This is a genomic window from Bifidobacterium miconis (assembly GCF_019331735.1).
In the GTDB taxonomy this organism is placed as follows: Bacteria; Actinomycetota; Actinomycetes; order Actinomycetales; family Bifidobacteriaceae; genus Bifidobacterium; species Bifidobacterium miconis.
The window spans coordinates 1-42,257 of the sequence record NZ_JAHBBH010000023.1 but is presented as its reverse complement, the minus strand read 5'-3'; the positions used below and the strand labels follow the sequence as shown (position 1 = coordinate 42,257).

The 42,257-nt window shown below is 65.5% G+C and carries 35 protein-coding genes and 1 pseudogene; 24 read left to right on the top strand and 12 right to left on the bottom strand.

The features are described 5' to 3' along the window. On the top strand, positions 1-1,612 hold a 1,612-nt coding region (locus KIH79_RS08615), incomplete at its 5' end, for a RecQ family ATP-dependent DNA helicase (protein ID WP_219059005.1). A 207-nt stretch (positions 1,613-1,819) separates the two neighbouring features. Further along, positions 1,820-2,302 (top strand): S-ribosylhomocysteine lyase, encoded by a 483-nt coding sequence (locus KIH79_RS08610; protein ID WP_236023740.1) that lies wholly within the window; start codon positions 1,820-1,822, stop codon positions 2,300-2,302. Between the two features lie 314 nt (positions 2,303-2,616). Here KIH79_RS08610 and KIH79_RS08605 read toward each other — a convergent pair whose 3' ends face one another. Next, the gene (locus tag KIH79_RS08605; RefSeq protein ID WP_219059004.1) at positions 2,617-3,345 is read right to left on the bottom strand and encodes a FadR/GntR family transcriptional regulator; all 729 of its coding nucleotides are present in this window, start codon (positions 3,343-3,345) and stop codon (positions 2,617-2,619) included. A 168-nt stretch (positions 3,346-3,513) separates the two neighbouring features. On the opposite strand from KIH79_RS08605, the gene KIH79_RS08600 reads away from it, so the two are divergent. From KIH79_RS08600 to gnd, 3 genes and pseudogenes are all read left to right on the top strand, one after another. Further along, entirely contained in the window at positions 3,514-4,929 is a 1,416-nt protein-coding gene (locus KIH79_RS08600; RefSeq protein WP_219059003.1) for a GntP family permease, read from the top strand. Between the two features lie 132 nt (positions 4,930-5,061). Then, a complete protein-coding gene (locus KIH79_RS08595; RefSeq protein WP_236023739.1) occupies positions 5,062-5,616 on the top strand; it encodes a gluconokinase in 555 nt (184 codons plus the stop codon). 75 nt (positions 5,617-5,691) lie between these two features. Next, positions 5,692-6,609: pseudogene (gene gnd / locus KIH79_RS08590) on the top strand (phosphogluconate dehydrogenase (NAD(+)-dependent, decarboxylating)); the annotation flags it as partial. Between the two features lie 172 nt (positions 6,610-6,781). Here gnd and KIH79_RS08585 read toward each other — a convergent pair. From KIH79_RS08585 to KIH79_RS08570, 4 genes are all read right to left on the bottom strand, one after another. Then, entirely contained in the window at positions 6,782-8,407 is a 1,626-nt protein-coding gene (locus KIH79_RS08585; RefSeq protein ID WP_219059011.1) for a DNA polymerase III subunit epsilon, read from the bottom strand. 283 nt (positions 8,408-8,690) lie between these two features. Beyond that, positions 8,691-8,963: a DUF4160 domain-containing protein gene (locus KIH79_RS08580; protein WP_219059001.1), complete on the bottom strand. Its 273-nt coding sequence runs from the start codon at positions 8,961-8,963 to the stop codon at positions 8,691-8,693. Further along, positions 8,956-9,189 (bottom strand): hypothetical protein, encoded by a 234-nt coding sequence (locus KIH79_RS08575; protein ID WP_219059000.1) that lies wholly within the window; start codon positions 9,187-9,189, stop codon positions 8,956-8,958. Before KIH79_RS08575 ends, KIH79_RS08580 begins: the two co-directional genes overlap by 8 nt. Positions 9,190-9,266: 77 nt before the next feature. Continuing rightward, positions 9,267-10,163, bottom strand: a complete 897-nt coding sequence (locus KIH79_RS08570; RefSeq protein ID WP_219058999.1) for a LysR family transcriptional regulator — start codon at positions 10,161-10,163, stop codon at positions 9,267-9,269. A gap of 187 nt (positions 10,164-10,350) precedes the next feature. On the opposite strand from KIH79_RS08570, the gene KIH79_RS08565 reads away from it, so the two are divergent. Both KIH79_RS08565 and KIH79_RS08560 read left to right on the top strand, forming a co-directional pair. Further along, the gene (locus tag KIH79_RS08565; protein ID WP_219058998.1) at positions 10,351-11,772 is read left to right on the top strand and encodes an MFS transporter; all 1,422 of its coding nucleotides are present in this window, start codon (positions 10,351-10,353) and stop codon (positions 11,770-11,772) included. Positions 11,773-11,860: 88 nt separating this feature from the next. Continuing rightward, entirely contained in the window at positions 11,861-13,219 is a 1,359-nt protein-coding gene (locus KIH79_RS08560; RefSeq protein WP_219058997.1) for an MFS transporter, read from the top strand. A 203-nt stretch (positions 13,220-13,422) separates the two neighbouring features. Here KIH79_RS08560 and KIH79_RS08555 read toward each other — a convergent pair whose 3' ends face one another. Next, complete coding sequence (locus KIH79_RS08555) at positions 13,423-13,950, bottom strand: NAD(P)H-dependent oxidoreductase (protein WP_219058996.1); 528 nt, start codon at positions 13,948-13,950, stop codon at positions 13,423-13,425. Between the two features lie 370 nt (positions 13,951-14,320). Between KIH79_RS08555 and KIH79_RS08550 the strand changes: the two genes are divergently transcribed. Continuing rightward, a complete protein-coding gene (locus tag KIH79_RS08550; protein WP_219058995.1) occupies positions 14,321-14,719 on the top strand; it encodes a cupin domain-containing protein in 399 nt (132 codons plus the stop codon). Positions 14,720-14,889: 170 nt separating this feature from the next. Here the strand turns inward: KIH79_RS08550 and KIH79_RS08545 are convergent, their stop codons facing one another. Then, on the bottom strand, positions 14,890-15,600 hold the full coding sequence (locus KIH79_RS08545; protein ID WP_338023135.1) for an NADPH-dependent F420 reductase: 711 nt from the start codon (positions 15,598-15,600) through the stop codon (positions 14,890-14,892). A 214-nt stretch (positions 15,601-15,814) separates the two neighbouring features. On the opposite strand from KIH79_RS08545, the gene KIH79_RS08540 reads away from it, so the two are divergent. Continuing rightward, positions 15,815-16,339, top strand: a complete 525-nt coding sequence (locus KIH79_RS08540) for a PadR family transcriptional regulator (protein WP_236023738.1) — start codon at positions 15,815-15,817, stop codon at positions 16,337-16,339. Positions 16,340-16,416: 77 nt separating this feature from the next. Then, complete coding sequence (locus KIH79_RS08535; RefSeq protein ID WP_219058993.1) at positions 16,417-17,898, top strand: MFS transporter; 1,482 nt, start codon at positions 16,417-16,419, stop codon at positions 17,896-17,898. Between the two features lie 105 nt (positions 17,899-18,003). Here KIH79_RS08535 and KIH79_RS08530 read toward each other — a convergent pair whose 3' ends face one another. Beyond that, entirely contained in the window at positions 18,004-19,527 is a 1,524-nt protein-coding gene (locus KIH79_RS08530; protein ID WP_219058992.1) for an MDR family MFS transporter, read from the bottom strand. A 312-nt stretch (positions 19,528-19,839) separates the two neighbouring features. On the opposite strand from KIH79_RS08530, the gene KIH79_RS08525 reads away from it, so the two are divergent. The 4 genes from KIH79_RS08525 (at position 19,840) to KIH79_RS08510 (ending at position 23,421) form a co-directional block, all read left to right on the top strand. Then, complete coding sequence (locus KIH79_RS08525) at positions 19,840-20,934, top strand: aldose 1-epimerase family protein (RefSeq protein WP_236023737.1); 1,095 nt, start codon at positions 19,840-19,842, stop codon at positions 20,932-20,934. Between the two features lie 86 nt (positions 20,935-21,020). Then, positions 21,021-21,692, top strand: a complete 672-nt coding sequence (locus tag KIH79_RS08520; protein WP_219058991.1) for a response regulator transcription factor — start codon at positions 21,021-21,023, stop codon at positions 21,690-21,692. After that, positions 21,689-22,774, top strand: coding sequence for a sensor histidine kinase (locus KIH79_RS13125; protein WP_338023134.1), 1,086 nt, complete (start codon positions 21,689-21,691; stop codon positions 22,772-22,774). Before KIH79_RS08520 ends, KIH79_RS13125 begins: the two co-directional genes overlap by 4 nt. Positions 22,775-22,890: 116 nt before the next feature. Then, on the top strand, positions 22,891-23,421 hold the full coding sequence (locus tag KIH79_RS08510; RefSeq protein WP_160268203.1) for a hypothetical protein: 531 nt from the start codon (positions 22,891-22,893) through the stop codon (positions 23,419-23,421). A 47-nt stretch (positions 23,422-23,468) separates the two neighbouring features. On the opposite strand, the gene KIH79_RS08505 is transcribed toward KIH79_RS08510, so the two are convergent. Further along, positions 23,469-24,074 carry a TetR/AcrR family transcriptional regulator gene (locus tag KIH79_RS08505; protein WP_219058990.1) on the bottom strand — a complete coding sequence of 202 codons (606 nt, stop codon included), beginning with the start codon at positions 24,072-24,074 and terminating at the stop codon, positions 23,469-23,471. Positions 24,075-24,309: 235 nt separating this feature from the next. Here KIH79_RS08505 and KIH79_RS08500 point away from each other — a divergent pair, with 235 nt between their 5' ends. The 3 genes from KIH79_RS08500 (at position 24,310) to KIH79_RS08490 (ending at position 28,712) form a co-directional block, all read left to right on the top strand. Further along, entirely contained in the window at positions 24,310-25,011 is a 702-nt protein-coding gene (locus KIH79_RS08500; RefSeq protein ID WP_219058989.1) for an ABC transporter ATP-binding protein, read from the top strand. Between the two features lie 14 nt (positions 25,012-25,025). Next, the gene (locus KIH79_RS08495) at positions 25,026-27,911 is read left to right on the top strand and encodes an ABC transporter permease (protein ID WP_219058988.1); all 2,886 of its coding nucleotides are present in this window, start codon (positions 25,026-25,028) and stop codon (positions 27,909-27,911) included. Between the two features lie 225 nt (positions 27,912-28,136). Beyond that, positions 28,137-28,712 carry a TetR/AcrR family transcriptional regulator gene (locus KIH79_RS08490; RefSeq protein ID WP_219058987.1) on the top strand — a complete coding sequence of 192 codons (576 nt, stop codon included), beginning with the start codon at positions 28,137-28,139 and terminating at the stop codon, positions 28,710-28,712. Between the two features lie 21 nt (positions 28,713-28,733). On the opposite strand, the gene KIH79_RS08485 is transcribed toward KIH79_RS08490, so the two are convergent. Together KIH79_RS08485 and KIH79_RS08480 are read right to left on the bottom strand one after the other, a co-directional pair. Then, positions 28,734-29,705: a DUF3737 family protein gene (locus KIH79_RS08485; RefSeq protein ID WP_338023133.1), complete on the bottom strand. Its 972-nt coding sequence runs from the start codon at positions 29,703-29,705 to the stop codon at positions 28,734-28,736. A gap of 285 nt (positions 29,706-29,990) precedes the next feature. Then, positions 29,991-30,998, bottom strand: a complete 1,008-nt coding sequence (locus KIH79_RS08480; protein ID WP_219058986.1) for an aldo/keto reductase — start codon at positions 30,996-30,998, stop codon at positions 29,991-29,993. 246 nt (positions 30,999-31,244) lie between these two features. Here KIH79_RS08480 and KIH79_RS08475 point away from each other — a divergent pair, with 246 nt between their 5' ends. The 4 genes from KIH79_RS08475 to eda all read left to right on the top strand — a co-directional run bounded on the left by KIH79_RS08475 (position 31,245) and on the right by eda (position 35,374). After that, complete coding sequence (locus tag KIH79_RS08475; RefSeq protein WP_219058985.1) at positions 31,245-32,279, top strand: AEC family transporter; 1,035 nt, start codon at positions 31,245-31,247, stop codon at positions 32,277-32,279. A 214-nt stretch (positions 32,280-32,493) separates the two neighbouring features. Continuing rightward, the gene (locus KIH79_RS08470) at positions 32,494-33,504 is read left to right on the top strand and encodes a hydroxyacid dehydrogenase (RefSeq protein ID WP_219058984.1); all 1,011 of its coding nucleotides are present in this window, start codon (positions 32,494-32,496) and stop codon (positions 33,502-33,504) included. A gap of 147 nt (positions 33,505-33,651) precedes the next feature. Beyond that, the gene (locus tag KIH79_RS08465) at positions 33,652-34,653 is read left to right on the top strand and encodes a sugar kinase (protein WP_219058983.1); all 1,002 of its coding nucleotides are present in this window, start codon (positions 33,652-33,654) and stop codon (positions 34,651-34,653) included. Positions 34,654-34,708: 55 nt separating this feature from the next. After that, positions 34,709-35,374 carry a bifunctional 4-hydroxy-2-oxoglutarate aldolase/2-dehydro-3-deoxy-phosphogluconate aldolase gene (gene eda, locus KIH79_RS08460; protein WP_033492417.1) on the top strand — a complete coding sequence of 222 codons (666 nt, stop codon included), beginning with the start codon at positions 34,709-34,711 and terminating at the stop codon, positions 35,372-35,374. A gap of 182 nt (positions 35,375-35,556) precedes the next feature. Here the strand turns inward: eda and KIH79_RS08455 are convergent, their stop codons facing one another. Next, a complete protein-coding gene (locus KIH79_RS08455; protein WP_219058982.1) occupies positions 35,557-36,660 on the bottom strand; it encodes a LacI family DNA-binding transcriptional regulator in 1,104 nt (367 codons plus the stop codon). A 232-nt stretch (positions 36,661-36,892) separates the two neighbouring features. Between KIH79_RS08455 and KIH79_RS08450 the strand changes: the two genes are divergently transcribed. The 3 genes from KIH79_RS08450 to KIH79_RS08440 form a co-directional block, all read left to right on the top strand. Further along, positions 36,893-39,019 (top strand): glycoside hydrolase family 36 protein, encoded by a 2,127-nt coding sequence (locus KIH79_RS08450; RefSeq protein ID WP_219059006.1) that lies wholly within the window; start codon positions 36,893-36,895, stop codon positions 39,017-39,019. Positions 39,020-39,102: 83 nt separating this feature from the next. Then, positions 39,103-41,469 (top strand): alginate lyase family protein, encoded by a 2,367-nt coding sequence (locus KIH79_RS08445; RefSeq protein WP_219058981.1) that lies wholly within the window; start codon positions 39,103-39,105, stop codon positions 41,467-41,469. Positions 41,470-41,510: 41 nt separating this feature from the next. Next, positions 41,511-42,257, top strand: a 747-nt coding sequence (locus KIH79_RS08440; protein WP_219058980.1) for a glycoside hydrolase family 43 protein, incomplete at its 3' end; no start/stop codon positions are given.

Sequence of the window (42,257 nt, the reverse complement as noted above, 5' to 3'; positions counted from 1 at the left end):
CCCATTGGGAGACGCAGTGGGCTTCGTCCACGGCGACCAGCGAGATGGGCGTGTGGGCTGCGAACGAACGGAACCAGTCGGTTTCGAGGCGGTCGGGGGCCACGTACAGGAGTTTGACGTCGCCGCGTTCACCGCCACCGCCACCGAGCGCGTGCGCCGCGACATCGTGCACATCCTCGGACTGCGCGATCCGATGGTCGCCGTCACCGGATTCGACCGCGAGAACCTGTACTTCGACGTCATCAAGCTCGAAACCAAGCGCAAGGCCGGCTGGGTGTCCGGCTACGTGGCCGCGCACCCCGACGAGTCCGGCATCGTCTACTGCGCCACACGCAAGGAGACGGAGGCGCTCGCCGAAACGCTCAACCGCACGGTTCCGGCATTGCGCGGCGCTTCGGCCGGAGCTGCACAGTCCGCCGGCCCGATCGCAGTCGCCTACCACGGCGGCATGGCCCCGGACGTGCGCGAACGCGCCCAGCGCGACTTCGTCACCGACCGCGTGCCCGTCGTCGTCGCCACGAACGCGTTCGGCATGGGCATCGACAAGTCGAACGTGCGCTACGTGATCCACCACAACATGCCCGAGTCGATCGAAGCCTACTACCAGGAGGCCGGCCGCGCGGGCCGCGACGGCGAGCCGAGCCGCTGCACGCTGCTGTGGAACGAGGCGGACATCGGCACACGCCGTCGCCTGCTCGACAACGACTTCGAGAACGAGCGGCTCACGCCCGAGGAGCAGGAGATCGTGCGCATGTCGAAGCGCCGACTGCTCGACGGCATGGTCGGCTACTGCCGTACCACCGACTGCCTGCACCTGTACATGACGCGCTATTTCGGCGAAACCGCGCCGCTGATCGGCCGCGACGGCTCGCCCGGCGGCAAGTGCCGTGGCGGCTGCGCGAACTGCGACAGCACGTTCGAGACGATCGACGTGACCGACGCGGCCCGCGCGATCAGCCGTTGCGTGCACGACGTGATGTACGACTGGGACGATCAGGGACGTCCGTCGCGCGCGCCGATGCGGTCGGGGCTCGGCTCGGGCAAGATCGTGGCCGTGCTGCGCGGTTCGCGCGCGCAGGACGTATTGTCGCGCGGATTGGACCGGTGCCCGAGCTACGGCCGGCTGCGCGAGACGCCCGAGGCGCGGATCCGCGACGTGCTCAGCCAGATGACCACGGACGGCCTGTTGTTCATTACGGAAGGCCGCCTGCCGATCGTCGGGTTCGGCGTGCGCGCGGCGGAGACGGTCGCGTCCGATTTCCGGTATGAGATCAAACGCGTGGAACGCAAGGAACGCGCGGCGAAGTCCGGATGGCCCGGTTCGGGGCAGGGGAGCGGCGCGCCGTCCGATGCTGCGCTCGGCTCGTTCGCTCCGGACGACGAGGACGACGAGGCGCTGTTCCAGCGGCTGCGCGCGCTGCGCCGCGACATCGCGCAGGAGATCGGCAAGCCGCCGTACATCGTGTTCTCCGACAGGACGCTGCGCGACATGGCCCGCGTCAAGCCGACCGACGACGAGACGTTCCTGTCGGTCAACGGCGTGGGCGAGAGCAAGCTGCGCCAGTACGGCGAGCGGTTCATGCAGGCCATCGCCGAGTTCGACGGGCAGTAGGTCCGGCAGGACGGCGGCCGAAGGGCTCGTCGGCGTGCCTGCCGCTGCGGCCGTCCAAGGCGATGCGCGCCGCCGACGGCATTGGCCCATGGCCGGCCGATGCGTTCCGTTCCGGAATCGCCCTGCGGGCAAACCGGGCGGCGGGCGCGTCGGAAACCCTATGATGGAACACGACAAGTTGTACGGCAATTCCCAAAGGAGGACATTATGGCAGACAAGCCAGTCGTCGAAAGCTTCCAGCTCGACCACACCAAGGTGAAGGCGCCGTACGTGCGCTACATCGACACGCAGACCGGCCCCCGCGGCGACGTGATCTCGAACTACGACCTGCGTCTCGTCCAGCCGAACGAGAACGCGATCCCGACCGGCGGCCTGCACACGATCGAGCACACGATCGCCGTGCTGCTGCGCGAGCGCATCCCCGGCTACATCGACTGCTCGCCGTTCGGCTGCCGCACCGGCTTACACCTGCTGACGTGGGGCACGCATTCGACCGAATCTGTGGCCAAGGCGCTCAAGGAGTCGCTTGAGTTCATCGCCTACCAGGCCACGTGGGACGACGTGCCGGCCACCACGATCGAAAGCTGCGGCAACTACCGCGACCACAGCCTGTTCACCGCGAAGGAATGGTGCAAGGACATCCTTGCCAAGGGCATCAGCTCCGACCCCTTCGAGCGCAAGCTCGTCTGATTCGGCGCTCTGTTTTGACCTGTTGCGCGCGACAAGGCCCCTCTCGATTTTGGAGAGGGGCCTCGTCGTGTCTGTCCTTGAGCGGGTGGCGAGAGCTTAGTACTTGGTCGGATTCAACGTGATGGGTTTTGACTACCCCTCAGTCACTGCGTGACAGCTCGTCCTGCAATTATGGACGGGCTGCGCCCGCGTTGCACTGGCTCGCCTGACGGCTCGCACGTTGCCTGCAAACAGCTCTGCTGTTTGCTTCACGGCAACATCCTGACAAGGGGAGCTGGGAAAAAGAAATGTAGCAGTGTAAACCCGACAAAGCACTAGCGTGCGGCGATGCGGGTGACGGCGGCGTCGGCTTCGGTGACGATGCGGCGCATGGCGTCCTCGGCGGCGGGGCCGTCGCCTTTGCGGATCAGGGCCGCGACTTCGGCGTGGAGGTTGAGCGCCTCCTGATTGGCCACGGAGGGCATGAGCTCGTGGCGGGTGCGGCCTTCGAGCGTGGAGGCGACCACGCCGCCGAGCTTGGCAAACATGAGGTTGCCGGACGCTTCGAGCAGGGTGCGGTGGAAGAGCATGTCCGCGTCGAGATACTCCTGTTCGTTGGCGTGGTCCGAATGGGCGACCATGCCGATCGCCGCCTCGGTGAGCGCGGCCCACTGTTCGGGGGTGGCCGAGTCGGCGGCCAGCCGTGCCGCCACGGGCTCGACCGCGGCGCGCAGCTGCGACAGTTCGTGCAATGCGTCGAGCCGGTGCGCGCCGCCGAGACGCCAGCGGATTACCTGCGGGTCGAACATGTTCCACTGTCCGATCGGATTGACCGTCGCGCCGGCCTTGCGCCGCACGCTCACCAGTCCCATCGATTCGAGCACGCGCGTCGCCTCGCGCGTGACGGTGCGCGACGGCGTTTCGCCGCCCATGTCGGGCTCGGGAAGCCGCTCGCCGACGGCAATGTCGCCGTCGACGATGGCCGTGCCCCATTCGTCGAGCAGGCGATCGTGCAGCGGGCGGTCGGTCTGCTCGTTGGAAACCGTGGATGATTCGCTTGTCATAGGACAAGTATCGCACGTTCGATCGTTATGGCATACATATTCGACACGCCGGGTCATAAACGTATTGCGTAATCCAAAACCTGGCGTTATACTCAATGTCAACATACAAAACAAGAGCAATACAGCGAAACGTATTGCAAATAACGCAACTCAAGGAAGAGAAGTACTATGAATGGCCTTATTCTTGCCGAAGCAAGCACCGCGGTGCAGCTCAACGGCATGCAGCTGGGCATCAGCGTGGTCGCCAGCATCGTCGTGCTGATCCTGCTGGTCACCGTTGCCAAGCTCCACCCGTTCGTCTCGCTGCTCATCTCCGCGCTCGTCGTCGGTGTCGGCTCCGGCTACGGACCGGTCGCCACCGTCGACAGCTTCTCCACGTCGTTCGGTTCCACCATGGCCTCCGTCGGTATCCTCGTCGGCCTCGGCGCCATGCTCGGCCGCGTGCTCATGGACACCGGCGCCGCCGACTCCATCGTCGACACGCTCCTGTCGAAAACCTCCACGAGGATGATCCCGTGGACCATGGCCCTCATCGGCGCGCTCATCGGCCTGCCCATGTTCTTCGAGGTCGGCCTCGTCGTGCTCGTGCCCGTCATCATCCTCATCTCGCGCCGCTCCAGGCTGCCGCTCATGCGCGTCGCCATCCCCACCCTCGCCGGCCTGTCCGTCATGCACGCCTGCATGCCGCCGCAGCCCGGCCCGCTCGCCGCGCTCAGCTGCTTCAAGAACGGCTCCGTCGGCGTGACCATGATGTTCGGCCTGCCCATCGCCGTCATCACCGCCGCGCTTGTCGGCCCGCTGTTCTCCAAGTTCGCCGCCCAGTGGGTGCCCGTCGGCGCGCCCGACGACTTCGACGCGGGCAGCGCGGGCAAGCAGGGCAAGGCCGCCGTCAAGCCGCCGTTCGGCCTGTCCGTGCTGTGCATCCTCGTGCCGGCCATCCTCATGCTCGCCAACGCGATCTTCGAAATCGCCGCCCCCGACCAGGCCGGATCCAAGGCGGTCTACGCGCAGGTGCTCGCCTTCTTCGGCAAGCCCGCCATCGCGCTCGCCACCGCCGTGCTGTTCGCCATGATCGTCCTCGGCCGCGCCACGCATATGAGCTGGAAGTCCGTCAACGACTCGCTTAAGGCCGCGCTGCCGCCGATCGCCGGCATCCTGCTCATCGTCGGCGCGGGCGGCGGCTACAAGGGCGTGCTCGTCGACACCGGCATCGGCGACGTCATCGGCAAGTTCGTCGAAAGTTCGTCCGTCTCGATCTTCCTGCTCGCGTGGATCATCGCCGCATTCGTGCGCGTCGCCACCGGCTCGGCCACCGTCGCGATCATCACCACCGCCGGCATCCTCGGCCCGGTCGTCGACCAGATGGGCGTGACCGCGCCGGCCATCGCGCTGCTCGTCATCGCCATCGGCGCTGGCTCCGTGTTCCTCTCGCACGTCAACGACGCGGGCTTCTGGCTCATCAAGGAATACTTCGGCCTCGAGGTCGGCGAGACGTTCAAGACGTGGACCGTGCTCGAATGCCTGCTGTCCGTTGTCGTGCTCGCGCTCGTCATGATCTGCAGCATCTTCGTGCCGCTCGTCTGACGCACAGCGGCCGGCCGAACAGCCATAGCGCCGTCGGCATCGTCCGGCCGGCACGGCTCAGTCATCGTCAATCGGCAATCGATCACACCAATATCCGTACCAATCGCCAACCGCAGAAATCAGGCACCAACCATGAACGCACCGTCCATCATCACCGCCAACACCATCCCCGCGAACTACTTCGCCGCAACCAAGCCGATCATCGTCCTCATGGGCGTGTGCGGCTGCGGCAAAAGCACCGTCGCCAAGCATCTGACCGACCACTACGGCATCAAGTACGCCGAAGCCGACGACTTCCACCCGCAGGCCAACATCGACAAGATGGCCTCCGGCCACCCGCTCACCGACGAGGACCGCTGGCCGTGGCTCGACTCGCTCGCCGCATGGATCGACGAGCGCATCGCCGCGGGCGAGCCGGCCATCGTCACCTGCTCCGCGCTCAAGAAGGCGTACCGCGACAAGCTGCGCCGCCCCGGCGTCGTGTTCGTGTACATGCAGGGCACGTACGACGAGGTCATGGAACGCCTCTCGCACCGCGAAGGCCACTTCATGAAGCCCGACATGCTCCGCTCCCAGTTCGACATCCTCGAGGAGCCCGGCGACGACGAAGTGCATGTCAACGTGCACATCGGCCAGGCCGCGCCCGACATGGAGGCCGCCGCGGTGGCCGGGGCGCTCAAGCTGTAGCGGCGGCATTCCGCACAGCCGGCATCACGCCGGCCTCACACCAATCACACACCAAACACCACATCAACGCATCACCACACACCAAAGAAGGTAACCACAATGCAGATGGGAATGATCGGCCTCGGCCGCATGGGCGGCAACATGGTCAAGCGACTGCGCGAGCACGGCCACGAGATCGTCGGCTACGACATGAACCCCGATTCCGGACGCGACGTCGCCTCGCTCGAAGCGCTCGTCGGCGCGCTCGCGGCCCCGCGCGTCGTGTGGGTCATGGTCCCCGCCGGCAAGCCCACCGAATCCACGATCGCCAAGCTCGGCGAACTGCTCGAGCCGGGCGACATCGTCGTGGACGGCGGCAACTCCAAGTACACCGAGGACCGCGAGCATGCGGCCACGCTCGCCCAGCGCGGCATCGGCTTCCTCGACTGCGGCGTCTCCGGCGGCGTATGGGGCGAGGCGCGCGGCTACGCGCTCATGATCGGCGGCTCCGACGAGGACTACGAGCGCGTGCGCCCGATCTTCGAGGCGCTCAAGCCGGAAGGCGACTATGGTCTCGTGCACGCCGGCCCGGTCGGCGGCGGGCATTTCGCGAAGATGGTGCACAACGGCATCGAATACGGCATGATGCAGGCGTTCGGCGAGGGCTTCGCCACGATGATGCGCTCCGAATACGTGACCGATCCGGCCGCCACGATGGACTCGTGGCGCGAAGGCTCCGTGGTGGCTAGCTGGCTGCTCGACCTGTTCGACAACGCCACCGAGCACGATCCGTCGCTCAAGGGCGTGCCGGCCGTGGCCAACGAGTCCGGCGAGGCGCGCTGGATGGTCGAGGCGGCGCTCGAACTCGGCGTGCCCACGCCGGCCACCGCGGCCGCGCTGTGGCAGCGCCAGACCTCGCGCGGCGGCGCCGACGACATCCTGCGCGTCGTGACCGCGCTGCGCGCCCAGTTCGGCGGGCACGTCACCAAGGTCGACGAAATCGCCACGCACTGAGCGCACGGAACGCGTGACGAACGCGCGCTGAGCGTACTGAACGCAATTCGGGCGTGCCGATGATCCATTGCGTGATCATCGGCACGCCCGTTGCATGTCCCGTTGCGTATGTTGGAACAGCGATGGCGATCCGTCCGACTGCCGCCGGCCGACTCGTCGTCGGCGCTCGCCGCTACCGCCGCCAGCTGCGGCGACGATAGTTGACGATGCGCTTGCCGCCGACGCCCGCCTTGCCGCCCGGGCCCCACGGCCCGCGCGCCTCGGCCTTGAGCTGCGTGAGGTGATGCTTCATCGCGAGCAGCATGATGTGCGTGTCCTCAAGGCCCAAGTGACGTTCCGCGTCGTCCTCGTGCAGCGCGCCCTGCCGCTTCGCGTACGCGTCGAGCGTGTTGTCGCCGTCCGGGTGGCCCTCGCACGGAATCGAACCCTCGTCCCACAGGCGGCTCATCGGCAGCGTGTCGATGATCGTCACATGCCCGTTGCGGTACGCTTCCGCGTAGCCGGCCACGTTGAGCATGAAGAAGCTGTGCTCGAACGTGGCCATGTGCGCCACGAACGGTTGCGACGTGAGCCGGTGCAGCAGGTCGGCCTGCGCGGCCGGGTCCTCGTCGAACAGCGGGAACTCGGCTCCCGTGCGCTGGCTGATGTCGATGCCGGTCAGCTGGATGATGAACGCGTTGCCGTGCCGCGCCGCCTCCGGCGTCACGCCGAACGAGAAGCGGTGCTGGTCGTACGCGTCGCCCGACTCGTAATAGTCCTTGTCGTAACGGTAGTCGCCGGGCAGTTGGGTCGGACGCGGCGACTTCATGTTCATGTATTCGAAGCCGACGTCGATGATGTACGCGCGGTACGGTTCGGTGCCGTTCGTCTCCAGATCGATGCCCATCACGTTGTCCACGTCGCGGCCGGGCAGGTACACCTCGCGCCAGTAGTCCTTCGGTGCGGCGGCGGCCCGCGCGGCCACGTGCTCGGCGGCCGCGTGACGCGACTTCTCGTAGCGCATCTCCGGCACGGCCGTCTCGTTCGCGTGCAGCTGTTCGACGTCCGGCACGGCCGGATTGTCGTCGTTGATGACCGGTTGGCCTTCGATCAGATAGTCCGGGCTGCCCGCGTCCGAACTCGAATCGGCCGGCGCCGACTCGTCCGGGCCGGCCTCGACCGAACCGTAGTGCTTCTCGTCCGCCTCGAACAGCGCCATCTGACGCTCGTGACGGGACGCGTCGCGCTTCTCGCGATCGGCCTTGCGCTTCTCGGCGCGCGCGTTCACGATTTCGGCCGTGCGGTCCTGCACGTCGGCCAGATCGTCGTCGGTCAGCGGGCCGGCTTCCGTTGCGTGCAACACGGGCACGGTCACGCGCTCGCGGTCCTCGTCCGTCACCGTCCACAGGCCTTCGGCGACGCCGCGGTCGCGCAGCAGATCGATCTGGTCGGTCAGGCGGCGGTCGGCGTACGCGAGCGCGCGCGGCAGTTCGTACGTCTTGATGTGCCGGTCGAAGTCGCGCATGAACGTCATGCTCATCTTCGCGATGATCGCCTCGAGTCGGTCGCGGATCGCAAGGTCCGCCTTGAGCAGGTCGTGCGCGCTGCTCGCCGCGCCCGGCTCGAGATCGGCCGGTTCGGCCACGCCGATGCCGTGCACGAGGTCGAGCGAACGCACCCAGTCCCAGTCGATGTCGTGGTCGTCGGCGTCGCGCAGCATGATGTACGCCCACTGGGGGATGGTTTCCTTGGCCGCGTTCAGCCACGCGAGATCGGGCGTGTGCGCGGGGGCGCCGTCGTCGGCCGTGCGGTCGGTCATGCGGTTGTCGGGTGCGGTAGTGCCGACGTTCGTCGTATCGGTTGCGGCGGCGGTGACGTTCTGATGGTTCTGTTGGTTGTCGTTTTCTGCTGATTCGCTGCTCATGCTGTCATTCATATCGTTCATATCGCTTATGTCGTTCGCATCATTCATCGTCATGAAGTTATTCCCCACGCCTCTTATGGTAGCGCTCACAGTCGATGGGTGTCGACAAGCCGCGCATTCAATCGAAGCAGCGAAGGGAAGCGATGCCGTCTCTGCGATTTGAAGATGTTCGTGTCGTTCAGCGGTCGAAGTGATAATCCTTGCCGAAGAACATGCTCCACGCGAGCAGGATATCCTCATAGTTCGCGGTCAGGAAAAATTGGAGCCGTCGGATGTCCTTGGATGGCAGCCCGCCTTTGTTGTGAGCCAAGGATACTGTGCCGTCCGCTCCAAGGACGAATCGGGCGAGATCGTGGCGCGACCCCTGTGCGATATGGACGTGCACGCCGTGATCGCGATCGAGCGCGGTGAAGTAGACGGAGTAGCCGGCGAAGCTGAAGATTTCAGGCATCGGCGTATTCCCGGTCGATGGCGCGCAGTCCGTCAACGGTCGGCTTGACCCGGTCGAACCAGTGGTGCAGGAATGATTCGCCTTCCGGGCCGAACGTAGAGGACAGGATTTTGCCGGTGTTGCTCAGTACGGCCTTGTGCGGGTAGCCGACTTCGGTGATGGTGATGGTGTCGTCGTCCCACTGCGTGGTGATGCCCATCATGGTGAAGGTGTTGTCGCTGTTCATCGATGCCTCCCGTCCGACCGTCTATGGAACAACGATAGTGGCTTGCCTATGTCGGGGCAAGTGGAATCCGCTCCGGATCAGCGTTGCGCGAGCTGGCGGTTGAGCGCGGCGATGCGGTTGACAAAGGATTCAACCTGCGGTGCGGGGGAGAGCGGGTAGAGCAGGCCGTACTGCATGCCGACCGGCTCGGGCCAGTCGACGGGCACGTTGACGAGCTGCGGGTGCGCGTCGTCCCACATCGGCTTGGAGATGAGCAGGTCGTCGGACTCGGCGCACTCGTTGAACAGGTCGAGGTCGTACTGGGCGATGTCGACCAGCGTGACGCCGGGGTTGCGTTCGAGCAGGTCTCGGGCGATGTCGTCGGTGCCGTTGCCGCGCGGCAATCCGCTCTCGCGCCGTGCGAAACTCACGATCGGCGATCTGACCGGCGAGCGCGTCCGCATTCTGCCGCGCGGCACGGCCAGGCACAGCGGCTCGTAGAACAGCGGGAGCGTGCCGCAGACGCCGGTCCAGTGATCCGGCACGAATGCGGTGGAGATCACGTCGATGTCCTCGCCCAGGTGCGCGATGATGTCCTGGATCGACGTGCTGTCGTCCGGCATGGACACGAGTTCCAGACGAATGCCGGTCCGTCCAGAGCGCTGCCACAGGTCGAGAATGCGGCGGGCGGGCCGCAGGATGGAGATGCCCAGGCGAACCGGGGTTTCGTGACGGTGCATCCGTTGACGGGCCCTGCGGATGATTTCGTTCGACTCGCGGACGAGCGACCGTGCATCGTCGATGAATTCGGCGCCGGCCGGCGTCGGCGTGACGCCTGCGCGGGAACGGTCGAAGATTGTCAGATCGTATTCTTTTTCGAACGTGGTGATCTGCTTGGCGATCGCCGGCGTGGAGATGTGCAGCCGGCGCGCGGCCTGCGCGAAGCTGCCGGTGTCCGCCGCGGCGATCACCGCGTCCAGTCTGCGATCGTACATGTCTTCCCGCCTCTCCGGCGCGCCGGCGTCGTCCGCTGAAGCTCGCCTACACGTTGTGCATAAACCAACAGTTTATATAGTGTAAATCAGAATCATCTATAAACCGCGGTATTGCAACCATCTATGTTCCTATCATAGGAGCCGTTATATATGAATCGTATACGGTCACAAGGAGACGCACCCAAGCATGACATCCTCATCGACTTCCCATGACATCACCGAGCCCCGTCCCGGTGCAACACCGACGGATATCGGGTCGCGGTCGTCGGACGCGTCCGCCGCGTCGTCGACGGCCGCCACGATCGCCGCGGCCGTCGCATCGTTCCTCGCCGGCATGGACGTGCTCATCGTCAACGTCGCGCTGCCCACCATCGCGGCCGAACTCGGCGGCGACATGGCCGTCCAGCAGTGGGTCGTCGACGGCTACACGCTGCTGTTCGCCGCCCTGCTCCTGCTCGCCGGCAGTCTCACCGACCGGTTCGGCGCGAAACGGCTCTTTCTGATCGGCGCGGGGCTGTTCGGGCTCGCGTCGCTGTTCTGCTCGTTCGCGTGGTCGATGGGTGCGCTCGTGTTCGGCCGCTGCGCGCTCGGCGTCGCCTCTGCGCTGATCCTGCCGGCGTCTATGTCGCTCATCAACGAGGCGAATCCCGACCCGCGCCGGCGTGCGTGGGCGCTCGCCCTGTGGGGAGCGGGCGGCGCGTCGGCCTCCGCGGTCGGGCCTTTGCTCGGCGGACTGCTCACGCCGATCCACTGGAGTCTTGTGTTCGCGATCAACGTGCCGTTCTGCCTGTTCATCCTCGCGCTCGCGCCGCGTATCGCGCCGTCGCCGCGCCGGCCTATCCGCTTCGACTGGATCGGACAGGCGCTGTCGCTCGTCGGCCTGACCACGCTCGTCGCCGGCATCATCGAAGTCGGGGCAATCGGGCTTGCCGCTCCCGTAACGCTCGTGCTGCTGGGCGTCGGCGTGATCGCGCTGGTGCTGTTCGTATGTTCCCAGACCAAGGTCGCCGCCCCGATGATGCCGCTCGGGCTGTTCCGCGTGCGCGGCATGCAGGTCGCGCTGCAGATCGGCTTCATCATGATCTTCAACTGGTACGGCATGGTGTTCATCTGCGCCATGTTCCTGCAGAACGAGCGGCATATGGGCGCGTTCGCGGCCGGACTCGTGTTCGTGCCGTCCGCGTTCGTCACGATCGCCGGCAACCTGATCGGCGGGCGCATCATCACCGCGCGCGGCTCGAGGTTCTCGATCACGCTGGGACTGGCGATCATGATCGCCGGGTTCCTGTTCGAGCTTCTCGCTCCCGCGCCGATTCCGGTGTGGGTCGTCGCGGTGGGTCTGAGCGTCGTCGGCTTCGGTGCGGCCATCACCACGCCAGCGGCGGCCGGCGTCGTGCTGCGATCCGTCGACCCCGCGCAGGCCGGCATCGCGTCGGCCATGTTCAACACGTTCCGTCAGGTCGGCGGCGCGATCGGCGTGGCCGTGTTCGGCGTCATCGCCACGTTCCTGCCGTCGCTCACGCTTGCGTTGCGGTCGGTGTTCCTCGCCTCCGCGCTGCTGCTTGTCTATGTGCTCGTCTTCGAGCTGACGCGCTGGCGCGAACGCTGACCGCTGACCGGACCGGCCGGAGCTGACTCGCATGACGGTATCATGGACTCGGTCACGGTCATTTTCGGAAAGCAAGAGCGCCTCGCATATGTCTCAATCCATATCCCATACCGCACAAGCCGTGTCGGCATCGCATACTCCCGACGCCGACCCGAGGGAGCACGGCTGGAAGCCGCGCGTCGCGCTCCTGCTCACCGGTCAGGCGTTCTCGTTATTGGGCTCCAGCATCGTGCAATACGCCCTGTGGTGGTGGATCGCGCTGGAATGGAAATCCGGCCTGTCCATGCTGTTCGCCACCGTGTTCGGCATTCTGCCGCAAGGCGTTGTCTCCATCTTCGGCGGATCGATGGCCGACCGGTACCGTCGCAAGCCGCTCATCATGCTGCCCGACCTCATCATCGCGGCCGTTACGATCGTGCTGTCGTTCGCGTTCGCGCACGGCTGGGCCGGCCTGCCGATGCTGTTCACTGTACTGCTCATTCGCTCATCCGGCGGCGGCGTGCAAATGCCGGCCGTACAGTCGTTCATCCCCGACATCACGCCGACCGGCAAACTGCTGCGCGTCAACTCGATCTTCGGCGTGATCGGCTCCGCCAATATGATCGTCGCGCCGGCCATCGCCGCCGTGCTCATCAACATCATGCCGTTCTGGTCGATCCTGCTCATTGACGTGACGACCGCGGTAATCGGCGTCGGATTCGTCGCGATGATCCGCGTGCCGAACGCCGGGGCGACGTCCGGCGGCGCGGAAGGCACAGCCGTTGCCGGTGCTGCCGCTGACGCTGCCGTCGACGCGCATCCGATCGTCGCCGGCATCCGCCGTACGATGACCGACCTCAGGGCCGGCTTCGCCTATACGATGCGGCATGCACGCCTGAGGGGCGTGGTGCTCGGCGACGCGATGACCTGCCTCATGTCCGTGGCGCCGCTCAACCTCACGCTCCTGCTCATGACCCGCGAATACGAGGGCATCGACCTGAATCTCGGTTTCGTGAACCTGACCACCGCCGCCGACAAGCTCGCCGCCAACGAGCTGAGCTTCAGCGGCGGCATGCTGCTTGGCGGCGTGTTCATGTCGACGATCGGCGTGAAGATCATCCGCGACAAGATGCGCGTCATGGCATACGGCATCGCCGCGGTCGGCATCACGGTCGTCGGTCTCGGCGTCGCGCCGGGACTGCTCGGCTATCTCGTCATCAATCTGCTGTGCGGCGCCGCGTCGGCCGTCTGCGTCGGACCGATGCGCACCGTCATCCAGTCGGAGGCCGACGAGTCGATGGTCGGACGCGTGTTCGGCATCGACACCACGCTCGCCACATTCGGCATGCCGGTGGGCATGCTCGTCTTCGCGCCGCTCGCCGACGTCATTCCGATCATGTGGGTGTTCATTGCCGGTGGTTTGCTGACCCTGCCGGTCGCGTGGTACGTGTGGCGGCTGTCGAGATGAGCTGCGTGCGTCGGCGCGGCGTTTCCGGTTCCCGGGATTGTCGGCGAGAATCCCGGGAACCGGAAAAGTGACATTTTCGCACAAACGCACATGACACTGCATTGCAATGCCGCGGTTTGTGCTGCAAAAACGAACATGGCCGGTTCCCGGGATTGTTACGTTGAAATCCCGGGAACCGGCCACTCCGATTATTGCAAGGCTGACTACTTGGCGAGGAGCGCCTGATAGTTCTTGGCCGCCTCGGCCAGCGCCTCGTCGGTGATGCCGAACGCACCGAAGGTCACGAATGGCTTGACCCACGTCGCGCTGATGTAGTTCGCCGTGCCCTGGAACGGCACCAGCACCTGATCGATCACGAACTTATTCGCGCCGTCCGGCTGGTAGTTCGCCTCGGGCGAACCGGTGGAAACGGCCACCTGGAATTCCTTGCCTTCGAACGCGTGGCCTTCGGAACCATACGCCCAGCCGTGCTGCAGCACCTCGTCCTCCCAGGTCTTGAGCAGCGCGGGGGAGGAGAACCACCACAACGGGAACTGGAACACGATGCGGTCGGCGGCCTCGATCGCCGCCTGCTCGGCCGCGACGTCGATCTTGCCGTCCGGGTAGAGCGCGTACTCGTCGCGCACGGTCACGTTGTCCAGCTCGGCGGCCGCGTCGGCCAGCGTCTTGTTGACATGGGACTGGGTGTTGAGTCCCGGGTGGAACACGAGCACCAGCGTCTTCTTCGCCATGGATTCTCCTTGTTGGTTGGTTCTCAGTTATTGGTTGCACGTATCGGCCGCACGACCGAACGCGTCGTCCGATTGCGCGGGTCGGTCGCCTTGCGTGATATCCCGAACCGGAATATCACGAAACGAGCCATGCAATATCACTATTACTCTCGCAGATGACACGTCAACGCGAAAGCCAGGTACGTTCTGGGCGAACGTGGCGTGCGTCGGTCGTCTCGGATCGAACGAGACTGCCGACCATCGGTCGCCGCGAGCCGAACGCGACTGGACGATGCCGCGGCACGACCGTTGACTTCGAGCGCTCGAAGTTCCTAACGTCGGAACCAACGGCCATCCGGACGGCGGATGGCGAGCAGGAAAGGACGGCATCATGGACAATCCGAGCGCATTCCCGATGGGCGAGCCGAACGACACGTTCGCGCAGTACTTTGAAGGGCAGAGCTATCTCGCGCCGCTCGCAGGCGACGATCAGGTGTCGGTGGCGAACGTCACGTTCGAGCCGGGCTGCACGAACCACTGGCACATTCACCACGGCATCTGCCAGATCCTGCTCGCCGTGGGAGGGCGCGGCTACTACCAGATCGAGGGGCGGGATCCGGTCGAGCTCAAGCCCGGCGACGTGGCCTGCATCCCGCCGGACACCAAGCACTGGCATGGCGCGGCGCCGACCGAGTCGTTCGCGCACGTGGCCGTCATGCCCAAGGCGGAGGGTGCGTCGACCGAGTGGCTCGAACCGGTGGACGAGGACGCCTACCGCGCTCTGGTGTGAGGTTTCGTCAGCCATTACAAGGCCGTAAGTCCGCAGAATCGAAACGACCCTGCGGGCCTACGGCCTGTTTCATGCCCCGAAACGACCGTAAGCCCGCAGGGGTGTCGTAAAGATGCGGGCTTGCGGCCTATTCGCCATTGAAGTGGCTGCTGTGGGGTTGCTTTGAGCGATTACTTGACGACCTTGAAGCCGCCGGTCCACGGGGTCTGCTCGGTCACACCCAGAATGATCTGCAGCGCGCCGTAGCCCTCGAGGTACTGCGCGCGCTTGAGGGCGCCCGCGTCCACGGTCTTGAGACCCGCGCCCTCGATGAACGCGGCGACGGCCTTCTTGGCGTCTTCGCTATCGGAGGCGAGCTGCACGACGGTCGGCGCGCCGTCGTTCTCGCCGGTGGCCAGCGTCGCGGCGAACGTGGTGTTGAAACCCTTGACCACGGTGCTGTTCGGCAGCTTGGCGGCCACGTACTCGGCTGCGGACTGGTAGCCGGCCGGCAGGGCGAGGTCGAAGGTGGTGAAGTCGATCGGGTTGGCCACGTCGACCACGGTCTTGCCGGCAAGCTGGTCGGCGTAGGCGGCGAGCACCTCGTCGTAGGCCGGGAACGGCAGGGCGAGTACAACGATGTCGCCGGAAATGGCGGCCTCGCCGAACTTCGCGCCGGTGACGCCCTCGGCCGCGGCGGCGGCCTTGTCCGGGTTGCGGTCGATGACCTGCACGGACGCGCCGGACTTGACGGCCAGCCCTGCGACCGCGGAGCCGATGTTGCCTGCGCCGAAGATGGTGATGGTGCTCATGGTGGTGTTCCTTTCGGTGGTGCCGTTTGCCGTGTGAAGTGCTGTTGGGTGGCTTGCGGCGGTTGTGGTGTTTTTGTCTGGTTCGGTTATGGACTGTGCGACCGTTGTGGTGGAGGTTTGCCGTCCGCTGCGTTCGCGATGATGCCAGTATGCACCTCAGAAAGAGATATTTCAAATTGAGATATATCAGAAAGATTTATGGATGGTGCAAAACCGGCGTGATTCCACCGATAATGTGCGATTTCAATATGTTCGCCACCGGCGTGTCGTTCCGAGATATCTCGGATTGAGATATCATGAACCTATGATGAACACGATAGAACTCATGACGCTGGGCTTCCTGAGCGAGGAACCATTGTGCGGCTACCGGCTGCGCAAGAAGATGGAACAGTTGCAGGGCTATATGCAGGCTGTCTCCGATGGCACGCTGCACACGGTGACCAACAAATTCGTTAAAGCCGGCTACATCGGCGAAACCTTCAATGTGGTCAACGGACGCCGCCTGCGCGAATTCCATCTCGAACCCGCCGGCCGCGAGAAGCTGATCGAGGAGCTCAAGAACACCAGCGGCTATAATCTCACCAACATCACCAAATGGGCGGTCGTCATGTCGTTCCTGTCCGTCATCCCCGACGAGACCGACCGACGTGCCGTGCTGCGTCGCCGGCTCGACCTGCTCGAATCCGACGTGCGCCGCCTGTACAGCGACGGCGAAGGCCCGATCGACAACGACAAGGTCACTGACAAGTACCGCCGCGCGATCATCGCGGTGCATGACGCCGAAATCGACGCCGAACGCCAATGGCTCGAACGCGAGCTCGGCGAGTGAGTTTCACGTAACATTCGCCGGTACGATGGCACATTGTTTGACATGCAACAATCGTCGTCGCAACGGAGGATGCGCCCATGAACGAACGCACAACAATAAACGGCCGGCCGGAGCGGCCTGACGGGACGACACCCGCCAGCGGCAAACGACCCGTGCCCACGGCCATCGTCGCCTGCGTGGTGGCGCTCGCGATCCTCACGTTCCTCGGCATCCTGTCGGAAACGTCGCTCAATATCGCCTACTCCACGCTCATGCAGGAGTTCAACGTCGACGCGTCCACCGTGCAATGGCTCACCACCGGCTACCTGCTGCTCCTGTCGGTCGCGATCCCCAGCTCGCCGTTCATGGTGCGCCGCTTCGCCACGAAGACCCTGTTCGTCGCGTCGGTCGCGATCTTCGCCGCCGGTACGCTGATCGGCGCGTTCGCCGTGAGCTTCCCGATGCTGCTCGCCGCACGTCTCGTCATGGCACTCGGCACCGGCATCTCGCTGCCGCTCATCACCAACATCATCCTTGAGAAAGCGCCGCTCGAACAGCGCGGCGCCATGCTCGGCATCGTCAGCCTCGTCACCTGCGCCGCGCCGGCCATCGGCCCAGTGTTCGGCGGCATGGTCATGGAATGGCTCGACTGGCATTGGATCTTCTACACGATGCTGCCGTTCCTCGCCGTCGCGTTCCTGCTCGGCATGGCCACCGTGCCGGAGATCCGCCATCCCGGCGATGCCGAACAGGCGACGATCAGCGTGCCGTCGCTGTTGCTGGTCGCCGTCGGACTGTCCGGACTGATCGTCGCGGTGAGCTTCTTCGCGAGCTGGGACGGCGATTGGCGATTCTGGCTGACCTTGGTCGTGAGTATTGCGGTACTGGCTGCGTTCACCGCCGCGCAACTGTGCATGGCCCGGCCGCTGGTCGAAGTGCGCGTGTTCGCGTACCCCGGTTTTTCGCTCGGCATGATGATCCTGCTCATGGCGTCCGGCGGCGTGCTCGGACTGAACTTCATGCTGCCGATCCTGCTGCAGCGCGGCTTCGGATTGGGCAGTCTGCCCGCGGCGCTGACGCTGCTGCCCGGCGCGGCGGTCGGTGCGGTCGCGGCGCCGATGATCGGCGGGGCACTCAAAAACCATTTCCCGCCCAAATTCATCGTGATCGGTTTCGCGGTCGTGACCGTGATGGACGCGGTGCTCATCGCCGCGTCCGGCAACGTAGCGGCGGTGGCCGTCGCCTACGCGGTGTTCATGGCGTTCTCCGGATTCGTGCTCGTGCCCGACCAGACCCATGCGCTGAACCAGCTGCCCGCGCGGCTCAACGCCGATGGTTCCGCGGTGATGAACACCGTGCAGCAGCTGGCCGGCGCGATCGGCACGGCCGTGGCCAGCGCGCTGCTGTCCGAGTTCTCCGCCGCCGCGGCCCGGAACGGTGCGGGCGAGACCGCATCCTACGTGCAGGGATTCGCCTCCAGCATGTGGGTGCTCGCCGGCATGGCCGTGGTCGGCGTCGTGCTCGCCGCGCTCATGTTCCGCTTCTCGACGCGCCGTGCGCCGGAACTGAAGGAAGCGTAGCGGGCGGGTATCCGGTCTGGATTTCCGTAGGATACCCACCCGATGAGCGAGGGGAGGCTGCCGCGCGACCGACGAACGGCAGCCGCGCGTCCGTAACCGTAACCGTCAGCGTCGCTCGTCGCGAATCATCAGCGACAATGCAAACGCGACGACCGACACGACGGTCGAAACGACGAACACCGCATCCACGCCGTGCGCCAGCCCCGCCGCAGCCGATCCGGCGACCGACGCGGGTCGCGTGTTCGTCGTCATGACCGTGAAGCAGATCGCGATGCCGATCGCCGCGCACGTCTGCCGCAACGTGTTGTTCATCGCCGTGCCATGCGGGATGAGCGGTCCGGTGAGCTGGTTGAGCGCGGTCGTCGTCAGCGGCATCAGGCAGAACGCGACGCCGGCCATCATCAGCGTGAAGAACGCGGCCGGATACCACGCCGGCGTGCCCGCGTCCATCCGCGACAAGGCGAACGACGCCGCCGCGACGACGGCGATCGCCGGGGGAGCGATGCGACGGATGCCGACCCGGTCGAACAGGCGTCCGGCGACCGGATTGAACACGCCCTCGGCGATACCGCCGCCCGCCAGCAGCAGACCGGACTGCAGCGCGGTCATCCCCAGCACGTTCTGAATGAACATCGGCAGGATGTTCATCGTCGAGATGAACGTGACGAACACCAGCACGACCACGATCATCGGCAACGTGAACATCGGGCGCGCGAACACGCGGAAGTTGAGCAGCGGGCGTGGCAGGCGCAGCTGGCGCGCGACGAACGCGACCAGCGCGACCGCGCCGACCGCCAGCGAGACGAGCGTGTCGGTCGCCGCCCAGCCGGACTGTCCGGCCAGCGAGAAGCCGAGCAGCAGGCCGCCGAATCCGAGCGTCGACAGCACGACCGACGGGATGTCGATCGTCGGATCGGTCTGCGGCGTGACGTTGCGCACCGTCGGAATCGCGGCGGCGAGCACGGCCACGGCGATCACGACCAGCGGCACGAACAGGAACCGCCACGGCAGCATGTCGATGATCAGACCGGACAATGTCGGGCCGATCGCGGGCGCGAACGCGATGACCATGCCGAACCAGCCCATCGCCGTGCCACGCTTGCTCGGCGGGAACGTGAGGAACAGCACGGTCTGCAGCAGCGGCATGAGGATGCCCGCGCCGGTGGCCTGCAAGACGCGGCCGGCCAGCAGCACCCAGAAGCCGGGCGCGCACAGGCATACCAGCGTGCCGAACAGGAACATGCCGATCGCGTAGAAGAACAGCTGGCGCGTGGTGAATTTTTGGATGAGGAACGCGGTGACCGGGATCATGATGCCGTTGGTGAGCATGAACCCGGTGCTCAGCCACTGCGCGGTGTTGCTGGTGACGCCGAAGTCGAGCATGAGATGCGGCAGCGCGCTCGTCATGAGCGTCTGGTTGAGGATGGCGGTGAACGAGCCGATCATCATGATGACGATCGGCAGGATCGGATGGGCCGGTTCCGACTGAACTGGCGTCGTCAAGACGGTTGCGGATGATGCGGTCGCGTGCGGTTGCGCTGCGCGTTGCGACGCGTGTGGCGGCGTGATACGCGGCGTGTGTTGCGTCGCGTACTGCGACGTGGCGTGCGGATTGCGTGAATCAGGCATGATGGTCCCTTTCAGCTGCGGTGCGAATAATGGTTCCCAGCTGATTTCGGTCAACGTCACGATGCGCGGATGCGTGGTTTTCGTTGAAAACTCGCTGATGGCCGCTATCGCGTGACGCTGTAGCCCTTGCCGGTTGATGTCACGGCCAGTCTACAGCGGGCGGGGACATCGATCGGCGCGGCACGCTTGCGGAAAGCGCTTGCCAACCGTGTGTGATCGAGTACAGTGTGGGAGAGGAAAAATCCACGGCATCACGCCGATACGGCTGATATGGTCGATACGGCCGATGCAGCCCGATACAAGGAGGTACACATGCTCGTCAATCGCGCCAATCCCGCCCGCTCCGACATGCTCGCCCATATGGGCAGCCTGCAGCAGGCCGCCTACACGCGCCCGATCGAATACCAGGAGGGCCGCTCGCACGGGCTGCGCGGCATCGAAGTGAAGAACGGCCCGCTGCGCTTCATGTCGATGGCCGACCGCGCCCTCGACATCGCGCAAATCGAATACCGCGGCGAAAACCTCACGTTCCTCTCGAAGCCGGGCCTCAACGGCCGCAACCAGTTCGACACCAACGGCGCCGAAGCGCAGCGCTCCATCATGGGCGGCCTGTTCTTCACCTGCGGCTTCGAGAACATCTGCGCGCCGTACGTGACGCCCGAAGGCTCCAAGTATCCGGCCGGCAGTTATCCGATGCACGGCCGCATCCGCACCACGCCCGCCGAGCACGTCGGCTCCGACGCCTACTGGAATGAGGACGGCCAGTACGTGCTCGAAGTGTCCGGCGAAATGCGCGAGGCCGAACTGTTCGGCGAAAACATGGTGCTGCGCCGGCGCATTTCGTCCGTGTACGGCACGTCCACGATCACGGTCGAGGACGAGGTGACCAACGAATCCTTCCGCGAAGAGCCGCTCATGTGGATGTACCACTGCAACTTCGGCTGGCCGCTGCTCGACGAGGGCGCCGAAGTCGTGATCCCGAGCCGCAAAGCCACGCCGCGCGACGAAACGACCGCCGCCGACACGACCCCGTGGAACGAGATCGGCGCGCCGGTCGACAACAAGCCCGAAAGCGTGTACCTGCACGATCTGGCGGCCGACGCGAATGGTCGCAGCTTCGCCGCCGTCGTCAACCGCAAGCTCGGCCTCGGCGTCGTGATCGAATTCGACGCGGCCGACTTCCCGTACTTCATGGAATGGAAGTCGATGGGCTCCGGCGACTACGTCGTCGGCCTCGAACCGTCCAACTCCAGCGTGCACGGCCGCGGCTGGCACGAGCGGCGCGGCGACCTGCACACGATCGCACCTCAGGCCACCGAGCGCAAGGTTGTCACGTTCACCGTCATCGAAGGCGACGCCGCGATCGACGCCCTCGTCGCCCGCCGCGACGCGCTGCTCGCTGCCTGAGTCGCCTGAACCGCCGGGGCTCGACGGATCCCGCCGGCCGCGCGTCACCGTATACTGATCGGTGACGCGCGGCGAAAGGGGAGCGGATGACGAGACTGCTGGTCGTCGAGGACGAGAAGGCGCTCAACGACATCACCTGCGACACGCTGCGCGACGCCGGATACGACGTGACCGGCTGCCTCAACGCGAACCGCGCGTTCGACGCGATGCGCGGCACGCTCTACGATCTCGTGATCTGCGACATCATGATGCCCGGCATCGACGGCTACGAACTGACGAGCCGCATCCGCGCGGTCGACGAGAACATCCCGATCATCTTTACGACCGGGCGCGACGACATCATGTCGAAACGTCGCGGTTTCCGCGCCGGCATCGACGACTACATGGTCAAACCGGTCGACTTGGACGAACTTGTGCTGCGCGTCGAGGCGCTGTTGCGGCGCTCGCGCATCGCCGAAAGCCGACGTCTCGCTATCGGCGCGTTCATGATGGACGCCGACCAGATGACCGCGACGCTGAACGGCGAGGAGATCGCGCTCACGACGCGCGAATTCAGCATCCTCTACCGGCTGCTGAGCTATCCGAGACAGGTGTTTTCCCGTGCACAGCTCATGGACGAGTTCTGGGATTCCGCCGCCGACGGCAATCTCAGGGCCGTGGACGTGTACATCACCAAACTGCGGCAAAAACTTGCCCGTTGCACGGATTTCGAGATCGTCACCGTACGCGGCATCGGGTACAAGGCGGTGCCGCGGTGAATGGGGAATCGCGCGGGCGCGGGGAGGAACCACGATGGACGCCGGACGTGTCCGGCCGTGTGGTGCTGCGGTCGTTCGTAGTGTTCGTGCTGGCGGCTGCAGGCCAGACGAGCCTGATCGTCTGGCTGCCGCGACTGTGGCCAGAGGGAAACCGATGGTATTTGGCCGTGGTGATTCTTGCGTACTGGCTGGTGCTGGCCGTCGTGTTTTCCGCGCTCATCGGCCGGCAGATCCGCGAACGGCTGGAGCGGCCCATGCGCGAGCTGAGCGAGGCCGCCGGCAGCGTCGCCCGCGGCGATTTCTCCGTATACGTGGCGCCGCGGCACGTCGAAGGAAGTAGCGCATGGGATGCGACCGACCAGATGTTCGCCGACTTCAACACGATGGTGGCCGAACTGGGCGGCATCGAAACCATGAAAAGCGATTTCGTGGCAAACGTGAGCCATGAGATCAAGAACCCGCTCGCCATCATCGAAACCCACGCCAAGGCGCTGCGGCGCAAGACCGTAAGCGACGAACGGCGCATCGCCTACGCGGGAGTCATCGCCGACGCGTCGGCTCGGCTCAACCGCCTCGTCACCAACACGCTCAAACTCAACAAACTCGAAAGCCAGACCATCGTGGCCGAGGCAGTCGACTACGACCTGCCGCGCCAGCTCACCGATACGGCGGCGATGCTCGTTGATATGTTCGACCGCAAAGGCATCGCGTTCGACTGCGACGTGGAGGAACGGGCTACCATCCATGCCGACCCGGGCCTCCTCGATATCGTCTGGTCGAACATACTCGGCAACGCGCTCAAATACACGGAACCCGGAGGGCACGTGACGCTGCGTCAGACTTCGGATGCGGGCGCGGTCATCGTCGAAGTCAGCGACGACGGCTGCGGCATGAGCGCCGACGAAGTCGCGCACATGTTCGACAAGTTCTATCAGGGCGACACCGCGCACGCCGCCGAGGGCAACGGCCTCGGCATGGCGATGGCCAAGCGCGCCGTCGAACTGAGCCATGGCGCGATATCGGCGCGCAGCCGTCGGGGCGTCGGAACTACCGTCACGGTCACGCTTCCCGCCGTATGCTGACGGTGGCATGCGGCGCCTTTTTAATGCAAGACCAACAATTCTTCAACAGTCGGCCAACACAACACCCGTATGGTAGACGTCATCATTCATACGAATGCGGACCAAGGAGCCAGATGATGACCGCCGCCAATCAGATCGCACAGAACGCACAACAGGCCGCCGACGACTACGTGAGCTACGAATACCTGACTGTCACCGCCGCCCCCGACCGCAACGCTGTGCTCGCCGACGGCTACCGCGCCTTCGGGTGGGAGTTGCAGGACGCTGATTCCCGCACGCTGCGCCTCCGCCGTGCGCGGGCCATCGACAACAAAACCGAACTCGTTCGCCTGCAGCGCCGTTTCGAGGCGCAGTCCGCGCAGATCGCCAATCTGGACGCCGCTCCGGCGCGCAACGGGCGCATCGCCGCGCTGAGCCTGGGGCTTGTCGGCTGCGCGTTCCTCGCCGGTGCCACGTTCGCCTACCTCGCCTCCATGATCGCGCTCATGATCATCCTCGCCGTTCCGGGTTTTGCCTGCTGGATCGCCGCATATCCCGCATGTCGTGCGGTCGTCGCCGCCACCGGCCGCCGCGCGGCTCCGACCATCGAGCGCCTGTACGATCTCAACGACGACGTGTGCCGCAAGGCCCACGCCCTGCTCCGCTAGCGGTCGTTGCCGCTGCCGGAGGAGCGTTTTGGCGGGGAGACGGTGCGTCACGATGACATGCCGGCATTGTCTTTGAGCGAGTTGATGAGCTGGGAGACGATGTTCGGAAGCGGGTAGTGGGCGAGCCATTCGACGGCTTCGGGAGTGAACAGGATCCGCGCCTTGCCGAGGATGCCGAGCATGCCGCTGGCCGCATATTCCAATACGATGCGTTGCCCCGGATTGAGCCGATCCGCGTCGAGCCCGATCGCCGCGAGCCAGATTCCGGTGACGTAGGTCTTCAGTTGTGCGGCCAGCCCCGATGACCCGTGCGGGCCGGCGATCAGCGACAGCCGGTGAATGCTTGCCAGATGTTCCGGCGTGCTGATGAATGTGGGCGCAAAGTCGCGCAACGAGTTGATGTCGTTGTCCTGCCGAATGACGTGCGCGATGAACGCGGTCACGCCCGGCTCCTCGTAGATCGCCGCGATCGCGTCGTCGGCGAGTTCCGGGATGTTGGCGTAATGATAGTAGAACGCGCTGCGGTTCAATCCGCTTGCGCGCGTGATGTCGCTGATGGTGATCTGCGCGTACGGCTTGCGCTCCAGCAGTGTCCAGAACGCCTCCTGCATCTTCTCCGGCGCGCCTTGTTCGTCGGCTTTCGGTCGTGCCATATGCGGTGCCTCCTGGGGATGATACGTGCGATGCGGTCTGATGTCGTATTCGCGGCCGCAAGGGTGATAACTCAACACAATATCGTGTTTTCGGCACCACTAAGCCGATCCTGTCATAAAACCCATCACATTGTCGGATTGCGCGGATTTATTTACCCGACAGACTGATGTATTTCTTGGAACCGCAAGTCCACAAAACAGTACAACAGTCAATCGCAAGAGAGGGCCGATCGACATGTCATTCCTTGAATTCCACGACGTGGTGCGCCAATACGGCACCGGCGAATCCGCCGTCCGCGCACTCGACCACGCCACCTTCGACATCGAACGGGGCGAACTTGCCGTCATCCTCGGCGCATCCGGTGCCGGCAAATCCACCACGCTGAACATCCTCGGCGGCATGGACCGAGCCACCTCCGGTTCCGTGCGGCTCGACGGCAGGGACATCACCGCGTTCAACGAGGCGCAGCTGACCGACTACCGCCGTTTCGACGTCGGCTTCGTCTTCCAGTTCTACAACCTCGTGCCCAACCTTACCGCGCTTGAAAACGTCGAACTCGCCAGCCAGATCTGCCCCGATGCGCTCGACGCGCGCGAGACGCTCGAGAAGGTCGGGCTCGGGGGCCGTCTCAACAACTTCCCCGCGCAGCTGAGCGGCGGCGAGCAGCAGCGCGTTTCGATCGCCCGTGCGCTCGCCAAGAACCCGAAACTGCTGCTGTGCGACGAGCCGACCGGCGCGCTCGACTACAACACCGGCAAGGAAGTGCTCCAGCTGTTGCAGGATTCCTGCCGCCAGCGCGGCATCACCGTCGCGCTCGTCACGCACAACTCGGCGCTCGCGCCGATGGGCGACCGCCTGATCCGCTTCCGCTCCGGCAAAGTCACCGAGATCACCGAGAACCCGAACCCGACGCCGATCGCGGACATCGAATGGTAGGGGAGGGGACCGCAATGGAACGAACCACACGAACCATGCACCGTCGCCCGACCCGGCCGTGTCGGCACACCGCGATGTGGAAGGACGCGTGGCGCGCGATCCGCGGCAACGGCAAACGCTTCGCTGCGATGCTCGTGATCGTCGCGGTCGGCGTGATGATGCTCGGCGGGCTCAACTCGGTCGGCCGCGACATCCGCGCCGGACTCGACGGATTCTTCGACGACACGTCCATGCACGACATCGAGATCGTCTCCACGCTCGGCCTCGATGACGACGACATCGCCGCGTTGCGCAAGGTGAGCGGCGTCAAGGACGCGGCCGGCGAGCGCGTCGCGTCCGTCACCACGACAATCGGCGGCAAGCAGGCGTCCGCCACCGTCACCGAACTCAACGACCGCGGCATCGACAGCCCGTACGTGACCGACGGTCGGTTGCCGAACGCCGCGCGCGAAATCGCCGTCACGCAACAGTATGTGGACGACGCCGGCAAGTCGATCGGCGACACGCTCGAGTTCAGGCCGGACGATTCGGTCGCGGCGAACGTTGCGTCCGTTACGACGACGGACGCCGACGGTGCGGACGACGCGACCGGCACGTTCGCGGACGGCAAGTACACGATCGTCGGCACGATCATCGACCCGAACGACATCGTCAACCCATCCGGTCCGCTCGCGCTCGTCTCCGGCGGCAAAACCGTGTATCCGATGGTTGTGTCATCCGACTCGCTCGCCGATGGCGGCAATGATGATGGCGACGGAACCGCAGCCGGCCTGCCGTACACGTCCGCCGTGATCACCGTCGCCGACGCCGCCGCGATGAATACGTACGACGACGACTATCTCGACACGGTCGCCGACGCGCGCGCCGCGATCGAGGCCATACAGCAGACCCGCGAACGGGAGCGCACCGACGCTGTGCGCGACGCCGCGCTGAACGCGGCCATGAGCGCACTCGACGAGCAGAAGGCGAAGATCGCCGCGCTGCCGGACGGGCTGCCGGCTAAAACGGCCGCCGAGCAGAAGCTTTCCGACGCCGAACAAGCCATCAAGGAGAAGGTCGCTGCAATCCCGAACGCCAAGTGGATCATCCGCGACCGCAGTGCCGTCACCAGCTGGGAGGACGTCAAAACCCAGAGCGACATGGTCACGCGCCTCGGCACGCTGTTCCCCGTGCTGTTCCTCGTCATCGCGTTGCTCGTGAGCCTGACCGCCGTCACGCGCATGGTGGAGGAGGACCGTCAGCTCATCGGCACGTACAAGGCGCTTGGCTATACGTGCGGCGAAACCATGCTCAAATACCTCGCCTACGCCGGCGCGGCCTGCCTGTTCGGCGGCCTGCTCGGCGACGCCCTCGGCCTGATCGGCCTGCCGTTCGTGTTCACGCGTCGGCTGATCTCGCGCATCTACGTGCTGCCCAACTATCCGCTGCTGGTCGACTGGCGGCTTGCGATCGGCGGCGTGCTGCTGTTCGTGGTCGCGATCACCGGCGCGGCCGCGGCGGCAACCGTCGGATCATTGAGACTCACGCCCGCCGAACTCATGCGCCCGAAAGCCCCCAAAGCCGGTCGTACGATCTTCCTGCAGCGCGTCGGATTCATCTGGAACCATCTGAGCTTCCTCGGCAAGGTGACCGCGCGCAACCTGTTCCGCTACAAGTCGCGCGCGCTCATGGTCATCGTCGGCGTGCTCGGCTGCACCGCGCTCATGACCGCCGGCTTCGGCATGGGATCGTCCGCGATGACGCTCATGCCGCGCCAGCACCGCGAGATCACGACGTATGACGTGCTCGCCGTCACGTCCGCCGCCGATCACGCCGACGCGCAGCGCTCGCTGGACGACGACGCGCGCGTCCGGTCGACGCTGCCGCTGCAGGTCGGCAGCGTGACACTGAGCACCGCGCATGACGATGCGAACGCCGGCGCCGCCGATTCGTCCGACGAGTCGACGAATGCGACGTCGGCGCACGATCGGGCCCACGACGAACAGATCACCGCGCAGCTGCTCGTCGTGTCCGACGGCAAATCGCTCGACGGTTACCTCGACCTGCATGCCGCGGACGGCACGACGATCGCGCTGCCGGACGCGTCCGACGACGGCTCGTCCCGCTCCGGAAACGACGGGTCGGGCAACGGCTCAAGCCGCGACAACAACGGCGACGATCCGTCCGCCGGCGTGATCGTCACGACCAATGCGGCGCACAAGCTTGCGCTCGCCGACGGCGACACGATCGACCTGACCGACGCGATGGCCGACACCGCGACCGTCACGGTCCACGCGATCGCGCAGTACTACACCGGCAACGTCGTCGTCATGACGCAATCCGCGTACGAGCGCGCGTTCGACGCGGACTTCGCGCCGAACGCCGACCTGATCGACGTGAAGGCCGACGATGTGGATGCGAAGATCGCGTTCGCCGACGATCTCGCCGGGAACGACGCCTACCTGTCCGTGACGAGCGCCGCCAAGCAGGAACGCGATTTCGCGAAGAGCTTCCTCATCTTCTTCGTGATGATCGGGTTCATCGTGGTCATGGCCGCGATCCTGGCCGTGGTGGTGCTCTACACGCTCGCATCCACGAACATTGCCGAACGCGAGCGCGAATTGGCCACCATCAAGGTGCTGGGCTTCCGCAAGCGCGAGGTGCACGGCTACGTGAACAAGGAGATGCTGCTGCTGGCCTGCTTCGGCATCGCGCTCGGCCTGCCGTGCGGGCGCGGGCTGCTGGGCTTTCTGCTCGGCAAGCTCGATCTGCCGGGCATGACCATCGTGCCGAACGTGGCGTGGTTCTGCTATGCGGCCGCCGCCCTGCTCGCACTCGCGTTCACGGTGCTGGTCGAGGCGGCGACGAACCGTTCGCTGGATCGCATCGACATGGTCGGCGCGCTGAAAAGTCCGGAGTGACAGGGGAACGGTGTCCAGCGAATCGTTCTCAATAAGAAAGGTGTGAGCCCGGCAAGTTGTCAATCGAACATTGGGCATTCCGGATGGGCCGTTTTCCAAGGCTCGTGTATTGTGCGATTGTTTGGATTTGTGCGTTTGACTCACACCGTTGCTATTGGGAACGGTTCGCTGTGCACGATATGCCCGGTGTACGTTCGTACGTCGCGCCGGGTATGGTCGGGAGGTATGAACGAAACGCAAACGCCGGCCGCCGCCCGCCGCGCCGACCCGGACCGCAAAAGCCGCATCGTCGACGCCTGCCTCGACGTGATCGCCGAACGCGGCGTGGCAGGCACGTCGCATCGCGTGGTCGCCGCCAAGGCCGGAGTGCCGCTCGGCTCGATGACCTACCATTTCCGCGGCATGGCCGACTTGCTGCATCAGGCGTTCGACCGGTACGCGCAACAGTGCATCGACGTGTTCGCCGAACGCATGGCCGCCGTGCCCGCCGGCGACAGGGCGGCCGCGTGCGAGGCGATCGCCCGCCACATCGAAGGCGACCTGCTCGGCACGCAGCGCGACCTCGACATCAACCTCGAGTTCTACACGCTCGCCGCGCGCGACCCCGCCTACCGCGACATCGCCGAACGGTGGATGGCCGCAAGCCGCGCGCAACTCGAACGTTTCTTCGACAAGCCCACGGCCGCGCTGCTCGACGCGATGATCGAAGGGCTCACGCTGCACCGCGCGCTCGGCACGCACGCCGAAGCGCACGATCCGCGGGTCATTCGCGAGGGAATCCGCCGCGTGGCCGGACTGTGACGCGGCGCTGTAACGCGGTGCTCAGCGCGTGATGATCGTCGTCTTCGCCGGGTCGATGCGGTCCGCGTCAAGTGTGAGTTCGCCGATGCGGTCGGCGCGGATCACGCCGGACGTCGGATTGATCACGCTGTCGATCGTGCCGACGGCGTCCACGTCCACCGTCGAATACTCGAACGCGAGCGTCGTGTTGACGAACCGGCAGTTCTTCATGACCAAATTGTCGATATAGCACAATCCCTGCAGGCTTTCGATCGTGCAGTCGACGAGCGTGACGTTGCGCGAATTCCAGCCGAGATACTCGCCGGAGATGTACGAATGCTCGATCGTCACGTTTTCGCAGTTCCAGAACGCGTCCTTGGAGATCAGACGCGAGCCGCGCACGGTGACGTTGCGTGCGCCGTCGAACGGATAGTTGCCGACCAGACGCAGGTTGGTCGCCGTCACGTCCTCGCAGTTCATCGCCAGATAGTCGCCGCGCGCGACGACGTTCTCCAGCGTGACACCGGTGCAGTTCCACAGCGTCTCCTCCGCGTGCGTCAGATCAACGTTGCGCAGCGTCACGTCCGAAGCTCGGCGGAAGTTCTTCGGCCCCTCGACCGTGCAGTCCTCCACGAGCAGGTGATGCGTGTACCACACGCCCGCGCGCGCCATCTCGAACCACGTCGAATCGCGCACGGTCACATGGTTCGCGTACCACAGCGGATACTTCCACTGGAACGAGCTGGAGACGACCTCCACGTCGTGCGCGTGCTTGAGCGGCGACTCGCCCTCCGCGAACAGGCAGTCCACATAGCGGCGGTCGTGCGCGAAGAACTCCGCGCGCTCGCCGACCAGCCGCCGCTGGCGCACCTCCGCCATGCCGTCGGCGTCGTGGCCGGTCGGCTGGGTCAGGCTGCCGGACTCGGCCTCCGGACTGGGCATGCCGGGCATACCGGCGGGCGTGCCGGTCGTGTTGGGCTGTGCGGTGCCGGTTCCTTCTGCAAAAGCGTTCACTGTGATCCGATCTCCTCGTGAAATCTCTCTTTGGCCGCGCTGCGTCGGTCGTTGCGGGCCGGCCGCGTCGCCGTGGTTGCCATACGGGAACGACGATAGGAACTTCGAGCACTTGAAGTCAAAACAACGGACCGCCGTTCCGCTCTCGGCGCACGGTTCGGGACTGGACCATGTCGCGTCGGGCGGAACGGCGGTTGCGCATGCCATACGTGCATTCCATAGCACATGTCATATGGCAGCACATGTCATATGACGTGCGGCGGGGGGGGGAATCCACCGTCGAACTCAGCCGAGCGCGATCTTGTCGATCGCGGCCAGCTCCTCGTCGCTGAACGTGGTGTTCTTGAGCGCGCCGATGTTGTCGAGGATCTGCTGCGGCTTGGACGCGCCGGCGAGCACGCTGGTCACCGTGTCGTCGCGCAGCAGCCACGCGAGCGACATCTCGGCGAGCGTCTGGCCGCGCTGGTAGGCGATGTCGTTGAGCGCGACGATCTTGTTGTGCACGCGCTCAACGCTGTCCTCGTGCAGGAAGCGCGGATCGTGCGCCACGCGCGAATCGGCAGGAATGCCGTTGAGATAGCGGTCGGTGAGCAGGCCCTGCTCGAGCGGGCAGAACGTGATCAGGCCCTTGCCGAGCTTCTTGGCCGTGTCCTTGAGACCGTTGCGCTCGACCGTGCGGTCGAGGATGTTGTACTTGTTCTGGTTGATGACGAACGGCACGTGCAGCTCGTCGAGGATCGCGCTGGCCTTCGCGAGGCGCTCGCCGTCGTAGTTGGACAGGCCCACGTACAGCGCCTTGCCGCTGGCGACGATCTGCGCGAGCGCGCCCATGGTCTCCTCGAGCGGGGTCTCGTTGTCGGGGCGGTGGTGGTAGAAGATGTCCACGTAGTCGAGACCGAGGCGCTCGAGGCTCTGGTCGAGGCTGGAGATCAGGTACTTGCGGCTGCCGCCGTCGCCGTACGGGCCGGCCCACATCTCATAGCCGGCCTTGGTGGAGACGATCAGCTCGTCGCGGTGCTTGGCGAAGTACTGGTGGATGAGGCGGCCGGCGCTCTTCTCGGCAGCGCCCGGCTCCGGGCCGTAGTTGTTGGCCAGGTCGAAGTGCGTGATGCCGTGGTCGAACGCGGTGAAGACGAGCGACTTCATCTGCTCGTACGGCGTGATATCGCCGAAGTTATGCCAGAAGCCAAGCGAGATCGCCGGCAGCTTGAGACCGCTGGTGCCGCAGCGGTTGTAGCGCATCTCATCGTAGCGCGTGGTGGCGGGCGCGTAGTCGTTGGTGGGTTCGAACATGGGTGCTCCTTTGTCTGTGTTCTGTCAGTGTCCGATGGTGTTCGTCACGTCGATGTTTTCGTTATCATCAGTTGTGGTTCCATCATCGTTCCTCAAGCGCACTTGAACGCAAGCCGGCGTGTCGCGTCCGCGTGTCGCGGCGGGCATATCATGGTCGGTTGGATTGAGACGGCGCGCGTGGTATGCGCCGGAGTGTGCGGAGTGAGGCGGGCTGCGGGCCTGCGGCAGAACGGAAAGGAGCGGATGTTGGGACAGTTCGGGGTGATGGTGGGTCAGCTGGTCGGATTCCTGATCATGCTGCTGGTCGGCTACGGGTGCGTGCGGCTGCGGTTCTACGGCAAAACCGCGCTTGACGGCATGTGCTCGCTGCTGCTCAACGTGCTCATTCCCGTGCTCGTGTTCGCCAACGCCGTCGACGGCGCCACCCGCGCCCAGCTCGCCGCCAACTGGGGCGTGATGCTGCTGACCGCCGTCATGTACGCGCTGCTGGTCGTCGTCTTCCGCCTGTTCGCATGGGCGCTGCGGCTCACCGGTTCGCGCTCGCGCGTCTTCCAGGCCTCTCTCGTGTTCGGCAACGCCGGATTCATCGGCATTCCGCTCATCATGGCGCTCTTCCCCAAGGAAGGCGCGATCTACGTGGCGCTCATGTCGATCGTCGACCAAACGCTGCTGTGGACGTACGGCGTGTGGCTGTGCGAGCCGGTCGTTGCGTCCAGCGCATCGTCGCGACGTTCGTCGTCCGCCGTCGATCGCACCGCAGCCGGAACGATCGCGCCGCGCACGTTCGGCGAGCGCGCGCTCGGCCTGCTGCGCCGGTTCGTCAATCCCGCGTTCATCGGCGTGATGATCGCGCTCGCGCTGATTCTCGTCGGCGTGCGCGTGCCCGGCATCATTCTCAAGCCGCTGCACACGATCGGCAACATGGCCACGCCGATGTCGCTCATCTATCTCGGCGGCCTGTTCGCGCTCACCCGCTGGTGGACCGTGCTGCGACGCTACGAACTGTACGTCGGCCTGCTCGCGAAGATGATCGCGTTCCCGCTGGCCTTGTACGCGCTGCTGAACGCCGCGTCCGGCGCGCTCGCCGGCGTCGCGCCGCTGCCGTTCACGCACGACATGATCCTGACGATCAGCGTGATCGCCGGACTGCCGACCATGACCACGATCGCCATGTTCACCGCGCGGCGCAACAATATGCCCGAATACGCGGTCGGATTCGTGCTGGTCAGCACGCTGTTCTCGCTGGTCTCGCTGGCCGTCGTCTCGGCGATCATCTTCTGACCGGGGTTGGCGGGGAAGTTGGCTGTGGGAGTCATGTAAATAGCGGTAAGGGCTTGCTGTATTGATGACATCGCGCAATGATGCGTGGTTGTCGCGCTGTGATCGGTGTTTCGCTGAATTCCTATTTTTATAAACGATTCTCGTGTGTCGCGGATGGGCGTGGTAATATACTGAAATCAGCGGTAAGCGTTTTCCAAAGGAAGGAACGAATATCATGGCCGAATCAAAGCCGAAGGTCATTCTCACCATGCAGCCCCCGGAGCTCGTCGACAAGCTCATGAACGACGAGCAGTGGGCCCGCCTCGAAGCCGTCGCCGACGTCGACCGCGAGGTCATCCCCGACTTCCATGCCGAGGGCGTGGCCGAGCGCATCAAGGACGCCGACTACGTGTTCTCCGGCTGGGGCCCGAACGGCCGCATCGACGCCGAAGTGCTCGCCGCAATGCCCAACCTCAAGGGCGTGGCCGCCGCGGCCGGCAACGTGTGGCCGCTGTTCACCCCCGACGCGCTCGAAGAGGCCAAGAAGCGCGGCATCCTGCGCGCCAACTCCGGCTACGTCAACGGCATCCCGGTCGCCGAATTCTGCATGGCCATGATCCTCATGGCCGACAAGGACTTCTTCCGCGCCGAGCGCATCTACCGCGATCGCCGCGAATACATCAACCGCGAGGTCGAATTCCCGACCGCCGGCAACTACCACAAGACCGTTGGCCTGGTCACCGCATCCTCGCGCATCGGCCGCCACCTTATGGGCCTGCTCAAGAGCTACCGCCTGCGCGTGCTCGCCGAATCCCGCTCGATGGACGAGGCCGAAACCGCCTCCTACGGCGCGATCAAGGCCGATCTGGAAACCGTGTTCCGCGAGTCCGACATCGTCTCGCTGCACACGCCGAACCTGCCCGCCACTCACGGCATGATCGACGCGAAGTACTTCAAAATGATGAAGGACGGCGCCTGGTTCCTCAACTCGGCCCGAGGCGGCGTGGTGAACGCCGACGACATGATCGCCGAGCTCAAGACCGGCCGCATCAACGCGATCCTCGACGTGACCGACCCGGACGAGCCGCTCAGCCCGGACTCGCCGCTGTGGGACATGCCGAACGTGATCCTCACCCCGCACATCGCCGGCTCCGAAGGCGGCGAGCTGCAGGCCATGGGCGAGAACGTCGTCAACGAGCTCACCCACATGATCAAGGGTGAGCCGCTCGACTACGGCGAGCGCTGAATCCGCCTGTCCGCCGAACGATCGCGTGGCGGCTCCCGCGAGAAGGGGAGGAGTCGCCACGTGCCTCCGTTAAGCGGTTTCCGCAATCCGATGCAACAAACGGCAAAAAACTGTCCGTCCGCGTGCAAATGGGATAGGTTCACGAGTATGACCAATGACGATTTCAAGATTCCCGGCATTCGCCCGGGCAAGGTGCTGCTTTCCGGCGAGGCGATGGGCCTGTTCACCGCCGGCACGGAGGGTCCGTGCAGCCGCGTGGGCGTGTTTCAGGCGTCCGTGGCCGGCGCCGAACTGAACGTGGCGATCGGTCTCAAGCGTCTCGGCGTCGAGCCGCTCTACCTGACCAAGCTGGGCGACGACGTGCTCGGCGAGCGCATCAAGTACTTCATGGACGACAACCGGCTCGACGAATCGCTGGTCTCGTACGACGCCGACCATCACACCGGCTTCATGTTCAAGTCGAAGGAATCGCACGGCGATTCGAAAACCTACTACTTCCGCAAGGACTCCGCTGCATCCACGATCAGCGCCGACGATATCAAGGCGCTTGAATCGAGCGGCAAGCTCGACGACGTGACCGTGCTGCATCTGACCGGCATCCTGCCGCCGCTGTCCGAAGCCACGCTGGAGGCCAGCCACGAGCTCGTCAAGCTGGCCCGCCGCCACGGCATGTTCGTCAGCTTCGATCCGAACCTGCGTCCGGCGCTGTGGAAGAGCGCCGACGTGATGCGCGACACGCTGCGCCGCTTGGCCGCCCAGTCTGACCTCGTGCTGCCCGGCATCGGCGAGGGCCGCGAACTGTTCGGCGTGGAGAAGGTCGAGGACATCGCCAAGGCGTTCCTCGACAACGGCGCGAAGGCCGTGGTCGTCAAGGACGGCCCGCGCGGCGCGTATGCGGCCGATTGCAACAGCCATGCGGCGCGTGTGCCCGGATTCGTGGTCGATCATGTGGTTGACACGGTCGGCGCGGGCGACGGATTCGCCGCCGGCGTGCTCTCCGCGCTGCTGGAGGGCAAGACCGTGGCCGAGGCGTGCGAGCGCGGCTGCGCGCTCGGCGCGATCCAGACGCAGTTCGTGTCCGACAACGAGGGCCTGCCGACGCCGGCCGAACTAGCCGAGTTCACCGCGTCGCACAAGCGCGCCGAGTGACCAGCGAGATCGCTGTGGAAAACCGATTGAAGACTTTCAGAAAGGAACCATGATTATGAGCGACAAGAACGATCAGGAGCTTCACTACCTCGAGCAGCTGGGCGTCGTCCCGCTGGTCACCCTGCATTCCGTCGAGGAGGCCGTGCCGCTGGCGCAGGCCCTCGAGCGTGGCGGCGTGCCGGTTGCCGAGGTCACCTTCCGTTCCCCGTACGCGATCGAAGGCATGAAGCGCATCCGCGACGAGGTTCCGGGTGTCACGCTCGTGGCCGGCACCGTGCACACGGTCGAGCAGGCCAAGGCGTCGATCGAAGCCGGCTGCAAGGGTCTGGTCACCCCGGCGTTCACCGAGGCGATCGTCGACTACGCGCTCGAGAACGACATTCTCATCCTGCCCGGCACCGCCGTTCCGTCCGACGTGGACAAGGCGTACCAGAAGGGCCTGCGCTACGTGAAGTTCTTCCCGGCCGAGGCCTACGGCGGCGTGAAGACCCTCAAGGCGCTCAACGGCCCGTTCGCCGAGATGAAGTTCCTGCCGACCGGCGGCGTGAGCCTGAAGAACGCGGCCGACTACATCGCGCTCAAGAACGTGTTCGCCATCGGCGGCTCGTTCCCGGTGCCGTCCGCCGCGCAGAAGGCCCACGACTGGGATGCCGTCGCGCAGGCCTGCAAGGACGCGCGCGCCATCGTCGAGCCGATCATCGCCGCCAAGGCCAACGCCTGATCCGACGGTCGATCCAAGCAACCAAACAATACTTACCCCTGAACTCCTTCCTCCTGCATGAGGGGCTGCCCGTTCGCCAATAACGGGCAGCCCCTCATTTTTTGTGACGCATGCAAATTCGCATGGGAGGTCATGCGACGGTGCGACGGTCATTATTTCCATCGCGTGACCATGGGGGCGTGCTAGCGGCGGGGGAGGGATTCGCGCAGGACGATGTCGGGGGCGCTTTGCACGAAGATGAGGCGGTTGTTGTCGTCGGACGAGGAATCGCCCTCGGCGGGGGACAGCACGCGGTCGACGGCGGCCTGCCCCATTTCGGTCAGGGGCAGGTGCACGGTGGTCAGCGACGGGTGCACGTCGGCCGAGTAGGGAATGTCGCCGAATCCGGTGACGCCCATGTCGGCGCCCGGCTCGATCCCGTTGGCGCGCAGCGCGCTCATCGCGCCGATCGCCATCACGTCGTTGAGTGCGACCACGCAGTCCACGCCGGCGCCGTCGTACGCCGCGTTCGCGCCGCCTGACGCCGTGAGCCGGCCGAGCCGGGCCAGCTGCATGATCGCCGCATAGCCTTCCGTCCGGCTGAACCGGCCGTTCGCCACGGCCTTCGGGTCGACGGTGATGCCGGCCTTGTCGAACACGGCCATGACGCCGGCGAGACGCTCCTTGGACGAACGGTAGTTGTCGTCGCCTTTGAGGATGGCGGGGCGGCGGTAGCCCGAGTCGACGATGAGCTTGGCGATGGCGCGCGCGCCGACCTCGTTCGCCACGTCGACCGCGGGGAACGGCAGGTTGCGGTTGAGGATGAACACGGCACGTCCGCCGGCGGCCTCGTAGCGCTTGAGTTCGGCTTCGAGCTGGGCGCGTTCGGGCGAGTCGATGCGTTCGCTTTCGGAGATGATGATGCCGCGCGGCCGGGTCGCCGTCGCCTTGCGCACGGCCTCGAGTTCGGATTTGGCGTCCGGCGCGACGCCGATGGTCACGGACACGCCCTGTTCGCCGGCGGCCTTGACGACGCCCTGCGAGACGGCCGCGAAGTACGGGTCGGAGATGTCGGAGACGAGCAGCACGATGTTCGGCGCGGTGCCCTTGGCGACGGCCTGCGCGTAGGCGTTCGGCCGATAGTTGAGCTTGGTGGCGGCCTCCATGACCTTCACGTACGAGTCGTTGCGCACCTTGCGCGCGCTGCCGTTGAGCACGCGGGACGCGGTCGCGATGGATACGCCGGCCTGATTGGCGACGTCCATCAGCGTCGCGGGGGAGGGATTCTTGTCGTTCTGCTCAGCCATCGTGGTTGCCGTCCTTCTTCGCACATCTGGAAAACAGCATGAAACGCTTACCAGTATAGCGGTTTTCTGCGGTATGTTGTTGCGCGAGTTGCGCGGGAAAAGTTATCGGTAAGCGCTTTCCAATCCGGCGTGTCGCGCGGTAAGCTGTATCGCAGTGGAACACAGCCGGCGGGCACGGAACGCCCACGGCCGCGACCGGAAGGCCCCCGACGACGGGAGCGGAAAGGACATCATGCGAACCGTACTGGACAGCGTAAGCTGCGGCGATCTGACCGCCGTCTACCGCCGTGATGCGGACACCGGCGTCGTCGAGCTCGTCCTGACGCCGACCGATCGTGCGGACGCGATCGTGCGCGACGACTGCGCGGCCGAACCGCTCGTGCAGGCCAAGATCGTCGGCGACGACTATCCGTTCGGCTTCAGCCAGGGCCGCACGATGCGGGGCGCGACGACCGTCACGCAGCACATGACGTACGGCGAGCCGCACGTCGACTCCATGCCGGACGGCACCGTGCGCGTCACGACGACCGTCAGCGACGATCGCGGCTGGCGCTACGAGCACGTGCTCGCCATGACGCCGGCGAGCCGCGCCGCGGAAATCCGCACGTCCGTCATCAACGACTCCGCGCGTGCCGTCACGTTCGAAATGCTCTCCAGCTTCACGCTCGGCTCCATCTCGCCCTACCAGACCGGGCTCGACCCGGAAAACCTGACTCTGCACCGCCTGCGCAGCACGTGGAGCGCCGAGGGGCGCGTGCTCTCCCAACCGCTCGAAGACCTTGAACTCGAGCTGAGCTGGCAGAAGTACAGCGCGAACTCCGTGCGCTTCGGCTCGATCGGCAGCTTCCCCGTGCGCGAATGGGCGCCGTTCGTCGCCGTGACCGACCGACGCGCGAACGTGACGTGGGCGGCGGCGACCACGCACGCCTCCAGCTGGCAGATCGAAGCGTACCGTCGCGACGACGGGCTGAGCCTGTCCGGCGGCATTGCGGACCGCGAATTCGGACAGTGGACGCACGTCGTGCGCCCCGGCGAACGGTTCGACGCGCCGTACGCGGTCGTCACGGCCGTTGCGGGCGGCGTGGACGAGGCCGCGCAGGCCGTGGCCGGCAACGTGCGCAAGGACCTGCACGTGCCGTCCTGCGAGGATCACCTGCCGGTGATCTTCAACGAATTCTGCTCGACGTGGGGCTGCCCGAGCGAGCGGAGCGTGACCGAACAGCTCGACGCGGTCAAGGCGCTCGGCGTGGAGTATTTCGTGATCGACGCCGGCTGGTTCGACGATCAGGCGTTCGAGTCGGCCAGCCGGTTCGGCAAGTGGGAGGTCAGCAAGAAGGCGTTCCCCAACGGCATGAAACCGGTCGTCGACAAAATCCACGAGGCCGGGCTCAAGGCTGGCATTTGGTTCGAGTTCGAAATCGCCGGCCGCGAGGAACCCGACTGCTTCAACAAGAACGAATGGCTCCTGAAGCGCGACGGCCTGCCGATCACCTCCGGCAACCGCCGCTGGTGGGACATGCGCAACCCCGAAGTGCGCGAATACCTCGCGCACAAGGTCATCGACTTCCTCAAGGACAACGGCTTCGACTACATGAAGGTCGACTACAACGACACCATCGGCATCGGCTGCGAAACGCCGGGCGACCCGAACGCGTCGCTGGGGGAGGGCCTGTACGACCAGATCCAGGCGTCGCAGGCGTTCTTCCGCCGCATCCGCGAAGAACTGCCCGACCTCATGATCGAAATCTGCGCGTCCGGCGGCCACCGGCTCGTCCAGAGCTTCATGACGATTGGCGCGATGGCCAGCTTCTCCGACGCGCACGAATGCGACTACATCCCGGTCATCGCCGCGAACATGCACCGCATGATCCTGCCTCGCCAATCGCAGATATGGGCCGTCGTGCGCGACGAGGAGCCGGACGACAAGCTCTACTACCAGATCTGCTCCGGCCTGCTCGGCCGCCTGTGCTTCAGCGGCGACGCCACCGCGTTCGCCGGGCGCAAGAACGAGATCATCCGCGACGGCGTCGCGTTCTACCACGAGGCCGCGCCCGTCATCGACCATGGCGAAACGCACTGGTACGGGCCGCGCCTCGGCAGCTACAGCCGGCCGACCGGCTGGCAGGGCATCGTGCGCGACGGCGAAACCGGCACGGCCGCCGACGGTCGCGCGCTCGTCGTGCTGCACACGTTCCACGATGCGCCGGCGACGATCACCGTGCCGGTCGACGGCCCGTCCGTCGCGCGCATCGTCCGCACGTTCCACCGCGACGGCGTCACCGTCACGCTGGACGACGACATGCTCACCGTTTCCGGCCTCGCCGACTTCGACGGCGTCGCCGTACTGCTTGAACGCTAATCGCGCGTCCGTTCCCGCGAGGGAACGTCGCAACGCAACGTCCCGCCGACCGCAACGGCCGGACGCCAAGGAAAGGAACCGACATGGCCGATCGCACCGCCGACAACGACTATCCGACACGGGAGCGGACCGTCGAACGCATCGTGCGCATCCGCACCGGAGAAGGCGACTGGGTCGCGCTCGGCACGCACGGCAATCTCACCGTCACCGCCGACCGCACGCGCGCCGAACGGTTCGCGCTTTACCGTTCCGCGTACCTGACCAGTCCGCACGACTCGTCCATCGCGCTCGACGGCGCGCAAGGCACGTGGGTCGCGATCCGGAGCCTGACGAACGGCAAGTATCTGACGATCCAGAACTACTACGTCGAGGCCGGCGAGACGACCGGCCGCACCGGCGCGATCGTCGCCGCCGACTTTGACAAGCAGCCGCCGTACTACACCAAGCGCGGACTCACGTTCGTCGTCACCGCAACCGCGCCGGACGCGTACTGGAACGAACGGTTCACGCTGACGCCGCAGCCGGACGGTTCCGTGATCATCGGCAGCCACGCCGACGACCTGCGCGATGAGCCGGACTGCGCCGCGTTCCCCATGCGCGTCACGCTGTCCGGCGCGTACGTCGATTACGGCAACGTCGCCGTGCAGCGCCTGTATGTGGAGGATGTTGCGGACGATGACGTTACTGCGAACGACAGTGCTGTTGCCGGCCAGACGCCGGACGATCCGGTGCCGTCCGCGATCGCCGTCGGCGACGGCACGACGATCGCCATACCGCACGCGTTCGCACATCCCGGCGTGAACCTGTCCGCCGCACAGCTTGCTGCCATGCGCGACCACGTGCGCCGGCACGAGCAGCCGTGGTACGCCGACTGGCTGCGGCTCACGACCACCGTGCCGAACGACATGGCCTGCGAACGTTACCAGCCGACCTTCCGCGAAGGCGTCGGCCGCGGCAATCCGACCGGCTCCGGGCACATCGGCGACTGGGAAATGTCGTGCGCGGCCGCCTACTTCAACGCGCTGCGCTGGGCCGTCACGGGTGAAGATAAGTACGCGGAAACAGTCACGCGCATCGTCGACGGCTGGGCGCGCACGCTCGCGGTCATCGACGGACGCGACCGCATCCTCGGCGCGTCGCTCGCCACGATCAAGCTCATCAACGCGGCCGAAATCGTCCGCTACTTCGACGGCGGCCACCCGAGCATGACCGACGGGATCTTCGCCAGCTATCAGACGATGCTGCGCAACGTCGTCTATCCGGTCGTGCGCGACGGCGGCGCGCCCATGAACGCCAACGGCAACTGGGACGTGGCCCCCATGACCACGCTGCTCGCCATCGGCGTCGCCACCGACGACCCGCGCATCTTCGCACGCGGCGCGGCCATGTACGTCAGCCCCTACTGCAACGGTTCGATCGTCAACTACCTGACCGACTGGGGGCAAAGCGTCGAATCCGCGCGCGATCAGGCGCACGGCCAGCTCGGCATCGGCGCGATGGTCGACACGTGCGCGATCGCCGAACACCAGGGCGTCGACCTGTGGAGCCTGTACGGCAACCGGCTCGCCAAGGCCGTCGAATGGTGCGCGCAGTACAACCTGTACTCCGGTGACGGCAAGTTGAAGGCCGTGCCGCTTTCCGGCATCTTCGGCTACTTCGACGACATCTCCTACTGGGACCATATGGAGGAGCAGGGCGTCTATCGCGGCCAGCTGCGGCCGATCTACGAGACCGCGCTCGCGCACTACCGCAACGTGCCCGGCGTCTCGACCGTATGGACGGAGCGTGCGGCCCGTGCGATGCGGCCGGAGGGACTCGTCCACTTCGACAACCTCAACTTCTCGACCCTCACCTGCTACAACGGGCCGGCCGAGACGACTGATACAACGACGCGCGTCCGCCTGCGCACGATGATCGAACCGTGGTACCAGCGGACGTGGGACGCGATCCGCGGCGCCGGCGCGGTGCCGTCTAACGCGCTGACCGACGGCGTGGTGCCGAGCGGACTGACGACCGAAACGATGCCGTCGTACTTCGCCGTACAGCCGGACGGCACGCTCGCCGTGACGGCCAAGAGACTCGATGCGGCCGTGCTGCGCGTCGTCGATCACGGCGACGGCACAGTGTCGCTGATCGATGCGGCCGACGGTCGTGCGCTGACCGTCGGCGACGAGCTGCCGGACGGCGGACGCGAACTGCGCATGGCCGCGGTCCCGCAGTCCGATGATCTGCCGCAAGCCGCGCGGTTCGCGCTGCACGGCTGGGGCATCGGGCCGATGTATCTCGCGTGGGACGGGCGACTTGTCGAGATCGTCTCCGACGGCGACGGCGACGATCCGCACGATCCCGCTCATCGCACGCTGCGGCTGCGACTCGGAGACAAGCCGGACCGGTGCAACACCGACACCGGTCCCGCCAACTGGCTCACCTTCATCTACGAATCCGACTGACTTATCGGTCACCCACGTCACACCAAAGGAGCTGAAACCACATGACCACGATGATCACCAACCCGATCCTGCCGGGCTTCCATCCCGACTCGAGCGCGCTACGCGTCGGCGACGACTACTACATCGCAACATCCACGTTCGAATGGTGGCCGGGCATCGACATCTACCATTCGCGCGACCTCGTCAACTGGGAGTGGATCGCCTCGCCCGTCAACCGCGAATCGCAGGTCGATTTGCGCGGCAACTACGATTCCGGATCCCTGTGGGCGCCGCACCTGAGCTACGCCGACGGCAAGTTCTGGCTCGTCTACACCGACGTGAAAACGTACGCGCCGTTCAAGGACACGCTCAACTACGTCATCACCGCGCCCAGCATCACCGGCCCGTGGAGCGAACCGCACTTCCTGACCGCCTCGGGCTTCGATCCGGCCATCTTCCACGATGACGACGGCCGCAAATGGTTCCTCAACATGCTCTACGACTACCGCCCGGGTCACACCATGTTCGCCGGCACCGTCATCCAGGAATTCGACCCGACGACTATGAAGCTCATCGGCGAACGCAAGCACTTCTACAAAGGCACCAAGCTCGGCGTGTGCGAAGGTCCGCAAATCCTCAAGCGCAACGGTTGGTACTACCTGCTGTGCGCGGCCGGCGGCACCGGCTACATGCACGCCGCCACCGTGGCCCGCGCCCGTACGCTCGAAGGCCCATTCGAGGATTCGCCGTACACGCCGCTCATGACCACGCGCGACGAGCCGACCAACCCGCTGCAGAAGTCCGGCCAC

Bases quoted from the DNA above. Each gene is read 5' to 3' on its own strand.
- KIH79_RS08610 (WP_236023740.1), top strand. From the start codon at position 1,820: ATGGCAGACAAGCCAGTCGTCGAAAGCTTCCAGCTCGACCACACCAAG.
- KIH79_RS08605 (WP_219059004.1), bottom strand. From the start codon at position 3,345: ATGACAAGCGAATCATCCACGGTTTCCAACGAGCAGACCGACCGCCCG.
- KIH79_RS08600 (WP_219059003.1), top strand. From the start codon at position 3,514: ATGAATGGCCTTATTCTTGCCGAAGCAAGCACCGCGGTGCAGCTCAAC.
- KIH79_RS08595 (WP_236023739.1), top strand. From the start codon at position 5,062: ATGAACGCACCGTCCATCATCACCGCCAACACCATCCCCGCGAACTAC.
- KIH79_RS08585 (WP_219059011.1), bottom strand. From the start codon at position 8,407: ATGACCGACCGCACGGCCGACGACGGCGCCCCCGCGCACACGCCCGAT.
- KIH79_RS08580 (WP_219059001.1), bottom strand. From the start codon at position 8,963: ATGCCTGAAATCTTCAGCTTCGCCGGCTACTCCGTCTACTTCACCGCG.
- KIH79_RS08575 (WP_219059000.1), bottom strand. From the start codon at position 9,189: ATGAACAGCGACAACACCTTCACCATGATGGGCATCACCACGCAGTGG.
- KIH79_RS08570 (WP_219058999.1), bottom strand. From the start codon at position 10,163: ATGTACGATCGCAGACTGGACGCGGTGATCGCCGCGGCGGACACCGGC.
- KIH79_RS08565 (WP_219058998.1), top strand. From the start codon at position 10,351: ATGACATCCTCATCGACTTCCCATGACATCACCGAGCCCCGTCCCGGT.
- KIH79_RS08560 (WP_219058997.1), top strand. From the start codon at position 11,861: ATGTCTCAATCCATATCCCATACCGCACAAGCCGTGTCGGCATCGCAT.
- KIH79_RS08555 (WP_219058996.1), bottom strand. From the start codon at position 13,950: ATGGCGAAGAAGACGCTGGTGCTCGTGTTCCACCCGGGACTCAACACC.
- KIH79_RS08550 (WP_219058995.1), top strand. From the start codon at position 14,321: ATGGACAATCCGAGCGCATTCCCGATGGGCGAGCCGAACGACACGTTC.
- KIH79_RS08540 (WP_236023738.1), top strand. From the start codon at position 15,815: ATGATGAACACGATAGAACTCATGACGCTGGGCTTCCTGAGCGAGGAA.
- KIH79_RS08535 (WP_219058993.1), top strand. From the start codon at position 16,417: ATGAACGAACGCACAACAATAAACGGCCGGCCGGAGCGGCCTGACGGG.
- KIH79_RS08530 (WP_219058992.1), bottom strand. From the start codon at position 19,527: ATGCCTGATTCACGCAATCCGCACGCCACGTCGCAGTACGCGACGCAA.
- KIH79_RS08525 (WP_236023737.1), top strand. From the start codon at position 19,840: ATGCTCGTCAATCGCGCCAATCCCGCCCGCTCCGACATGCTCGCCCAT.
- KIH79_RS08520 (WP_219058991.1), top strand. From the start codon at position 21,021: ATGACGAGACTGCTGGTCGTCGAGGACGAGAAGGCGCTCAACGACATC.
- KIH79_RS08510 (WP_160268203.1), top strand. From the start codon at position 22,891: ATGACCGCCGCCAATCAGATCGCACAGAACGCACAACAGGCCGCCGAC.
- KIH79_RS08505 (WP_219058990.1), bottom strand. From the start codon at position 24,074: ATGGCACGACCGAAAGCCGACGAACAAGGCGCGCCGGAGAAGATGCAG.
- KIH79_RS08500 (WP_219058989.1), top strand. From the start codon at position 24,310: ATGTCATTCCTTGAATTCCACGACGTGGTGCGCCAATACGGCACCGGC.
- KIH79_RS08495 (WP_219058988.1), top strand. From the start codon at position 25,026: ATGGAACGAACCACACGAACCATGCACCGTCGCCCGACCCGGCCGTGT.
- KIH79_RS08490 (WP_219058987.1), top strand. From the start codon at position 28,137: ATGAACGAAACGCAAACGCCGGCCGCCGCCCGCCGCGCCGACCCGGAC.
- KIH79_RS08480 (WP_219058986.1), bottom strand. From the start codon at position 30,998: ATGTTCGAACCCACCAACGACTACGCGCCCGCCACCACGCGCTACGAT.
- KIH79_RS08470 (WP_219058984.1), top strand. From the start codon at position 32,494: ATGGCCGAATCAAAGCCGAAGGTCATTCTCACCATGCAGCCCCCGGAG.
- KIH79_RS08465 (WP_219058983.1), top strand. From the start codon at position 33,652: ATGACCAATGACGATTTCAAGATTCCCGGCATTCGCCCGGGCAAGGTG.
- eda (WP_033492417.1), top strand. From the start codon at position 34,709: ATGAGCGACAAGAACGATCAGGAGCTTCACTACCTCGAGCAGCTGGGC.
- KIH79_RS08455 (WP_219058982.1), bottom strand. From the start codon at position 36,660: ATGGCTGAGCAGAACGACAAGAATCCCTCCCCCGCGACGCTGATGGAC.
- KIH79_RS08450 (WP_219059006.1), top strand. From the start codon at position 36,893: ATGCGAACCGTACTGGACAGCGTAAGCTGCGGCGATCTGACCGCCGTC.
- KIH79_RS08445 (WP_219058981.1), top strand. From the start codon at position 39,103: ATGGCCGATCGCACCGCCGACAACGACTATCCGACACGGGAGCGGACC.